Annotated in this window: 54 protein-coding genes, 2 tRNA genes and 2 riboswitches (1 of these 58 only partly in view); of the genes, 24 read left to right on the plus strand and 32 right to left on the minus strand. The window is 64.0% G+C overall.

The window, feature by feature from the left end; translation table 11 throughout:
- Window positions 1-194 precede the first annotated feature (194 nt).
- From NKI21_RS29070 to NKI21_RS29080, 3 genes are all read right to left on the minus strand, one after another.
- Complete coding sequence (locus NKI21_RS29070; protein ID WP_352439839.1) at window positions 195-989, minus strand: CbtA family protein; 795 nt, start codon at window positions 987-989, stop codon at window positions 195-197.
- Window positions 990-1004: 15 nt separating this feature from the next.
- Window positions 1005-1184 carry a CbtB domain-containing protein gene (locus tag NKI21_RS29075; protein ID WP_013531117.1) on the minus strand — a complete coding sequence of 60 codons (180 nt, stop codon included), beginning with the start codon at window positions 1182-1184 and terminating at the stop codon, window positions 1005-1007.
- A 36-nt stretch (window positions 1185-1220) separates the two neighbouring features.
- Window positions 1221-1424, minus strand: a riboswitch (cobalamin riboswitch).
- A 56-nt stretch (window positions 1425-1480) separates the two neighbouring features.
- Window positions 1481-2680 (minus strand): MFS transporter, encoded by a 1200-nt coding sequence (locus tag NKI21_RS29080; RefSeq protein ID WP_352632394.1) that lies wholly within the window; start codon window positions 2678-2680, stop codon window positions 1481-1483.
- A gap of 223 nt (window positions 2681-2903) precedes the next feature.
- On the opposite strand from NKI21_RS29080, the gene NKI21_RS29085 reads away from it, so the two are divergent.
- Together NKI21_RS29085 and NKI21_RS29090 are read left to right on the plus strand one after the other, a co-directional pair.
- On the plus strand, window positions 2904-3902 hold the full coding sequence (locus tag NKI21_RS29085; protein ID WP_352612451.1) for a heparan-alpha-glucosaminide N-acetyltransferase: 999 nt from the start codon (window positions 2904-2906) through the stop codon (window positions 3900-3902).
- Window positions 3899-4375: a methyltransferase family protein gene (locus NKI21_RS29090; RefSeq protein WP_023812367.1), complete on the plus strand. Its 477-nt coding sequence runs from the start codon at window positions 3899-3901 to the stop codon at window positions 4373-4375. Before NKI21_RS29085 ends, NKI21_RS29090 begins: the two co-directional genes overlap by 4 nt.
- A 252-nt stretch (window positions 4376-4627) precedes the next feature.
- Here the strand turns inward: NKI21_RS29090 and NKI21_RS29095 are convergent, their stop codons facing one another.
- The 3 genes from NKI21_RS29095 to NKI21_RS29105 all read right to left on the minus strand — a co-directional run bounded on the left by NKI21_RS29095 (window position 4628) and on the right by NKI21_RS29105 (window position 6866).
- Entirely contained in the window at window positions 4628-5014 is a 387-nt protein-coding gene (locus tag NKI21_RS29095) for a MerR family transcriptional regulator (protein ID WP_027034793.1), read from the minus strand.
- A 157-nt stretch (window positions 5015-5171) separates the two neighbouring features.
- The gene (gene mgtE, locus NKI21_RS29100) at window positions 5172-6590 is read right to left on the minus strand and encodes a magnesium transporter (RefSeq protein ID WP_023812369.1); all 1419 of its coding nucleotides are present in this window, start codon (window positions 6588-6590) and stop codon (window positions 5172-5174) included.
- 191 nt (window positions 6591-6781) lie between these two features.
- Window positions 6782-6866, minus strand: a tRNA-Leu gene (locus tag NKI21_RS29105).
- A gap of 235 nt (window positions 6867-7101) precedes the next feature.
- Between NKI21_RS29105 and lipB the strand changes: the two genes are divergently transcribed.
- Window positions 7102-7845, plus strand: a complete 744-nt coding sequence (gene lipB / locus NKI21_RS29110) for a lipoyl(octanoyl) transferase LipB (protein ID WP_352439836.1) — start codon at window positions 7102-7104, stop codon at window positions 7843-7845.
- A 72-nt stretch (window positions 7846-7917) separates the two neighbouring features.
- On the opposite strand, the gene NKI21_RS29115 is transcribed toward lipB, so the two are convergent.
- The 23 genes from NKI21_RS29115 to NKI21_RS29225 form a co-directional block, all read right to left on the minus strand.
- Window positions 7918-9168, minus strand: a complete 1251-nt coding sequence (locus NKI21_RS29115) for a site-2 protease family protein (protein ID WP_352439835.1) — start codon at window positions 9166-9168, stop codon at window positions 7918-7920.
- A gap of 600 nt (window positions 9169-9768) precedes the next feature.
- Entirely contained in the window at window positions 9769-10497 is a 729-nt protein-coding gene (locus tag NKI21_RS29120; RefSeq protein ID WP_206535279.1) for an ABC transporter ATP-binding protein, read from the minus strand.
- Window positions 10449-11735 carry a lipoprotein-releasing ABC transporter permease subunit gene (locus tag NKI21_RS29125; RefSeq protein WP_127293254.1) on the minus strand — a complete coding sequence of 429 codons (1287 nt, stop codon included), beginning with the start codon at window positions 11733-11735 and terminating at the stop codon, window positions 10449-10451. The genes NKI21_RS29120 and NKI21_RS29125 overlap by 49 nt, the downstream gene beginning before the upstream one ends.
- Window positions 11732-13060: a proline--tRNA ligase gene (gene proS, locus NKI21_RS29130; RefSeq protein WP_352439834.1), complete on the minus strand. Its 1329-nt coding sequence runs from the start codon at window positions 13058-13060 to the stop codon at window positions 11732-11734. Before proS ends, NKI21_RS29125 begins: the two co-directional genes overlap by 4 nt.
- A gap of 654 nt (window positions 13061-13714) precedes the next feature.
- Window positions 13715-13999 carry a DUF1467 family protein gene (locus NKI21_RS29135; RefSeq protein WP_023812375.1) on the minus strand — a complete coding sequence of 95 codons (285 nt, stop codon included), beginning with the start codon at window positions 13997-13999 and terminating at the stop codon, window positions 13715-13717.
- On the minus strand, window positions 13996-14400 hold the full coding sequence (mce, locus tag NKI21_RS29140; protein WP_128304418.1) for a methylmalonyl-CoA epimerase: 405 nt from the start codon (window positions 14398-14400) through the stop codon (window positions 13996-13998). Before mce ends, NKI21_RS29135 begins: the two co-directional genes overlap by 4 nt.
- 134 nt (window positions 14401-14534) lie before the next feature.
- Window positions 14535-16205: a ribonuclease J gene (locus NKI21_RS29145; RefSeq protein ID WP_352868666.1), complete on the minus strand. Its 1671-nt coding sequence runs from the start codon at window positions 16203-16205 to the stop codon at window positions 14535-14537.
- Between the two features lie 118 nt (window positions 16206-16323).
- Window positions 16324-17145 carry a biotin--[acetyl-CoA-carboxylase] ligase gene (locus NKI21_RS29150; RefSeq protein WP_352751316.1) on the minus strand — a complete coding sequence of 274 codons (822 nt, stop codon included), beginning with the start codon at window positions 17143-17145 and terminating at the stop codon, window positions 16324-16326.
- Window positions 17146-17150: 5 nt separating this feature from the next.
- The gene (gene nuoN, locus NKI21_RS29155; protein WP_352751314.1) at window positions 17151-18587 is read right to left on the minus strand and encodes an NADH-quinone oxidoreductase subunit NuoN; all 1437 of its coding nucleotides are present in this window, start codon (window positions 18585-18587) and stop codon (window positions 17151-17153) included.
- An 18-nt stretch (window positions 18588-18605) separates the two neighbouring features.
- Entirely contained in the window at window positions 18606-20111 is a 1506-nt protein-coding gene (locus NKI21_RS29160; protein WP_023812379.1) for an NADH-quinone oxidoreductase subunit M, read from the minus strand.
- Window positions 20111-22084 (minus strand): NADH-quinone oxidoreductase subunit L, encoded by a 1974-nt coding sequence (nuoL, locus tag NKI21_RS29165; RefSeq protein WP_352723146.1) that lies wholly within the window; start codon window positions 22082-22084, stop codon window positions 20111-20113. Before nuoL ends, NKI21_RS29160 begins: the two co-directional genes overlap by 1 nt.
- 10 nt (window positions 22085-22094) lie before the next feature.
- Window positions 22095-22403, minus strand: coding sequence for an NADH-quinone oxidoreductase subunit NuoK (gene nuoK, locus NKI21_RS29170; protein WP_010910101.1), 309 nt, complete (start codon window positions 22401-22403; stop codon window positions 22095-22097).
- Window position 22404: 1 nt separating this feature from the next.
- On the minus strand, window positions 22405-23025 hold the full coding sequence (locus tag NKI21_RS29175) for an NADH-quinone oxidoreductase subunit J (RefSeq protein ID WP_023812381.1): 621 nt from the start codon (window positions 23023-23025) through the stop codon (window positions 22405-22407).
- 240 nt (window positions 23026-23265) lie between these two features.
- The gene (gene nuoI, locus NKI21_RS29180) at window positions 23266-23757 is read right to left on the minus strand and encodes an NADH-quinone oxidoreductase subunit NuoI (protein ID WP_023812382.1); all 492 of its coding nucleotides are present in this window, start codon (window positions 23755-23757) and stop codon (window positions 23266-23268) included.
- On the minus strand, window positions 23757-24800 hold the full coding sequence (gene nuoH / locus NKI21_RS29185) for an NADH-quinone oxidoreductase subunit NuoH (protein ID WP_352868670.1): 1044 nt from the start codon (window positions 24798-24800) through the stop codon (window positions 23757-23759). The genes nuoI and nuoH overlap by 1 nt, the downstream gene beginning before the upstream one ends.
- Before the next feature lie 2 nt (window positions 24801-24802).
- Window positions 24803-26884, minus strand: a complete 2082-nt coding sequence (gene nuoG, locus NKI21_RS29190; RefSeq protein ID WP_352868673.1) for an NADH-quinone oxidoreductase subunit NuoG — start codon at window positions 26882-26884, stop codon at window positions 24803-24805.
- A 73-nt stretch (window positions 26885-26957) separates the two neighbouring features.
- Complete coding sequence (locus NKI21_RS29195; RefSeq protein ID WP_352868676.1) at window positions 26958-27641, minus strand: helix-hairpin-helix domain-containing protein; 684 nt, start codon at window positions 27639-27641, stop codon at window positions 26958-26960.
- A gap of 72 nt (window positions 27642-27713) precedes the next feature.
- Complete coding sequence (gene nuoF, locus NKI21_RS29200; protein WP_023812385.1) at window positions 27714-29018, minus strand: NADH-quinone oxidoreductase subunit NuoF; 1305 nt, start codon at window positions 29016-29018, stop codon at window positions 27714-27716.
- A 10-nt stretch (window positions 29019-29028) separates the two neighbouring features.
- Window positions 29029-30309, minus strand: a complete 1281-nt coding sequence (locus tag NKI21_RS29205) for an NADH-quinone oxidoreductase subunit E (RefSeq protein ID WP_023812386.1) — start codon at window positions 30307-30309, stop codon at window positions 29029-29031.
- Entirely contained in the window at window positions 30310-31500 is a 1191-nt protein-coding gene (locus NKI21_RS29210; protein ID WP_352439826.1) for an NADH-quinone oxidoreductase subunit D, read from the minus strand.
- A complete protein-coding gene (locus NKI21_RS29215; protein WP_352439825.1) occupies window positions 31501-32103 on the minus strand; it encodes an NADH-quinone oxidoreductase subunit C in 603 nt (200 codons plus the stop codon).
- Between the two features lie 4 nt (window positions 32104-32107).
- Complete coding sequence (locus NKI21_RS29220) at window positions 32108-32689, minus strand: NuoB/complex I 20 kDa subunit family protein (protein WP_013531090.1); 582 nt, start codon at window positions 32687-32689, stop codon at window positions 32108-32110.
- Window positions 32680-33045 carry an NADH-quinone oxidoreductase subunit A gene (locus NKI21_RS29225; RefSeq protein ID WP_010910112.1) on the minus strand — a complete coding sequence of 122 codons (366 nt, stop codon included), beginning with the start codon at window positions 33043-33045 and terminating at the stop codon, window positions 32680-32682. Before NKI21_RS29225 ends, NKI21_RS29220 begins: the two co-directional genes overlap by 10 nt.
- 331 nt (window positions 33046-33376) lie before the next feature.
- On the opposite strand from NKI21_RS29225, the gene NKI21_RS29230 reads away from it, so the two are divergent.
- The 10 genes from NKI21_RS29230 to NKI21_RS29275 all read left to right on the plus strand — a co-directional run bounded on the left by NKI21_RS29230 (window position 33377) and on the right by NKI21_RS29275 (window position 44801).
- A complete protein-coding gene (locus NKI21_RS29230; protein WP_352439824.1) occupies window positions 33377-34585 on the plus strand; it encodes a winged helix-turn-helix domain-containing protein in 1209 nt (402 codons plus the stop codon).
- Window positions 34586-34636: 51 nt separating this feature from the next.
- Window positions 34637-35314, plus strand: a complete 678-nt coding sequence (locus NKI21_RS29235; protein ID WP_023812390.1) for a DUF6348 family protein — start codon at window positions 34637-34639, stop codon at window positions 35312-35314.
- A 29-nt stretch (window positions 35315-35343) separates the two neighbouring features.
- Window positions 35344-35550 carry a hypothetical protein gene (locus tag NKI21_RS29240; protein ID WP_128304422.1) on the plus strand — a complete coding sequence of 69 codons (207 nt, stop codon included), beginning with the start codon at window positions 35344-35346 and terminating at the stop codon, window positions 35548-35550.
- A gap of 134 nt (window positions 35551-35684) precedes the next feature.
- Window positions 35685-35888, plus strand: a riboswitch (cobalamin riboswitch).
- Window positions 35889-35926: 38 nt separating this feature from the next.
- The gene (locus NKI21_RS29245; protein WP_352868682.1) at window positions 35927-36355 is read left to right on the plus strand and encodes a DUF1636 family protein; all 429 of its coding nucleotides are present in this window, start codon (window positions 35927-35929) and stop codon (window positions 36353-36355) included.
- A 2-nt stretch (window positions 36356-36357) separates the two neighbouring features.
- Complete coding sequence (cobW, locus tag NKI21_RS29250; protein ID WP_352439822.1) at window positions 36358-37410, plus strand: cobalamin biosynthesis protein CobW; 1053 nt, start codon at window positions 36358-36360, stop codon at window positions 37408-37410.
- A gap of 18 nt (window positions 37411-37428) precedes the next feature.
- Complete coding sequence (locus tag NKI21_RS29255) at window positions 37429-41142, plus strand: cobaltochelatase subunit CobN (RefSeq protein WP_352439821.1); 3714 nt, start codon at window positions 37429-37431, stop codon at window positions 41140-41142.
- A complete protein-coding gene (cobG, locus tag NKI21_RS29260) occupies window positions 41139-42650 on the plus strand; it encodes a precorrin-3B synthase (protein ID WP_352868686.1) in 1512 nt (503 codons plus the stop codon). Before NKI21_RS29255 ends, cobG begins: the two co-directional genes overlap by 4 nt.
- Before the next feature lie 2 nt (window positions 42651-42652).
- On the plus strand, window positions 42653-43285 hold the full coding sequence (locus NKI21_RS29265; RefSeq protein ID WP_352751302.1) for a precorrin-8X methylmutase: 633 nt from the start codon (window positions 42653-42655) through the stop codon (window positions 43283-43285).
- Window positions 43282-44040: a precorrin-2 C(20)-methyltransferase gene (locus NKI21_RS29270; protein WP_352868689.1), complete on the plus strand. Its 759-nt coding sequence runs from the start codon at window positions 43282-43284 to the stop codon at window positions 44038-44040. The genes NKI21_RS29265 and NKI21_RS29270 overlap by 4 nt, the downstream gene beginning before the upstream one ends.
- The gene (locus NKI21_RS29275; protein WP_352751298.1) at window positions 44037-44801 is read left to right on the plus strand and encodes a precorrin-3B C(17)-methyltransferase; all 765 of its coding nucleotides are present in this window, start codon (window positions 44037-44039) and stop codon (window positions 44799-44801) included. The genes NKI21_RS29270 and NKI21_RS29275 overlap by 4 nt, the downstream gene beginning before the upstream one ends.
- Here NKI21_RS29275 and NKI21_RS29280 read toward each other — a convergent pair.
- On the minus strand, window positions 44765-45526 hold the full coding sequence (locus tag NKI21_RS29280) for a cobalt-precorrin-6A reductase (RefSeq protein ID WP_352751296.1): 762 nt from the start codon (window positions 45524-45526) through the stop codon (window positions 44765-44767). The two genes, NKI21_RS29275 and NKI21_RS29280, sit on opposite strands and share 37 nt — an antisense overlap.
- A gap of 1 nt (window position 45527) precedes the next feature.
- On the opposite strand from NKI21_RS29280, the gene cbiE reads away from it, so the two are divergent.
- The 8 genes from cbiE to NKI21_RS29320 all read left to right on the plus strand — a co-directional run bounded on the left by cbiE (window position 45528) and on the right by NKI21_RS29320 (window position 52356).
- On the plus strand, window positions 45528-46757 hold the full coding sequence (gene cbiE, locus NKI21_RS29285) for a precorrin-6y C5,15-methyltransferase (decarboxylating) subunit CbiE (protein ID WP_352751294.1): 1230 nt from the start codon (window positions 45528-45530) through the stop codon (window positions 46755-46757).
- The gene (locus NKI21_RS29290) at window positions 46754-47140 is read left to right on the plus strand and encodes a cobalamin biosynthesis protein (RefSeq protein WP_128304430.1); all 387 of its coding nucleotides are present in this window, start codon (window positions 46754-46756) and stop codon (window positions 47138-47140) included. Before cbiE ends, NKI21_RS29290 begins: the two co-directional genes overlap by 4 nt.
- The gene (gene cobM, locus NKI21_RS29295; protein WP_352439814.1) at window positions 47137-47901 is read left to right on the plus strand and encodes a precorrin-4 C(11)-methyltransferase; all 765 of its coding nucleotides are present in this window, start codon (window positions 47137-47139) and stop codon (window positions 47899-47901) included. The genes NKI21_RS29290 and cobM overlap by 4 nt, the downstream gene beginning before the upstream one ends.
- Window positions 47898-48716, plus strand: coding sequence for a uroporphyrinogen-III C-methyltransferase (gene cobA / locus NKI21_RS29300; protein ID WP_352439813.1), 819 nt, complete (start codon window positions 47898-47900; stop codon window positions 48714-48716). The genes cobM and cobA overlap by 4 nt, the downstream gene beginning before the upstream one ends.
- Complete coding sequence (locus NKI21_RS29305) at window positions 48713-50026, plus strand: cobyrinic acid a,c-diamide synthase CobB (RefSeq protein WP_352868694.1); 1314 nt, start codon at window positions 48713-48715, stop codon at window positions 50024-50026. The genes cobA and NKI21_RS29305 overlap by 4 nt, the downstream gene beginning before the upstream one ends.
- A 3-nt stretch (window positions 50027-50029) precedes the next feature.
- Window positions 50030-50806 (plus strand): adenosylcobinamide-GDP ribazoletransferase, encoded by a 777-nt coding sequence (gene cobS / locus NKI21_RS29310; RefSeq protein WP_352632475.1) that lies wholly within the window; start codon window positions 50030-50032, stop codon window positions 50804-50806.
- A gap of 50 nt (window positions 50807-50856) precedes the next feature.
- Window positions 50857-51867 carry a nicotinate-nucleotide--dimethylbenzimidazole phosphoribosyltransferase gene (gene cobT / locus NKI21_RS29315; protein WP_352868697.1) on the plus strand — a complete coding sequence of 337 codons (1011 nt, stop codon included), beginning with the start codon at window positions 50857-50859 and terminating at the stop codon, window positions 51865-51867.
- An 87-nt stretch (window positions 51868-51954) separates the two neighbouring features.
- Complete coding sequence (locus NKI21_RS29320) at window positions 51955-52356, plus strand: hypothetical protein (RefSeq protein WP_352551914.1); 402 nt, start codon at window positions 51955-51957, stop codon at window positions 52354-52356.
- 70 nt (window positions 52357-52426) lie between these two features.
- Here NKI21_RS29320 and NKI21_RS29325 read toward each other — a convergent pair.
- Both NKI21_RS29325 and NKI21_RS29330 read right to left on the minus strand, forming a co-directional pair.
- Window positions 52427-52502: transfer RNA gene (locus NKI21_RS29325), tRNA-Lys, on the minus strand.
- Between the two features lie 357 nt (window positions 52503-52859).
- Entirely contained in the window at window positions 52860-53768 is a 909-nt protein-coding gene (locus NKI21_RS29330) for a PhzF family phenazine biosynthesis protein (protein WP_352868700.1), read from the minus strand.
- Between the two features lie 101 nt (window positions 53769-53869).
- On the opposite strand from NKI21_RS29330, the gene NKI21_RS29335 reads away from it, so the two are divergent.
- The 3 genes in view from NKI21_RS29335 to NKI21_RS29345 are tightly spaced (at most 4 nt apart) and all read left to right on the plus strand, a layout consistent with a single transcriptional unit that may run on beyond the window.
- On the plus strand, window positions 53870-55162 hold the full coding sequence (locus tag NKI21_RS29335; RefSeq protein WP_352868703.1) for an efflux RND transporter periplasmic adaptor subunit: 1293 nt from the start codon (window positions 53870-53872) through the stop codon (window positions 55160-55162).
- 4 nt (window positions 55163-55166) lie between these two features.
- Window positions 55167-55880, plus strand: coding sequence for an ABC transporter ATP-binding protein (locus NKI21_RS29340; protein ID WP_127293181.1), 714 nt, complete (start codon window positions 55167-55169; stop codon window positions 55878-55880).
- Window positions 55877-56412, plus strand: the 5' end (the start) of a protein-coding gene (locus NKI21_RS29345; protein WP_352612402.1) for an ABC transporter permease. 682 nt of this gene lie beyond the right edge of the window; only the first 536 of its 1218 coding nucleotides appear in the window; its start codon is at window positions 55877-55879; its stop codon lies off the right edge, out of view. Before NKI21_RS29340 ends, NKI21_RS29345 begins: the two co-directional genes overlap by 4 nt.

A 56412-nucleotide genomic window follows, 5' to 3' on the forward strand; every position in this document is an offset into this window, starting at 1 on the left:
GGGGGGGGGGGGGGGGGGGGGGGGGGGGGGGGGGGGGGGGGGGGGGGGGGGGGGGGGGGGGGGGGGGGGGGGGGGGGGGGGCGGGCGGGGGGGGGGGGGGGGGGGGGGGGATGGTGGTGGGTGGGGGAGGGGGGGGAGGGGGGGGGTTTGGGCGGGTGGGCCCACCGCCGATGAGGAAGGTCAGTGTCTTGCGATCAGGCAAAGCTGTCGCGCAGGCTGGTCGCGGTGCCGGTGAAGCGGCCACGCACCACACCGACGACCGCGCCGAGCACCAGCCAGAACACGAGGTTGGTCACGGTCACCGCCACCACGAACTGGTGATGCAGCCCTTCCGGAATCGCCGTCTCGTAACTGTCGGGCTGCGGTGCACCGACAACATGCGGTGCGACGATCAAAAAGACGGCAAGGATCGCCAGCGGCAGCGACTTGCGGAACGCGATCAGGCCGAGACCGGCAGCGGTTGCCGCCACCGTTGCCCACCACCAGATCTGCCGCTGGGTGAGATCGGCGGCCGGCATGGCAGGCAATTCCGGCGGCAGGCCGAGGCCCGGTGCCAGCGTGAACACGGCAAAGCCGGCAAGGCCCCAGAACACGCCCTGGCGCCAGCCACCGATGCCCCCGGCGAATTCGGAGACCGCGACCAGGATCAAGGCGAAGCCGATGCCGGTGACGATATTGGCAAGCACGCTGAAGGCGAAACGCTCGAAACCGTCTGCCGGCGCCCAACCTTCGTCTGCCGGAGCGGCTTCCGCCGCAGCCGGGGCAGCAGAGCTCATCGCATCTCCCGCCGGAGCAGTTGTGCTCATGGCATTGCTATCCGTTGCGGCCGGAGCGCCATGGTCATGGTGATGCCCGCCGCCCGCCTGTTCGTAAACTTCCGCCTTCAGGATCAGCGGCACGGTGGCATAGGCCTGCAGGCAGGCGAGGACGACGCCGGCCACGAGCCCTGCGATCGCCGCGATGAACACGACGTTGCGAAACAGATTCATGATGTCAGCCCCTCGTCAGTGGCAGGGAAACGCCATCGAATGGCGATAGTCGTGAGCCGCATTATGGACGGCATCGATATGCGAGAAGCCGACAAAGCCCATCACGAAAATGCCGAGCAGCGCGGCAAGCGCGAGCTGCATGAAGCGCGACTGCGAGGAGACGGAGGCGCCGAGGGAGACGGAAGCGGTAGTCATGTCTTGTCCTTTCGCCCTCCACCCGAGGGCATCGAAGTCAGTTTCCTGTCGCCGGCAGGTCTCCTGGCTCGCGGATCAGCATCCTTCCCCACCTTCCCGAAGAAAAATCTTCAGTGGCATATGGAGAGGACTACCGCACACAGTTGCGGGGGCAGCCACGGCATTGGGCGAATTCGCCCGCACCGCATTCCCTCTTGGCTCCAAAATGGAACCGGCGACACCGGCGACTATAGGCAGAATCCTCGCCTCCGGCAAACCAAATTCCGCCGGCGGCCATTGCGAATGCGCCATGAAGGTCAAAGCGATTTCGGCAGATAGCGCCACGTCACAAAGCCGCAGACCGCCGCCAGCAGGCCGAGCGTGACGAACACCGCGCCAAGGCCGAAGAAGGCCAGCACCACCGAATAGACCAGCGGCGGCGTCAGCTCGGAAAAGTCGAGATAGGTGCGGTAGACCGCCGCCATCTGCGATCTTTCATAGGAGCGCACCGAACGCATGAAGGCGGTCGAGCCGAGCGCGTCGAGCGCAATGGTGAAGAAGGCGCCGCAGAGCAGGAAGGCGCCGGTGAGCAGCGGCACGGTTTCGCCGACGAAGCCTGCCGCCAGCAGCGTGGCCGACATGGCGAAATAGGCGAATGTCATGGTCCTGCGGCCGCCAAAGCGCTTTCCTGCCTTGCCCCAGAAGATGGCCATGAACAAAAGCGCGTTGCCGGCCGAAACCAGCAGGCCGCCGGCCAGCTTGCCCTCGCCGGTGATCACCATGAACAGCGGCCCGTAGACGAAGAACGTTGTCCAGAAACAGGAGCGGCCGAAGGCAATCAGCCAGGCCAGCCTGAGCCTGGGCTGCGCGACGAAGCGGCCGATATTGGCGAGCGGATTGACAGGGCGCGTCTTGCCCGGACGGATGGACTGGGTGTCGCCGAGGCGGTAGGTCCAGAACAGCGCCAGCAGGGCAAACGCGAACACCGCGACCGCACCGTGCGCGGCATAGATGCCGAAGCGCGTGTAGAGGAAGATGCCGAGCGTCGGCCCACCGGTCCAGGCCAGCATCGACCACGCCATGCGCAGCGATTCGGCCTGCATGAAGTCGGTCTTGCGGATGTGGTCCATGATGTAGAGGTTGAGCGTGATCGACAGCGCGCTGGCGCCCATCACCCGGCACAGCATGCCGGCCAGTTGCCCGGCAAGCGTGTCGGTGACGAAGAACAGCGAGCCGACGGCCAGCAGGCAGGCGCCTGATGTGTAGACCCAGCGGCGGGCAAAGCGGCGGATCAGCATCGGCATGAACAATGTCACCGACAGGCCGAGCATCGCCACGACTGTGTAGAGCATCGACACGATCTGCTCGTTGTGCAGGATTTCATAGGCCTGGATCGGGATGACGCTCGACACCGTGGCGCGGGCGAAGGATTCGACTGCATAGAGCGACGCGAAGGTGCGCGCGTCCGCGGCCTTGAGAGCCGGCAGCCAGATCGGATGGCGCACATGGGTGGACATTGCTTTCCCCGAAGCAGATTCACCGGGTTAAATCTGCCGTGGCGACCCCAGTGCCAATAAGAGGAAACCGACGTGCATCCGGCAAAAGCGAAGCCGGCCAAAGGCTTCCCGGCACTGGCCCAATGCCGCGGCCGATCCGGCGTTATCGGCAGGATTGCCGGTCTTCTTTTGTCCGGGGCAACCGTGATAGTCCTCCAACGGGGCTGAATCAGAATGCGAGACCATGAGCATCCAAACGCCGACCGCACCCGTTCAGGATCGACCAAAGCGCATCGTCGTCATCGACATCGTGCGCGGCATCGCGCTGATCGCCATGGCAAGCTACCATTTCACCTGGGATCTGGAGTTCTTCGGCTACACCGATCCCGGCCTGACCGCCTTCGGCTGGTGGAAGATCTACGCGCGCTGCATAGCCTCGACCTTCCTGTTCCTGGTTGGCGTCAGCCTGTACCTCGCCCATGGCCGACAGATCCGCTGGAACGGCTTCTGGAAGCGGTTTGCCATGGTCGCCGGAGCCGCGATCGCGATTTCGGTCGTCACCCGCATCGCCACCCCGGATGGATTCATCTTCTTCGGCATTTTGCACGAGATCGCGCTGGCCAGCCTGCTCGGCCTCGCCTTTCTGCGGCTGCCGGCACTGCTGACGCTTGTCGTCGCCGCGCTCGTCATTGCGGCGCCTGTCTATCTGCGCCTCGAGGCGTTCGATCACCCATGGCTGTGGTGGGTAGGCCTGTCGGCTAACAATCCACGCTCCAACGACTACGTTCCGTTGTTTCCATGGTTCGGCGCCGTGCTTGCAGGCATCGCGGTGACGAAACTCGCCGCCGGTTCAGGCGTGCTTGCCCGGCTTGCCGAATTGGCGCCCGGTCGCTGGGCCAACCCGCTGGTCTTTATCGGCCGGCACAGCCTGGCGTTCTACCTGATCCACCAGCCATTGCTGATCGGCTGCGTCTGGCTGTTCTCGCAGATCATGCCGGCGCAGGTCGAAACCCCGCAGGTGAATTTCCTCAAAACCTGCCAGCTGTCCTGCGAGCAGTCGCGCGACACCGAGTTCTGTACGAGCTACTGTGTCTGCATGCTCGATACGCTCGAGGGCGAGGCGACGCTTGATCGGCTCTACAACAACGACCAGACTGCGGAATGGAAGACGCATCTGTCCGATCTCGCCGGCATGTGTACCGCCAAGACGGACAGCAAGTTGATGGAGGAAGGGGTCAAATGACCGAGAACCAGCCGAAGCCGGGGCTCATACCGTGGCCGCCGCTGATCTACACCGCCGCCATCGCCATCAGCATCGCGCTGGGCCTGCTCTATCCCCTGCCCTGGATCGGTGACCTCCTGGGCGACATTCTTTTCGCCGCCGGCTGGGTGGTGCTGCTTGCCGTTGCAGCGCTCTGGGTCACCGCGATCCGCACCATGGTCCGCGCCAAGACCACGCTGAACCCGAACGCTGTGCCCGATCACCTGGTCACCACGGGTCCCTTCGGCATCACCCGCAATCCGATGTATCTGGCCAACACCCTGCTGTTGATCGGCGTCGCCTTTGTCTCGGGCATCGTGTGGTTCTTGCCGCTCGCCTTCATCGCCGCCTATGCCACGCAAAAAATGGCGATCGAAGGCGAGGAAAAGATGCTGGCGGCAAAATTCGGCAAGAAATACCGCGACTACGCCAAACGCGTGCGCCGCTGGATTTGAGCTGGCGCTCCGGTTTCCATCGCGGAGAGGTTTTGACAGGTGCACACTTCGGCGATTAGCCTAAGTCTTGCGAACTTCGTCATCCTAGGGCGAAGCAGGAGCGCAACTCCGTCGCGGAGACCCTAGGATCCATGCCGTGACCTCGGTCTAGGAGTGCAGCGGAGCAAAGTTCTGCGCCGTCGCGGTGCATTGCAGAAGGAATAGACGTTTCCGCTCATTCCGAACGCTAACGCGCGATAGAATCCAGTCCGCTCAGGTATTCACGCCAAGCTCGACCAGCCGCTCCACACAAGACTCCTCGGCCTGGTCGAGTTCAGCCAGCGTCTCCTCGAGGTCGCGGCGCTTCTGCCGGAGATCCTCGCGCTTTTCCTCGATGCGCTTGATCATCAGGTTGAGCTGGCCGACTTCGCCGGGCGGCTCCCTGTACATCTGGATGATTTCGCGGATTTCGTTGATCGAGAAACCAAGCCTCTTGCCGCGCATGATCTGACGGATGAGGTGGCGGTCGGAGGGGCGAAACAGCCGCGTGCGGCCACGCCGCACCGGCTGCACCAGCCCTTCGTCCTCGTAAAAGCGCAGCGTCCGCGTCGACACATCGAACTCACGGGTCAACTCGGTGATCGAATAATATTCTCGCATTGCCACTCCCGCACGCCGAAACCAAGGGGCGATCGCCATGCCGGCGTCACCCTTATGTCCCGAACCAAAACCCATGCCATGCCGGAATCGACATGGCGCCCCGCGCAAGCCTCGCACGGCATTTACGTAAAAGTCAATTAAGCCAAAAGGCGTGCCTTCAGGGCACACCGAACCACCACGTGGCGATGCCGAGAAATGCAAAGAAACCGACGACGTCGGTAACCGTGGTGACGAAGACCGCCGAAGCGACCGCCGGATCGATCTTGAAACGATCGAGCAGCAGCGGAATCAGGATGCCGGCCAGGGCGGCCACGAACATGTTGATGATCATCGCCGCCGCGATGATGCCGCCCAGATTGGGGTCACGGAACCAGGCTGCCGCAACGATGCCGATCAGGATGGCGAAGACGATGCCGTTGATGAAGCCGACACCCATCTCGCGGCGAATGATGCGGCCGGCATTGTAGATGTCGAGATCCCTGGTCGCCAACGCCCTCACGGTGACGGTCATGGTTTGCGAGCCGGCATTGCCGCCCATGCCGGCGACGATCGGCATCAGCACCGCCAGTGCGACGATATGTTCGATCGTGCGGTCGAACAGGCTGATCACCGACGCCGCCAGGAACGCGGTCAGAAGGTTGATCAGCAACCACGGAACGCGTGATCGCGAGGTCGAAAAGATGCTGTCGGAAAGCTCTTCGTCGCCGACGCCGCCCATGCGCATCAGATCTTCCTCGGCCTCCTGCTGGATCACGTCGACGACATCGTCGATGGTCAGAACGCCAACCAGCCGTTCGTTCTCGTCGACGACCGCGGCCGATAAAAGATCGTACTGCTCGAATTCCCGCGCCGCCTCTTCCTGGTCCATGGTGGCCGGAATGGCGTGCCGCGTCTCGTGCATCACTTCCTCGACCTTGACCGAACGCTTGGTCCTCAGGATCTGGTCGAGGTCGATGGCGCCGAGCAGCTTGAAGCTCGGATCGATGACGAAGATCTGGCTGAAGCGCTCGGGCAGGTTGTTGTCTTCGCGCATGTAGTCGATGGTCTGGCCGATCGTCCAGAACGGCGGAACCGCGACGAACTCGGTCTGCATGCGGCGGCCGGCCGTCTCTTCGGGATAATCAAGCGAGCGGCGCAGCCTGATCCGCTCGGTGAACGGCAGTTGCGACAGGATCTCGTCCTGGTCTTCCTGGTCGAGATCCTCAAGAATGTAGACGGCGTCGTCTGAATCGAGCTCCTGCACGGCCTGCGCGATCTGCGCATTGGGCAGATTGTCGACGATCTCCATACGGATCGCCTCGTCGACCTCCGTCAGCGAGGAGAAGTCGAAATCGGCGCCCAGGAGTTCGACCAGCGCGCGGCGCTGTTCGGGATGCAGCGCCTCGAGCAGGTCGCCGAGTTCCGACTGGTGCAGGTCGTCGACTTCATGCTTGAGGGTCAGCGTGTCGCGGTCGGCGATCGCCGCGCCAATCCGCGCAAGGAAGGACGAAAGCACGGCGCCGTCCTCGCCATAGATATCGGCGTGGTTGTCCTCGGCGGCCCTGGCGCCGGTCGTCCGTTCGTGCTCGCCTTCCACCAGCGCCTCCCGCCACAAGAATCCCGGAAAAGGTGCAAATCAGGTCTAGAGCATCGGACCCAAAAGGGGAAACCGGTTTTGGGAGAATCCGACGCTCAGAAAGAAAGTGGCGTAAAGTGCGGGAATATCAAACGAAATGCGCCCGGCCCGCAGCGGGCGAGACCGGTACAAATCGGACTCTGGGAAGAGAATGGTGCGGTCGAGAAGACTCGAACTTCCACGGGTTGCCCCACAGCGACCTCAACGCTGCGCGTCTACCAATTCCGCCACGACCGCACGTGGTAGAGCCGGAACCGACCGGCTCGCGGCGTGTAGCAAATCGTTTCCGGCGAAACAAGTGCACGGCAAGCAATAATGTCAGGCGATTGGCATAATGCTCCACAGGGTCCGAACGCAGCGTCGGAACTGGACGTTTGCGCCTGATATCGCCATATGGAAGGCAAGTTGATGTCACCCAAAGGTGCGAGGCGGTTTTGGGACGCGACATGCATAAGCGAAAAGACGATACGCCATGCCCGAACGCAGCCAGATCGCCACGTCGTTCCTGCCGCTCCCCGGTTCAGCACCGGTCGAATGGCTGATCGAGCCCGGCCTTACCGCCTATCCCGAAGCACTTGCCTTCATGGAGGCGCGCGCCGAGGCGATCCGCAGCGGGGCCGCCGGCGAAATGGTCTGGCTGGTCGAACACCCGCCGCTCTACACGGCCGGCACCAGCGCCCGCGGCGAGGACCTGATCGACGCCAACCGCTTCCCGGTGTTCGCGGCCGGCCGCGGCGGCGAATACACCTATCATGGGCCGGGCCAGCGGGTCGCCTATGTCATGCTTGATCTGAAGCGGCGGCGCGAGGACGTCCGCGCCTTCGTCGCGGCGCTCGAACAGTGGATCATCGGCACGCTGGCCGTCTTGAATGTGCGGGGCGAGCGCCGCGAGGACCGGGTCGGCGTCTGGGTCGTGCGGCCGAACCGCCCTGCCCTGCCGGACGGCTCGCCGGCCGAGGACAAGATCGCGGCCATAGGCATTCGGCTGCGGCGTTGGGTGAGCTTCCACGGCATCGCCATCAATGTCGAGCCCGATCTCGACCATTTCAGCGGCATCGTGCCTTGCGGCGTGCAGGACCACGGCGTCACCAGCCTCGTCGACCTCGGCCTTCCCCTGACCATGGCCGATCTTGACCTGGCGCTGAAATCCGCCTTCGAGGATGTGTTCGGTCCCGCCACGGCTTTGCCTGTCGAAGCCGAGCGCAAGGCCGGCTGATTCTTCCTGATCCGGTACGGCTCAAGCTATGTGTGATTCACAGGCCGGCATCCATCTGAATATCAACACACCTCAGATGAGCTGGGCGGAGGCCCACAGGACGCCATAGCCATGGATGGCGAACACCGCCAGCAACGCCGCGGCCATGGCGAGGCGGTCGATGGTGCGGATCGGCTTCAGCTCGTAACGCGGCTTGACCCCGCTGCTCATCGTCAACAGGCTGAGGATCGAAAACACCGCTCCCGTCGCGAGCAGGAAATTGGAGGAAAAGCCGGCCTGCCAACCCACGGCCAGGAAAGCCGAGAGCAGGAAGAAGGAAGCCAGCGCCAGCGCGACCGGCCCCGGACAGATCTGGCGCAGCACCTGACCGCCGTCGAACTTCCACACCGGCACCAGATTGGCGATGTTGAACAGGGCGGCGAAGCCCGCCAGTGTCGCCAGCAGCGCCGCCGCCAGCCGATGTCCTTCAGCGCCGGCAAAGGTGCTGGCGGCGATAGCGATCGGCACCAGGAATGCGGAGAAGCCGGCGCCCATCAGCGCCACGAAGGCGACTTCGAAACGGCTGTCATAGGGCCGCCCGCCAATGGCGATGCCGCCGAGCAGCGGAATGAAGATCATCCGTGCCCGGTTGTGGCCCATAAGCCGAAACGCCGCCATATGGCCAAGCTCATGCAGGGCGACCACTGATGTGAGGATCGCGGCCAGTGCCAGGCCGCCGAAGTGAAGGCCGAAGAATGGCCACAGGATCAGCGCCGAAAGCCCGGCGAAACCGACCTGGCTCAACGGATGCTCGAACCAGCCGCCCTTGCGATACTGCCCGGTCCGCGCCCAGCGCTGCAGTTTGCCAAGCTCGCGGCGCATGGCGAAATAGCGGAACACCAGGAAGGCAACGCCGCGATAGCGATCGGTCTGGCTGAGCGTCACCCGCGTGCCGTTGCCCTCGGAAACGAGCTCAGTGGTCTCGCGAAAATCCTTCCAGAATGAAGCGTCGAGCGCGGTGTCCTCGATGACGCGCATCGAGAAGCTGATACCTTCGACGACGTCCTCAAACCGCGACTTGCGTTCGATCGGCTTGCCGTCGCGACCTTCCCACGACAGCGTGATGCGGGCCACGCCCTCGCCGTCCGGCGCCTCGGCGGAAAGGATCTCACCGGACCAGCCGGCATCGCTGCCGAGCGGCCACAGCGCCTGCCAGAGGCGCTGCCGGTCCATCGCCACCAGACGAGTCAACCGGATCGTGCGCAGACCCAGCGGCACGGTCATCAAGAGAAAGATTAGCCCGAGATTGCTTGCCACCAGAATGGCCGTGACGATGGGCGACACCTGGACGTTGCTCCCTGTCTTGCCGGGGCACCCTAACGCCGCGACGGCAAGAAAAGCTTAACGGCGGAACGGCCTTCGACCGTGCGGGAACAGCGACGGCGAACGCCGCCAAATCACATGGCTCCGATCCAGATCGCCATGGAAACAAGGAACGTGCTCATGCAAACCAGTGAGATGACATCCTGAACCAGATCGGTCATAACTCTCTCCTGTTGTTGATATGTTCGCATTTTGTTCTAATTTTGTCTCAAAGTCAACGGGCACGATCCGCCCGCATCCGGATTTTTGCGGCGATCAGATCGGCAGGGTTAAGAAAAGGTTGATGGGCGTCGGACGGTGCTACGTGGTGAGATCGCAGTCTTTGCGATTAGCCAATACACCCATTGCTTCGTCATCCTAGGGCGGAGCAAGGAGCGGAGCGACGCGCACAGACCCTAGGATCCATGCCGTGACCTTGGGGCGATGCTACGGTGCAGAATTATCGCTCTGATAAAGGTCGCATATCCTCGACCCCTGCATTTGTCTCGAAAGTAACGGCATGGATCCTAGGGTCTACGCTCCGCTCCGCGGAGCTCCGCCCTAGGATGACGACATCGGAGACTAAAGCGGCACCACTTTGCCGTCGGCCAGGGTGACGCGCCGGTCCATGCGCGATGCCAGTTCGTGATTGTGGGTGGCAATCAGCGCCGCAAGGCCCGATTGCTTGACCAGCGCCGCCAGCGCCTCGAACACATAAGACGCGGTGACCGGATCGAGATTGCCGGTCGGCTCGTCCGCCAGCAGCACCAGCGGCGCATTGGCGACCGCGCGCGCGATGGCGACGCGCTGCTGCTCGCCGCCGGAGAGTTCGGACGGCCGGTGCGACGCGCGTTTGCCGATCTGCATGTAATCGAGCAGCTGCGCCGCGCGCTCGGCCGCGTCCTTCCGGCTGAGCCCTTTGATGAGCTGCGGCATCATGATGTTTTCCAGCGCCGAGAATTCCGGCAGCAGATGATGGAACTGGTAGACGAAGCCGACATCGTTGCGGCGGATCGCCGTGCGCTCGTCGTCGGAGAGCCGCCCGCAGGCACGGCCGGCCAGGATGACGTCGCCGGCGTCGGGACGCTCCAGCAGGCCGGCGGTGTGCAGCAGCGTCGACTTGCCGGTGCCCGACGGCGCCACCAGCGCCACCATCTCACCGCGCTTCAGCGAGAAATCGGCGCCGTTCAGGATGGTGAGCTTGCGCGGCCCCTGGACATAGTGCCGCTCGACGCTCTTCAGCTCGATAATGACCTCGGCCACTACTCGTACCTCAAGGCTTCGACCGGATCGAGACGCGCGGCGCGCCATGCCGGAAACACCGTTGCCAGGAAGGACAGGCCGAGCGCCATCAGGACGACATAGGTGGTCTCGCGTGGATCCATCTTCGCCGGCAACTGGCTGAGGAAATAGAGTTCAGGATTGAACAGCACCTTGCCGGTCATCCATGAGAAGAACTGGCGGATGGATTCGATGTTGGTGCAGATCAGCACGCCGAGCAGCACACCGGCAAGCGTGCCGGTCACGCCGATCGCCGCACCCGTCATCAGGAAGATGCGCAGGATGGCGCCGCGCGAAGCCCCCATGGTGCGCAGGATGGCGATGTCGTGGCCCTTGTCCTTCACCAGCATGATCAGGCCGGAGATGATGTTCAGCGCCGCCACCAGCACGATCAGCGTCAGGATCATGAACATGACGTTGCGCTCGACCTGCAGGGCGGAGAAGAAGGTCTCGTTGCGCTGGCGCCAGTCGACCATGTCGATCGGCCGCTGCGCCGCCGCCTCCACCTTCGGTTTCAGCGCATCGACATCGTCTGGATTGTCGACATAGATCTCGATCGTCTGCGCCCGCCCATCCATGTTGAAATAGAGCTGCGCTTCGGAAAACGGCATGTAGACGATGGAGGTGTCATATTCGGACATGCCGACTTCGAAGATCGCCGCGATCTTGTAGCCCTTCATGCGCGGCGTGGTGCCGATCGGCGTCACGTCGCCGTCGGGCGAAATCAAGGTGATGGTATCGCCAAGCGTCAGGCCGAGATTCTCGGCCATGCGCTTGCCGATGGCAACCCCCTCGCCAGAGTCGAAATCGGCGATCGAACCCTGCTTGATGTTGCTGGCAACGATGGCGATCTTGCTCAGATCCTCGCCGCGTATGCCGCGCACCAGCGCTCCGGTTCCGCCGCCGACATTGCCTTGCGCAAGCACCTGGCCATCGATCAGCGGGATGGCGTATTTGACGCCTGCTACACCGTTGATGCGGCTGGCGACCTGCGCATAGTCCTCCAACGGCGAATCGAGCGGCTGCACGATCAGGTGGCCGTTGACGCCGAGGATGCGCGTCAAAAGCTCCGCCCTGAAACCGTTCATCACCGCCATGACCACGATCAGCGTGGCGACGCCCAGCATGATGCCGAGGAAGGAGATCGAGGCGATCACGGAGATCACCGTCTCCTTGCGCCGCGAACGCAGATAGCGCCAGGCAACCATGCGCTCGAAGATGGAAAAGGGTCCGGCGCCGACCGGTCTTGCCGCCACCGCCTCGCTCATGCGGCGACACCGAAGCGCTTTTTCACGTCTGCGATCGGCAGCGTCTCGCGCTCGCCGGTCTTGCGATTCTTGATCTCGATCTCGCCGGCGGCGACACCGCGCGGGCCGACGATCACTTGCCAGGGAAGGCCGATCAGATCGGCGGTGGCGAACTTGCCGCCGGGCCGCTGATCGGTGTCGTCGTAGAGCACGTCCTTGCCGGCGGCGACGAAAACGGCATGCAGTTCGTCGCAGACGCGGTCGCACTCGGCGTCGCCCGCCTTCATGTTGATCAGCCCGATGTCGAACGGCGCCACCGCCTCCGGCCAGATGATGCCGTTGTCGTCATGGCTGGCTTCGATGATCGCAGCGACCAGCCGCGACGGACCGATGCCGTAGGAGCCTCCGGAGACGAAATGATCCTTGCCGTCGGGCCCGGTCACCTTGGCGCCCATGGGCTTCGAATATTTATCGCCGAAATGGAAGATGTGGCCGACCTCGATGCCGCGCGCCGAAACCTTGTCGCTCTCGCCGATCTTCTCCCACGCCGCCTCGTCATGCATCTCGTCGGTGGCCGCGTAGGGTGTCGTCCAAGTCTTGACGATATCGCCGATCTCGGCGGCATTGGCGAAGTCGGTCTTCTCTCCGGGCACATCGAGCGAAAGATAGTCGCGGTGGCAGTAGACCTGGCTCTCGCCGGTGTCGGCCAGGATGATGAATTCATGGCTGAGATCGCCGCCGATCGGCCCGGTATCGGCCCGCATCGGTATTGCCTGCAGCCCCATGCGCGTAAAAGTCCGGAGATAGGACACGAACATCCTGTTGTAGGCCGCCCTGGCGCCCTCGAAGTCGAGGTCGAAAGAATAGGCGTCCTTCATCAGGAATTCGCGCGAACGCATGACGCCGAAGCGCGGCCGCACTTCGTCGCGGAACTTCCACTGGATGTGGTAGAGATTGAGCGGCAGGTCCTTGTAGGATTTGACATAGGCGCGGACGATCTCGGTGACCACTTCCTCATTGGTCGGGCCGTAGAGCATGTCGCGGTCCTGCCGGTCCTTGATGCGCAGCATCTCCTTGCCGTAGTCGTCATAGCGGCCGCTTTCGCGCCACAGATCGGCCGACTGGATGGTCGGCATCAGGATTTCCAGCGCACCGGCGCGATTCTGCTCCTCACGGATGATGCGGCAGACCTTGTCCAGCACCCGCTTGCCGAGTGGCAGCCACGAGAAACTGCCCTGCCCCTGCTGGCGGATCATGCCGGCGCGCAGCATCAGCCGGTGCGAGACGATCTCGGCCTCGCGCGGGTTTTCTTTGAGGATAGGCAGGAAATAGCGCGACAAACGCATGGACTGGTCCGTGAGTGAGGAGGGTCGCGTCAGAATCGGCGCGACTTTGGCTTGCTTGACCCGGCTTCATAGCCATTTCAAGGCGGAATGGGAACCCGGACGCTTCGGCCCGAAAAGCGGCAATCGATTTTCAAAAAGCACGGGATAGCCGGGATCAGAAGCGTCGCACCGTCCTTCGCCCGCCCAGAAGACCCACGGCGCCGCAAGGCCTCCCGGTCACCGCGCGCGTCTTGATGATCGTTCGCCAAGCAACGCCTGCCACACTATTGTGCAGTGCAGCACGAGAATGCCCGTTTCAAGGCAAAATTCTTCGTGACATTGTCATTCGCCTTAGGCTAATGTACCTCGATAACCGAGAGGGTAGAAAAAAATCTGCTCTCCTACGCGGTCAAAGTCTTGGGAGGATGCGATCTAGGCGCGGTTACTCGCTGCCGCCGGAAACCGGAAACAGATCGGACGCGTTTAAATTGCAAGGCCTCGTGCCTTGCATTTTTTTTGTGCAATCATCTGCTTAGCGCAATGCGTTGCCAAACCACCTTACCTAGCGTCAGCGCTCGTCCGGCCGCAAAACGACACAGCATTCCTGTCTGGAACCAAGCTGTTCCGACGGATGAAAACGTCTTTGCCGAACAAATCTTCTTGGGCCGGGACCGGCTATTTGGCTGGGGTTTGGCTGAATTCCGGCACGATGTGCGGGATGTCGTTGAGGCTGTATCCCAGCCCATGCGTCAGGCCATAGAAAATGCCCATCAGGATCGCGGTGGCGATGGTGGTGCGGATCACGGCGCGCAGCATGTGAGGCCCACGCGGCGCGCTCGGAACCGTGCCGAGCGTCACGTCACGATCGTCGTCCTGCGTCCTCACGCTGAACGGCAGCACGGCGAACAGCACCACCCACCAGGTCGCGAAAAACAGGGCGGTGAACGAAACCCAGCTCATGATTGCTCCAGTTCGATCAGCGTTCCGAAAAAATCCTTCGGATGCAGGAACAGCACCGGCTTGCCGTGCGCGCCGATCTTCGGATTGCCGTCGCCCAGCACGCGGGCGCCGGCGGCCTTGAGCTGATCGCGCGCGGCCAGGATGTCATCGACCTCGTAGCAAAGATGGTGCATGCCGCCGGAAGGATTCTTCTCCAGGAAGGCGGCGATCGGCGACCCCTCGCCCAAGGGCTCCAGAAGTTCGATCTTGGTGTTGCCGACATTGACGAACACCACCGTCACCCCATGCTCCGGCAGCGCCTGCGGCGCCGTCACTTCCGCGCCGAGCGTGTTGCGATAGGCAGCGACGGCAGCAGCCAGATCCGGCACGGCAAGCGCGACATGGTTCAGTCGTCCGAGCATTGGCACTCCCAAGTAGGGAGTATGGGAATACGGGAGTAAGGGAAAAGACAGGTATGTCAGCTGTTTGCTCTTCCTACTCCCCTACTCCCCTACTCCCCTACTCCCCTACTCCCCTACTCCCCTACTCCCTTTCGTCACCTTGTGACGAATACAGTCACCAGCGGCTTCTTGCCCCAGGCTTCGTTGGCGGCGCCGCGCACGGCGCGCCGCACTGCTTCTTGCACCAGGTCGAGGTCTTTTCGGCGCTGACGGGGGATCGAGTCCACCGCGCCGATTGCCGCATCGATCATCAAGTCTTCCAGCGACTCGCCACGGCCATCGGCCTCGGCGACGCCGATGGCGACCAGGTCGGGGTCGCCGGCAAGCTCATATTTGTCGTCCAACACGACATTGACCGCCACGTGGCCGGCAAAGGACAGCTTGCGCCGGTCACGGATGCCCATCGCCTGATCGGTGCCGATCAGTCTGCCATCCTTGTAGATACGGCCGAACGGCACCTGATCCATGATGGTGGCTGGGCCGGGAGCAAGCCTGAGCATGTCGCCGTCGCGCACCTGCGCCACCTGGCCGATGCCCGATGTCGACATCAGCGAGCCCTGCGCCACCAGATGTGCCGCCTCGCCATGCACGGGAACGCCGATCTGCGGGCGCACCCATTCATACATCTTGCGCAATTCGCTGCGCCGCGGATGGCCGGAGACATGCACCAGTGCATCGCCGTCCTCTATGATCTTGACGCCGAGGTCGATGAGACGGTTCTTGATCTCGAGGATCGCCTTCTCGTTGCCGGGAATGGTACGCGAGGAAAACACCACCGTGTCGCCTGCCGTCAGTGACACCGACTTCATCTCTTCGCGCGACAGCTTGGCCAGTGCGGCCAGCGGCTCGCCCTGGCTGCCGGTGCAGATGATGACCAGGTTTTCGCGCGGGATGAAACCAAAATCCTCCTCGGCGATGAACTCCGGCAGACCGTCCATGTAGCCGAGTTCGCCGGCCACATCGATGACCCGCTTCAGCGAACGGCCAAGCACCAGACACTGGCGTCCGGCATCGCGCGCCGCTTTGGCGATCGAGACGATGCGTCCGACATTGGAGGAGAATGTGGTGACGGCGACACGGCCCTTGGCAGCCTGGATGACGCCTTTGAGGCCCTCGCCCACAGCCACTTCCGAAGGCGACTCACCTTCGCGCAGCGCATTGGTCGAATCGCAGATCAGCGCCAGAACGCCCTTGTCGCCATAGGCCCGGAAACGCGCCTCGTCGGTCTTCGGCCCAATCGTCGGCTCCGGATCGATCTTCCAGTCACCGGTATGGATGACGGTGCCGGCCGGCGAGGTAATCGCCAGCGACATCGGCTCGGGAATCGAGTGCGCGACCGGAATGGCTTCGATCTCGAACGGGCCGACGGTGAATTTCTCGCCCGCCCGATAGATCGTGACCGGTATTTTCGGCGCGCCCTGCTCGCCTTGCCGCTTGGCTTCCAGCAGGCCGGCGCTGAACGGCGTCATCCAGACCGGCGCCTTCAGCTTCGGCCATGTGTCGAGCAGCGCGCCGTAATGGTCTTCATGCGCGTGCGTGATCATGATGCCGCGCAGATTGGCGAGGTTCTCCTCGATGAAGCGCGTGTCGGGCAGCACCAGGTCGACGCCCGGCAGGCTGGCATCGGGGAAGGTCACCCCGACATCGATGACGATCCATTCGCGCGCATTGGGCGGCCCGTAGCCGTAAAGAGCGAAGTTCATGCCGATCTCGCCGACGCCGCCGAGCGGCACGAAGACGAGTTCGGCGGTTTCCGCTTTCGCCATGATTTTTCCCTTCCTGGCCCTCAGGCCAAGCCCAAAAAGCAATTCCGGGAAAAGTGTGTAACGGTTTTCCCACCGGAGTTGCGCAAAAACAAACAGTTAGAACGGTGCATAAACGGCCCTATGCCCTGGCCGAAGCGACCGCGCCGAAATGCACGTCGCCGGCGGCGATCGTCCGAACCGAACCTTCATCGTCGCGGATCACGAAACGGCAGTCCTCGTCAATGGTCTCAAACACCCCACGCACCACATTACCGTCAATTCTGACAGCAACCTCGCTGCCAAGCCCCGCAGCACGATCAAGCCACCGACGCCTGACGGCGGCAAGTCCGCGCCCCTCATCCCACAACCGGGCATTCTCGCTCCAGGCATCCGACAGCGCCAGGAACAGTGTTTCCGCATCGCATGCCGCGCCCAGCGCGCTGAGTGATGTTGCGGGATAGGGCAAATCCTCGGGGTATGCCACCACATTGACGCCGATTCCGACCGCCACCGCGAAACGGCCGCCTTCCAGGATTGCCGATTCCAGCAGGATGCCGGCCAGCTTGGCGCCGGAGGCAAGCACGTCGTTCGGCCATTTCAGTTCGAAACGGTTTTTCCCTTCGCTGCCACCGTCGAGGCCGATGGCTATCCGGCCTTTCGGCACCACGGCGTCGAGCGCATCGGCCAGCGCCAGTCCGGCGACGAAGCCCAGCGTCGCGGCAAGGCGAAGCTCTGCCTTGGTGATGACCAGTAGCGTCGCCGCGAGGTTGCCTTCTGGCGTCGCCCAGACGCGGCCGCGCCGGCCACGCCCACTTTCCTGTTTCTTGGAAACGACCCACAATTTGCCGGGGTCGCCTGCCCTTGCGTGGTCCAGTGCCAGCGCATTGGTGGAGCCTACGCTCTCATGCGCCTCGAGCCGGAACCCATCCGACGCCGAGGTTGGAGCCAGCCGAAATGCCATGCCGACTAGAAAAACGTCTTGGCGGCGGCTTCGGCATAGGTGCCGATCGGCCCGCCGATCAGCACGTAGAACAGCACGAAGGCGCCGGAGACGCCGAGCACGACACGCAATTCCGTCGCCATCGGCACGAAGCCGCCGACCGGTTCGTCGAACCACATGATCTTGATGATGCGCAAATAGTAATAGGCGCCCACCACCGAGGCCAGCACGCCGATGATCGCCAACGCATAGAGATTGGCGTTGATGGCGGCGAGGAAGACGTACCATTTCCCCCAGAAGCCGGCGAGCGGCGGGATGCCGGCCAGCGAGAACATCAGGATGGTCAGGATCGTCGCCATGATCGGATTGGTCGACGACAGGCCGGCCAGCTCGCTGATCTGCTCGACATTGCCTTCCTTGCGCCGCATGGCGAGGATGAAGGCGAAGGTGCCGAGCGTCATCACCAGATAGATCAGCATGTAGATGGCAACGCCGCGCACGCCGGCCTGGCTGTTGGCGGCAAGGCCGACCAGCGCATAGCCCATATGGCCGATCGAGGAATAGGCCATCAGCCGTTTGATGTTGGTCTGGCCGATGGCGGCGAAAGCACCAAGCGCCATCGAGGCGATCGAGATGAAGACGATGATCTGCTGCCAGTCGGAGGCGATCGGCTTGAACGCACCCATGGTGACGCGCACCATCAGCGCCATCGCCGCCATCTTCGGTGCTGCCGCCAAAAAGGCCGTCACCGGTGTCGGCGCGCCCTCATAGACATCTGGCGTCCACATGTGGAACGGCACCGCCGAGATCTTGAAGGCAAGGCCGGCCAGCACGAAGACGAGGCCGAAAACGAGACCGAGCTGGCGCTCGCCGCTGCCGAGCGCAGAAGCGATCTCCTGGAAGCCGGTGTTGCCGGTGTAGCCGTAGACCAGGCTGATGCCATAGAGCAGCATGCCCGACGACAGCGCGCCGAGGACGAAATATTTGAGGCCAGCCTCAGTCGAACGCAGATTGTCGCGGTTGATCGCGCACAGCACGTAGATCGCCAGCGACTGCAGCTCGAGGCCGAGATAGAGGCCGATCATGCCATTGGCGGAGATCATCAGCATCATGCCGAGCGTGCAGAGCAGGATCAGCACCGGATATTCGAACTTGTCGAAGCGTTCAGCCTTGGCGAAGCGCATCGACATCACCAGCGTCACCGCCGAACCGATCAGCGCCAGCACCTTCATGAAGCGGCCGAAGGAATCCTGGATGAAGGCATTGCCGTAAGCGCTGCCCTGCCCGGTCCGGAAGATCAGCCAGGCGCCCGCGATCGCCAGAACGGCAACCGCAAGGCCGGTTACCGTGTTGGCCGTGTTGGCGCGCGAATAGGCTCCGACCATCAGCAGCGCCAGCGCGCCGACGGCAAGGATCAGCTCTGGCGTCGAGAGCGACAGGCTGGAGAGAAGGTCCGGCGTCATGGTTCGCAAAACCTCTGGTCAGTTCGCCGCCGCGGTCTGCGCGGCGCCGATGGATGCAGTGACATTGGTGACGAGCGACTTGACCGATTCGGCCGTCGCGTCGAAGACCGGGGCGGGATAGACGCCGAAGAAGATGACCAGCACGACCAGCGGGTAGATGATCACCTTCTCGCGCGGCGACAGATCGAGCAGGCCCTTCAGGCTCTCCTTGGTCAGTGCGCCGAAGATCACCCGGCGGTAGAGCCAGAGCGCGTAGGCGGCCGACAGGATGACGCCGGTGGCGGCGAAGAACGCCACCCAGGTGTTGACCCGGAACACGCCCAGCATGGTCAGGAACTCGCCGACGAAGCCGCTGGTACCGGGCAGGCCGACATTGGCCATGGTGAAGATCAGGAACACCGTGGCGTATTTCGGCATGTTGTTGACCAGGCCGCCATAGGCGGCGATCTCACGTGTGTGCATGCGGTCGTAGATGACGCCGACGCACAGGAACAGCGCGCCGGAGACGAGGCCGTGGCTGAGCATCTGGAAAATCGCGCCCTGCACGCCTTCCTGGTTCATGGCGAAGATGCCCATGGTGACGAAGCCCATATGAGCAACCGACGAATAGGCGATCAGCTTCTTCATGTCTTCCTGCATCAGCGCCACCAGCGAGGTGTAGATGATGGCGACGACGGACAGCGCGAAGACCAGCGGCGCGAACATTTCCGACGCCAGCGGGAACATCGGCAAGGAGAATCGCAGGAAGCCATACCCCCCCATCTTCAACAGGATGCCGGCCAGGATGACGGAGCCCGCCGTCGGCGCCTCGACGTGCGCATCGGGCAGCCAGGTGTGCACCGGCCACATTGGCATCTTCACCGCGAAGGAGGCGAAGAAGGCAAGCCATAGCCAGGTCTGCATGTTGGCCGGGAAGTTGTGGGTCAGCAGCGTCGGGATGTCGGTTGTGCCGGACTGGAAGAACATCGCCATGATGGCGAGCAGCATCAGCACCGAGCCGGCGAGCGTGTAGAGGAAGAACTTGAACGAGGCGTAGACGCGCCGCTTGCCGCCCCAGACGCCGATGATGATGAACATCGGGATCAGGCCGGCTTCGAAGAAGACGTAGAACAGCACGATGTCCAGCGCGCAGAACACGCCGATCATCAGCGTTTCGAGCAGCAGGAAGGCAATCATGTAGGCCTTCACGCGCTTCTCGATCGATTCCCACGACGCCAGGATGCACAGCGGCATCAGGAACGTCGTCAGGATGACGAACAGCATCGAGATGCCGTCGACGCCCATATGGTAGGAAATGCCGGAGTCGAGCCACGCGACCTTCTCGACGAACTGGAAGCCGGACTGCGAATTGTCGAATCCGGTCCAGATGAACAGCGAGATGATGAACGTGAACGTCGTCGTCAACAGCGCGATGGAGCGGATGTTGCGGCGTGCATTTTCGCTGTCGTCATTGATGAACAGGATAAGCAGCACACCAACCAGCGGCAGGAAGGTGACCAGCGAGAGGATTGGCCAGGCGGTCATCAGAGCATCATCCAGGTGACGAGTGCGGCAACGCCGATCAGCATGGCGAAGGCGTAGTGGTAGAGATAGCCGGTCTGCAGCTTGACGACGCGGTCGGTGACATCGACGACGCGCGCCGAAATGCCATCCGGGCCGAGGCCGTCGATGATGGTGCCGTCGCCGGTCTTCCACAAGAAATGGCCGAGGCGCTTGGCGGGCCGCACGAACAGGAAGTCGTAGAGCTCGTCGAAATACCACTTGTTGAGCAGGAAGGCGTACAGCCCGCGATGCTGCGCGGCGAGGTTGACCGGCATTTCCGGCGAGCGGATGTAGAATTTCCAGGCCAGCGCGAAGCCGATCAGCATGGCGATGAAGGGCGACAGTTCGACCCACAGCGGCAATTCGTGGATGTCGTGCAGGATGTGGTTGTCAGGCAGCGTGAACAGCGATGCCTTCCAGAACTCGGCATAGCCCTCGCCGATGAAGGCGCGGTGGAAGATGATGCCGGCAAACAGTGCGCCAGCGGCCAGGATGAACAGCGGCACCAGCATCACAGGCGGCGATTCATGGACGTGGTGCATCACTTCATGGCTCGCCCGCGGCTTGCCGTGGAAGGTCATGAAGATCAGCCGCCAGGAGTAGAAGGAGGTGAAGCAAGCGGCGACGACCAGAGCCACGAAGGCCATGCCGGCAACCGAATTGTGGCCGGCAAAGGCGCTCTCGATGATGGCGTCCTTGGAGAAGAAGCCGGCGGTGCCGATGACCGTCACCGGAATGCCGACGCCGGTTAGCGCCAGCGTGCCGATCACCATCATCCAGTAGGTGGTCGGGATCAGTTTCCTGAGGCCGCCCATCTTGCGCATGTCCTGCTCGTCGGACACGGCATGGATGACCGAGCCCGAGCCGAGGAACAGCAGCGCCTTGAAGAAGGCATGCGTGAACAGGTGGAAGATCGCCGCGCCATAGGCGCCGACGCCGAGCGCCACGAACATGTAGCCGAGCTGCGAGCAGGTCGAGTAGGCGATGACGCGCTTGATGTCGTTCTGGACGAGACCGACGGTGGCCGCGAAGAAGGCCGTGAAGGCACCGATGAAGGTCACGACAGTCAGCGCCGAATGCGAGAGTTCGAACAGCGGCGACAGCCGTGCCAGCATGAACACGCCGGCCGTCACCATGGTGGCGGCATGGATCAGCGCGGAAACCGGTGTCGGGCCTTCCATGGCATCCGGCAGCCAGGTGTGCAGCGGCACTTGCGCCGACTTGCCCATGGCGCCCATGAACAGCAGCAGGCAGACGATCGTCATGGCCGCCTGCTTGTCCAGCGCATAGCCGAGGAAGGTCAGCACGGCGGCGCCGTGCGGGGCGCCTTCGGCCGGAATGAACGTTGCCGCATTGGCGAAGATCGTGCCCAGATTGACCGAGCCGAACAGCACGAACACGCCGAAGATGCCGAGTGCGAAGCCGAAATCGCCGACGCGGTTGACGACAAAGGCCTTGATTGCCGCGGCATTGGCCGACGGCTTCTTGTACCAGAAGCCGATCAGCAGGTAGGACGCCAGCCCCACGCCTTCCCAGCCAAAGAACATCTGCACGAGGTTGTCCGCCGTCACCAGCATCAGCATGGCGAAGGTGAACAGCGACAGATAGGCGAAGAAGCGCGGCCGGTTCGGATCGTGGTGCATGTAGCCGATCGAATAGATGTGGACCAGCGCCGAGACGGTGTTGACCACCAGCAGCATGACCACCGTCAGCGTGTCGATCCGCAGTGCCCAGGACGCTTCCAGTCCGCCCGACTGTATCCAGCGCAGCACCGGCACGGTGAACACCTCGCCATGGCCGAAACCGACGGTGAAGAAAGCGACCCACGACAGCACGGCCGCGATCACCAGGAAACCGGAGGTGATGTATTCGGACGCCTTGGCGCCGAGCGACGTGCCGAACAGGCCGACGATCAGGAAGCCGAGCAGGGGAAGGAAGACGATGGCCTGATACATGGTGGTTCCGTCAACCCTTCATCATGTTCACGTCTTCGACCGCGATCGAGCCGCGGTTGCGGAAGAAGACGACGAGAATGGCAAGTCCGATGGCGGCCTCGGCCGCAGCTACCGTCAGCACGAACAGCGCGAACACCTGGCCGACCAGATCGCCCAGTGCCGCCGAAAAGGCGACGAAATTGATGTTGACCGCCAGCAGGATCAGTTCAACCGACATCAGGATGACGATGACGTTCTTGCGGTTCAGGAAGATGCCGAACACGCCGAGCGTGAACAGAACAGCCGATACGGTCAGATAATGTGCGATGCCGACAACCATCTCAGAGTCCCTCGCCTGTCTTGACCTTGCGGATTTCCATGCCGGTCGCCGGCGTGCGGCCGACCTGGGCCGCGATCGACTGCCGCTTGACGCCTGGCTTATGGCGCAGCGTCAGCACGATGGCGCCAATCATGGCGACCAGCAGGATGAGGCCCGAAATCTGGAAGTAGTAGAGGTAGTCGGTATACAGGATGTCGCCGAGCGCGGCGGTGTTGGTCCGCGTGGCGAGATCCGGAATGGGCTTGGAGACCGTCGAAGCGAGCTGCGGCGCGAAAGTGTAGCCGCCGAGAACGACGATCAGCTCCGCCGCCAGGATCAGCCCGACCAGCGCGCCGATCGGCGCATATTGCAGGGCGCCTTCCTTCATCTCGGCGAAATCGACGTCGAGCATCATGACGACGAACAGAAACAGCACCATCACCGCGCCGACATAGACGACGAGCAGGATCATCGCCAGGAACTCGGCCCCGGTCAGCATGAACAGGCCGGCGGCGTTGAAAAAGGTCAGGATCAGGAACAGCACCGAATGCACGGGGTTGCGCGACGAAATGACCATGAACGCCGACGCCACCGCGACAAAGGCGAAGAGGTAGAAAAAGGCCGCCTCTAGTCCACTCAACATTGGGGATCCCCCGGGTTCCTGTACGAACAGGACGCTCGTCCTGTTTGTTGTCTCTGGCCTGGTTCCGCCTCCGGTTCCAAAGCCGCGTTGTCCTAGCCCATGTTCCGATCGGGTTGAAAGGCCCGATCGAAAGAAACATGGGCCACTCTGTATTCCGGAGCATGATCTGGTCCGAAAAAGTCCGCAACTTTTCGGGATCATCCTCTGGACGAGGCCCCTGCCCCGTCCATGCGTCAAATATCAGCGGTAGGGCGAGTCCAGCGAGATGTTGCGCGCCAGTTCGCGCTCCCACCGGTCGCCATTCGCCAACAGCTTGTCCTTGTCGTAGTAGAGTTCCTCGCGCGTCTCCGTCGCGAATTCGAAATTCGGCCCCTCGACGATGGCGTCGACCGGGCAGGCTTCCTGGCAGAAGCCGCAATAAATGCACTTCACCATGTCGATGTCGTAGCGAACCGTGCGGCGCGTGCCGTCATTGCGGCGCGGGCCGGCCTCGATGGTGATGGCCTGCGCCGGGCAGATTGCCTCGCACAATTTGCAGGCGATGCAGCGTTCCTCGCCATTGGGATAGCGGCGCAGCGCATGCTCGCCACGGAAGCGCGGGCTGGTCGGCCCCTTCTCGTGAGGATAGTTGATCGTCTCCTTCGGCGCGAAGAACTGGCGCATCGACAGGAAGAAGGCGCTGACGAAATCCTGCAGCAGCAGCGATTTTGCGGCTTGGGAAAGAGCGGACATCACGCAAACCCCGTGATCTTGAGGAAGGCCGCGGTGGCGACCACCATGAACAGCGAGATCGGCAGGAACACTTTCCAGCCAAGCCGCATCAATTGGTCGTAGCGGTAGCGCGGCACGAACGCCTTCACCATGGAGATGCCGAAGAACACGAAGCAGACTTTCAGCACGAACCAGATGACGCCCGGCACCCAGGTGAACGGCGCGAAATCGAAGGGCGGCAGCCAGCCGCCAAGGAACAGGATGGTGGCCAGCGCGCACATCAGCACGATGGCGACATACTCGCCGAGGAAGAACAAAAGGAACGGCGTCGACGAATATTCGACCATGTGGCCGGCGACCAGTTCCGATTCGGCTTCCACCAGATCGAAAGGCGGCCGGTTCGTCTCGGCCAGCGCCGAGATGAAGAAGATGATGAACATCGGAAACAGTGCCAGCCAGTTCCAGTCGAGGAAGGTGTTGGGCAGGCCAAGCCGCGTACCAAGCCCGTCATGCTGCGACAGCACGATGTCGGACAGGTTGAGCGAGCCGGCGGTGAGCAGAACAGTGACGATGACGAAGCCGATCGAGACTTCGTAGGACACCATCTGAGCCGCCGAACGCAGCGCGCCGAGGAACGGATATTTCGAGTTTGACGCCCAGCCGCCCATGATCACGCCATAGACTTCGAGCGAGGAGATGGCGAAGACATAGAGGATGCCGACATTGACGTTGGCGATCGCCCAGCCCTGATTGACCGGGATGACCGCCCAGGCCGAGATCGCCAGCACGGCCGAGACCAGCGGCGCCAGCAGGAACACGCCCTTGTTGGCGCCGGACGGGATGACCGGCTCCTTGAAGACGAATTTCAGCAGATCGGCGAAGGCCTGCAGCGTGCCCCAGGGGCCGACGACGTTCGGGCCACGGCGCAGCTGCACCGCCGCCCAGATCTTGCGGTCGGCGTAGAGGATATAGGCGACGAAGATCAAAAGCACGACGATCAGCACGACCGACTTCAACAGGATCAGCAGCGCCGGCAGCACGTAGAAGGAGAAGAAAGTGTCCATGCTTATTCCGCCGCCTGCTTGAAGCCGCTCTTGGCCAGTGCCGAGCATTCCGCCATCACGGCCGATGCCCGCGCGATCGGGTTGGTCAGGTAGAAATCCGTCACCGGCGACGTAAAGGTGCCCTTGTTCAGCCGCCCGCCGAGCTTCGCCACCCCAGCGATGTCCTCGGCATTGCCGGCCGCGACCTGGTCGATACGGGCCAGATGCGGGTATTCGCCATAGAGCTTGGCGCGCAGTTGCGGCAGCGAATCGAACGGCAGTTTCTTGCCCAGCACATCCGACAGTGCCCGCAGGATCGCCCAGTCCTCGCGCGCCTCGCCCGGCGCGAAGCCGGCGCGGTTGGTCTGCTGCACGCGGCCTTCGGTGTTGACATAGGTGGCCGACTTTTCCGTGTAGGCGGCCGCCGGCAGGATGACATTGGCGCGATGCGCGCCCTGGTCGCCATGCGTGCCGATATAGACGACGAAGGCGCCGCCGGTCTTGGCCATGTCGATCTCGTCGGCGCCGAGCAGGAACAGCAGCTCCATTTCGCCCAGCATGCCGGCGACGGTCTTGCCGCCCTCGCCCGGCACGAAGCCGAGATCGAGGCCGCCGACACGTCCGGCCGCATTATGCAGCACGGCAAAGCCGTTCCAGTCGGCGCGGGCAGCGTTGACAGCGGCGGCGAGCTTGGCCGCCTGGCCGAGCACGGCCGCGCCATCGGCACGCGCCAGCGCACCCTGGCCGACGATGATCAGCGGATGCGTCGCCTTCTTCAGCACCTGGAAGAACTTGCCATTGCCATCCGCCAAATCCTTCAGCGAATCCGGTCCGGCGCCCAGCTGTTCGTAGTCGTAGCGCGTGTCGCCGACATCGCCGATGACGCCGACCGGCAGATTGCCGATCCGCCAACGCTTGCGGATGCGGGCGTTGAGCACCGAGGCTTCATAGCGCGGGTTGGCGCCGATGATCAGCACCGCATCGGCCTGCTCGATGCCTTCGATGGTCGGGTTGAAGATGTAGCTCGCACGGCCGAGCGCCGGGTCGAGTGCGGCGCCATCCTGGCGGCAATCCGTATTCTTCGAGCCGAGCAAAGCCATCAGCAGCTTGAGCGCATAGGTTTCCTCGACGGCGGCGAGATCGCCCGCGATAGCGCCGATCTTTTCGGGCGCCGTCTTCGACACCGCGTCCTTGATCGCAGCGAAGGCCTCGGCCCAGCTGGCGGCAACCAGCCTGCCGTCCTTGCGCACATAGGGGCGGTCGAGACGCTGCGTGCGCAGGCCGTCCCAGATGAAGCGGGTCTTGTCGGAGATCCACTCCTCGTTCACCGCCTCATTGACGCGCGGCAGGATGCGCATCACTTCGCGGCCCCGGCTATCGACGCGGATCGCCGAGCCGACCGCATCCATCACGTCGATGGATTCGGTCTTGGTCAGCTCCCACGGTCGCGCCTGGAAGGCGAATGGCTTCGAGGTCAGCGCGCCGACCGGGCAAAGGTCGATGACATTGCCCTGCAGCTCCGAGGTCATCGCCTGTTCGAGATAGGTGGTGATCTCTGCATCCTCGCCACGGCCGATCAGGCCCAGTTCGGAAATGCCGGCGACTTCGGTGGTGAAGCGGACGCAGCGCGTGCAGTGGATGCAGCGATTCATCACCGTCTTGACCAGCGGTCCGATGTATTTGTCTTCGACCGCGCGCTTGTTCTCGTGATAGCGCGAGGAATCGACGCCGAAGGCCATCGCCTGGTCCTGCAGGTCGCATTCGCCGCCCTGGTCGCAGATCGGGCAATCCAGCGGATGGTTGATCAGCAGGAACTCCATCACGCCTTCCCTGGCCTTCTTGACCATCGGCGTGTTGGTGAAGATTTCCGGCGCCTCGCCATTCGGGCCGGGACGCAGGTCGCGCACGTTCATGGCGCAGGAGGCCTGCGGCTTGGGCGGCCCGCCCTTCACCTCGATCAGGCACATGCGGCAATTGCCGGCGATCGACAGCCGCTCATGGAAGCAGAAGCGCGGCACTTCCGCGCCAGCGTCTTCCGCCGCCTGCAGCAGCGTGTAGTGGTCGGGTACAGTGATCTCTTTCCCGTCGACCTTGAGCTTTGCCATTCGCCTCAAACCCCTGCGGAGTTCCCGCAATCTCTTTTTCCGGACGCGGTCGAGACCACGTCGGGCACTTCATTCACTTCTTGACGGCGAGCGCCGCCGCTTGGGTTTTCCAATCGTCGCGGCCGATGCGGCCGCCGAGCGACAGATAGTCCTCGACCCAGGCAACCTCTTGCGGCGTCCATGCCGCGATCTGGGCATACGTCCAGATACCGAGGCCGTTGAGAACCTTTTCCAGCTTCGGCCCGATGCCCGAGATGGCCTTGAGATCTGCCGGAATGGCCGGCTTCTCCATGGCGTTGGGCTGCCTGAAATCCTCGGGCATCAGCGCATCGCCGGCGCCGCCCGTAGCCGCATTTGCGGCCGGCACGGCAGTGGCGGCTTCCTTGGCGGCGATATCGGTGACCTCCCTGGCGAAGGACTGCGCCTCCGCGATCATGGTTTTCGCCGTCGCCCGCGCCTTGGTGGAGGAAGAGTTCGGATCGTCGAACTGCGCGACGCGCGCCTCGAAATCATCGACGATCGGCTGCAGCAGCCGCTGCGAGGCTTCTGCCGCACCTGAAAGCGCGCCCAGCCAGACGCCGAAAGCATGGTTGGCGAGCCCGAGGCCAAGCGCCGACATCGCCGCCGCACCCGCCACGGGATGCACGAAAAGGTTGACGGCGCTGGCCATCTCCTTCGGCATCATCCTGGTCAAGTCCTGGTTCATCTTCTCGATCTGGTCCAAATTGGGCATCAGCGGGTTCGAATACGGCGCCATAGAGTTCTCCTGGTCGTTTCTTCGTTCGCCCCGCCCTTCGCTGCGGACTTTCATCCGCATAAAAACGTTATTCTATTCCGCCGCCACCATCACAGGCTCCGCCCGGTGCGCATTGCGCGAAAACTCGTCGATGCGCCGCTCCACTTCGCCGCGGAAATGCCGCATCAGGCCCTGGATCGGCCATGCCGCCGCGTCGCCCAGCGCGCAGATCGTGTGGCCCTCGATCTGCTTGGTGACGTCGAGCAGCATATCGATCTCGCGCTTCTGCGCCTCGCCGCGCACCAGCCGTTCCATCACCCGCCACATCCAGCCAGTGCCTTCGCGGCATGGCGTGCACTGGCCGCAGCTCTCGTGCTTGTAGAAGTAGGAAAGCCGCGCAATCGCCTTCACGACATCGGTCGACTTGTCCATGACGATGACAGCCGCGGTTCCAAGGCCGGATTTGAGGTCGCGCAAGGCGTCGAAATCCATCGGCGCGTCGATGATCTGCTCGGCCGGCACCAGCGGCACCGAGGCGCCGCCCGGTATGACCGCCAAAAGATTGTCCCAGCCGCCGCGAATGCCGCCGCAATGCGTCTCGATGAGCTCCCGGAACGGGATCGACATCGCCTCCTCGACCGTGCACGGATTGTTGACGTGGCCAGAGATGCAAAACAGCTTGGTGCCGACATTGTTGGGCCGGCCGAAGGACGAGAACCAGGCCGCACCGCGGCGCAGGATGGTCGGCGCAACCGCGATCGATTCGACATTGTTGACCGTGGTCGGGCAGCCATAGAGGCCGACATTGGCAGGGAATGGCGGCTTCAGCCGGGGCTGGCCCTTCTTGCCTTCGAGGCTTTCGAGGAGCGCTGTCTCCTCGCCACAGATATAGGCGCCGGCGCCGTGGTGCATGTAGATGTCGAAATCGTAGCCGGACGTGTTGTTCTTGCCGATCAGCTTGGCCTCGTAGGCTTCCTCGATCGCGCGCTGCAGCGCCTCGCGCTCGCGGATGAACTCACCGCGCACATAGATGTAGGCGGCAATCGCGCCCATGGCGAAACCGGCAAGCAGCGCGCCCTCGACCAGCGTGTGCGGGTCGTTGCGCAGGATGTCGCGGTCCTTGCAGGTGCCGGGCTCGGATTCGTCGGCGTTGATGACGAGATAGCTCGGCCGGCCGTCGCTCTGCTTGGGCATGAACGACCATTTGAGCCCGGTCGGGAAGCCTGCGCCGCCGCGACCGCGCAGGCCCGACGCCTTCATCTCGTTGACGATCCACTCGCGCCCCTTGGCAACGATGCCGGGCGTGTTGTCCCAGGCGCCGCGCGCCATCGCGCCGGCCAGCGACTTGTCGAACAGGCCGTAGATATTGGTGAAGATGCGGTCTTTATCCCCGAGCATTTTTCGTCCCTCAGACCGGCTTCTTGCCGAAGACGCGGATGTATTCGGCCACGCCACCCTTGGCGAGCGCCTTGGCCTGCTTGACCCAGTCGTCGCGATCGATGCGGCCCTGGAAAGAGAGATAGCCATCCACCCACTCGCGTTCGGCCTTCTTCCACGACGCGACCTGCGCGAAGGTAAAAATGCCCAGCGTATGCAGGATGCCCTCGATCTTGGGGCCGACGCCGGAGATCAGCTTTAGGTCATCGACCTGTACCGGTTTATCGATGCCGGCCGGACGGTTCTTGTCCTCGAGCGACGGTTTGGCCGGCTTGGCTGCCGGTACCTTGACCTCCGGCGCCTTGAAGGCGGATGCCGGCTCGGCCTTGGTTATTGGACCGTTGCGCTGCTTGGAAACCTGCTCGACCTTGGAGTCTGCCTTGTTGGCATTGGCGGCCGAATGCAGTGGGGCGGCAACGCTCGCCGCCTTTTCAACCGTCGGCGCGACCTTGGTTTTTGAAGGCGTCTTCAATGCCGGGCTGGTTTCAGGGGCGTCGGTCTTCGGCTTGCTGGTGTTGGACGGCGCGACAGGGGCCGCAGCCGGTGCCGGCACGGGCCCTGCGATGATCGCGTCGGGCGCCGCCCTGGCGGCCCTGGCCGCTTCCCTGGCTTCCCTTTCACGGGTCGACTTGAGGATCGCCTTTTCGCTCTTCAGCGTGGTGAGGCCGGAGGCCGGCTCCGAGCCGGTACGGCCGTTCTGCGGCCCCGGTTCCACCGAAGCACCCTTGCCGGCGTCATAGAGATCGATGATTTCAGCCAGGCGTTCCGGCGTCAGATCCTCGAACGTGTCCTTGAAGATCATGACCATCGGCGCGTTGACGCAGGCGCCAAGGCATTCGACCTCTTCCCAGGACAAGGTGCCTTTGTCGTTGGCGTGGAACTGGTCGTGATGGATCCTGGAGCGGCAGACATCCATCAGCGCTTCCGAACCGCGCAGCATGCAGGGCGTGGTGCCGCAGACCTGGATGTGCGCACGCGTGCCAACCGGATTCAACTGGTACTGCGTGTAGAAGGTCGCGACCTCGAGCCCGCGGATACGCGGCATGCCGAGCATGTCGGAGATCGTCTCGATCGCCGCCTTCGTCACCCAGCCTTCCTGCTCCTGCGCTATCATCAGCAAGGGAATGATGGCCGACTGTTCGCGACCCTTCGGATATTTCTTGATCCATTGCTTCGCAGCCGCGGCATTCGCCCGGTTGAAGGCGAAGGAGGCTGGCTGGACGCTGGCTTCTGCGAGACGGCGGACTGACATTTAGCGATCGACCTCACCAAACACGATGTCGAGGGAGCCGAGAACGGCGGTGACGTCGGCCAGCATGTGGCCGCGGCAGAGGAAATCCATCGCCTGCAGATGCGCGAAACCCGGCGCGCGCAGCTTGCAACGGTAGGGCTTGTTGGAGCCGTCGGAGACCAGATAGACGCCGAATTCGCCCTTCGGCGCTTCGACGGCGGCATAGACCTCGCCGGCGGGTACGCGATAACCCTCGGTGTAGAGCTTGAAGTGATGGATCAGCGCTTCCATCGAGCGCTTCATCGCCTGGCGCTTGGGCGGCACCACCTTGCCGTCGAGGTTCGACACCGGGCCGGTGCTTTCCTTGCCGAGCAGAAGGTCGACGCACTGGCGCATGATCTTCGCCGACTGGCGCATTTCTTCCATGCGCACGAGGTAACGGTCAAAACAGTCGCCGTTCTTGCCGATCGGAATGTCGAAATCCATTTCCGAATAGCATTCATAGGGCTGCGACTTGCGCAGGTCCCAGGCTGCACCCGAGCCACGCACCATCACGCCCGAAAAACCCCAGGCCCAGGCATCCGCCAGCGAGACGATGCCGATATCGACATTGCGCTGCTTGAAGATGCGGTTGCCGGTCAGCAGCTGATCGAGGTCGTCGATCGACTTCAGGAACGGGTCGATCCACTTGCCGATGTCCTCGACCAGTTGACGCGGCAGGTCCTGGTGGACGCCGCCGGGGCGGAAATAGGCGGCATGCATGCGCGAACCGGAGGCGCGCTCATAGAACACCATCAGCTTTTCGCGCTCGACGAAGCCCCACAGCGGCGGCGTCAGCGCGCCGACGTCCATAGCCTGCGTCGTCACATTGAGGATGTGCGACATGATGCGGCCGATTTCGCAGTAAAGCACCCGGATCAGCTGGCCGCGCTTCGGCACTTCGATGCCGAGCAGGCGCTCGGCGGCGAGCGCGAAGGCGTGCTCCTGGTTCATCGGCGCGCAATAGTCGAGCCGATCGAGATAAGGGATCGCCTGCAAATAGGTTTTGGCTTCGATCAGCTTTTCGGTACCGCGATGCAAGAGCCCGATATGCGGATCGACGCGATCGACGACTTCGCCGTCCAGCTCCAGCACAAGGCGCAAAACGCCGTGCGCCGCAGGGTGTTGCGGGCCGAAATTGATGTTGAAGTTGCGGACCGAGGTTTCAGCCATTTACTGCTTTGCCTTCTCGTCACCCGGCAGCACGTAATCGGTGCCTTCCCAAGGGGACAAAAAATCGAAATTGCGGAATTCCTGCTTGAGCTCGACCGGCTCGTAGATGACGCGCTTGGCCTCGTCGTCGTAACGCACCTCGACGAATCCGGTCAGCGGGAAATCCTTGCGCAGCGGATGGCCTTCGAAACCGTAGTCGGTCAACAGGCGGCGCAGATCCGGGTGGCCAGAGAACAGCACGCCGTAGAGATCGTAGGTCTCGCGCTCGAACCAGTCGGCACCGGGGAACACGCCGGTGATCGACGGCACCATGGTTTCCTCGTCGGCCTGCACCTTGACGCGGATGCGCACATTCTGCTTCGGCGACAACAGGTGGTAGACGACGTCGAAGCGCTTGGCCCGCGACGGATAGTCGGCGCCGCAGACGTCGACGATCGAGATGAACTGGCAGCGCGCATCGTCGCGCAGGAAGGTCATCACCTCGACCAGATCGCGTGGCTCGACTTGAACGGTGAGTTCGCCATAGGCAATCGCCGCGTCGTTCACGCGGCCGATCAGCTTCTCGCCGAGATATGTCGACAGTTCGCTCAGGGATGCGGTCATGGATTTACCGTTCGATCGTGCCGGTGCGGCGGATCTTCTTCTGCAGCAGAAGAATGCCGTAAAGCAACGCTTCGGCGCTCGGCGGGCAGCCGGGCACATAGATGTCGACCGGCACGATGCGGTCGCAGCCGCGCACCACCGAATAGGAATAATGGTAGTAGCCGCCGCCATTGGCGCAGGAGCCCATCGAGATGACGTAGCGCGGTTCCGGCATCTGGTCGTAGACCTTGCGCAGCGCCGGCGCCATCTTGTTGGTCAGCGTGCCGGCGACGATCATGATGTCGGACTGGCGCGGGGACGCACGCGGCGCGACGCCGAACCGCTCCGAATCATAGCGTGGCATCGAGGTGTGGATCATCTCGACCGCGCAGCAAGCGAGGCCGAACGTCATGAACATCAGCGACCCGCTGCGCGCCCAGGTGATGAGCGCCTCGGTCGAAGTGACCAAAAAGCCCTTGTCGGCCAACTCATTGTTGATCTCGAGGAAGAAGGGATCGTCCTCCCCCACCGGCCTGCCGGTGTTGGGATCGATAATACCCTTGGGCTTCGGCGCGACGAGGGTGCCTGAACTGTCGTTCAATCCCATTCCAGCGCTCCTTTTTTCCATTCATAGGCAAAGCCGATGGTCAGCACCGCCAAAAACACCATCATCGACCAGAAACCGAGCATGCCGATCTTCGAAAACGACACCGCCCACGGAAACAGGAAGGCCACTTCCAGGTCGAAGATGATGAACAGGATCGACACCAGGTAGAAACGGATGTCGAACTTCATGCGGGCGTCGTCGAACGAGTTGAAACCGCACTCGTAGGCGGAAAGCTTTTCGGGATCGGGATTGCGATAGGCCACCAGGAAGGGCGCGGCCAGCAGCGCCAGGCCGACAACCAGCGCCACGCCTATGAACAGGACGATGGGCAGGTATGAGCTCAAGAGTGCGTTCATGCTCGGCTTTCCGTTGGTGCCAATCCACTTTGATTACAGCACCGGACCCTAATGCGGAAGCGTGACAGTTTAACCGCTGAACCGTTTTAAGGGCCTATGCTGCAACGCGGCGAGGGTTAGCGCAGCACTTCCAGCGAAGCAAGTCAAACCTTGTTCAAAACACCGACCTGGACGGCATATCGCGGCAAACTGGTCCGATCCGCTCCTGTTTGATTTCCTGCGCCTATTACTCCACTTTTCTCTCCTGACATGGATGCCGCCAAAACCCTGCTAGCATGCGTTGGAATCAGCCTTTCGACCCTCGGTCAAAACACTTCAAAGTGATGCCTGCATGAAGGAAAAGATCTCGCTCCCCACGGCCCGTCGCATCGCGCTTGCCGCCCAGGGGTTCCTCGATCCCCGCCCGACCGGTACGCCCGACCGCCGGCATTTTGCCCGCACCCTCTCCCGCACCGGCCTGCTGCAGATCGATTCCGTCAGCGCCGTGGTGCGCGCTCATTATATGCCGCTCTATTCGCGCCTTGGCCCCTACCCGTTCTCGCTGCTCGACAACGCGGCCGTGACGCGCAAGCGCACGGTTTTCGAATACTGGGCGCACGAGGCCTCCTTCCTGCCGGTCGAGACATACCCGCTGATGCGCTGGCGCATGCAGCGCGCCGAGCGCGGCGAGGAAATGTATCTGGGGCTCGCCAAATGGGGCCGCGAACACGCTGCCTATATCGAAGAGATCTACCGCCAGGTCGCCGAGCGCGGCCCGATCGCCGCTTCCGCGCTGGAGGGCCAGAAAGGCTCGGGCGGCTGGTGGGGCTGGAGCCATGCCAAGCACGCCTTCGAATGGCTGTTCTGGGCCGGGCGCATCACCACGGCGCACCGCCGCGGTTTCGAGCGCTTCTATGACCTGCCCGAACGCGTGCTGCCGCAGGCGGTCCTCGACCTGCCGGTGCCCACGCCCGAGGACGCGCACCGCGAATTGCTGCGCATTTCCGCCCGCGCCCACGGCGTGGGCACTTCAGGCGATTTGCGCGATTATTTCCGCCTGTCGCCGGCCGATATGAAAGGCCGATTGGAGGAACTGGTTGAAACGGGCGAGTTGCTGCCGGTGCGTGTCGAAGGCTGGGACAAGCCCGCCTATCTTCACAAAGACGCCCGCCTGCCGCGCAAAGTCGAGGCCCGCGCCCTGCTGGCGCCGTTCGATCCGGTCGTCTTCGAGCGGTCGCGCACCGAGCGGCTGTTCGATTTCCACTACCGCATCGAGATCTACACGCCGGCCGACAAGCGGCAATATGGCTATTATGTCCTGCCGTTCCTGCTCGGCGACAGGATCGTGGCACGCGTCGACCTCAAGGCCGACCGTCCGGCCAGCATACTGCGCGTCCATGCGGCCTATGCGGAGCCCGGTGCACCGCCTGAAACCGCTGCAGAGCTGTTCGAGGAATTGAAGCAGATGCAGGGCTGGCTCGGACTCGAACGCATCGAAGTGACGCCTGCCGGGGATTTGGGTCCGGCGCTGCTGAGCGTGATCAGCGACGGGCGCTCTTGACATCAGCCGTCGGCTGCAGCCGTTTGAGGGAGTTTTGTCGGCCTAGGTTCAATGATGGCATCGCAAGAGGTTCTCGACCTGATTCACGAAGCGTTGATTGCGCATGGGATCAGCGCCATCCGTGGACAGAACGATGTCAGGATTGAACTGGAAGACCTGCGCTTTGAAGCCCAAGTTTTCGACAAGGAGCCGTCAGGCTCGGGTCGCAGGCTTGTTCTCGAAATCTACGTCTTCTCACCGTTGCTAGGCACTCAGCCGGTCATCGAATCTTTTGTTGGACTGGGCGACACGCGTGAACAGGCGATTTTCCAAGCATTCGGAAAATTCCTGATCGGTGTATTTCATGTGCTGATCGAGGGCCTTGCGGAGCATGTTTGCGAGAACATGCAAGCCGAGATTGCATTCTGGCAACGGAATGATGCTGGCTGGAAGATCTACGGTGGACCTGTGATCACACAGGCTGCAGTGGAATGCACTCTCAACCGGACATATCCAGCGTTTTATGCCCGCTTGGAAAAACTGTTCACGGCTAAGGTTCGCCCTGGCAGTCATTTCATCCGGATATTCCTGGCGAGCTATGGCGGAGCACTGGTCGGCAACGAAATTCTCCTGGACAACGAAACTTGGCCGGAAGGTCAAGAGCTCCTCGTTGATCAGGACTGGCACCACGGCGACGGGTACCAGGCGCTGCGTCAGGTCATCCTTGCGTTGCCGGGAGATAACAATTGAGCCAACGTACACAGGCTAGCGGATAAACAATGGATATCAAAGCCAGGCTGACCCAAGAGGTGCAGGAGTGCCTCGATAGGATTTCGTCCTTTTCATGGGACGTACATGCGCAGGCAATCCGAAAACGCTACCCTGACCTGCTGGAGACACATTTGGCTTCAAAGTTGATGGCATTTACTTCGATGTGGGTGACGGCGCCGGATGGCTGGACCGGCAAGATGGAGATATCCTTCTGACGGCTTTCGTTACAGCTTTTCCTGATCCCAACAACGAAGATGGCATTCGCGAAGAGCGGTCAGTGGTAGTGAAGCGTCCCCGCCCCTGATTTCAGATTGCCCCTGCGTTGCGTTGACACCGCTGCCCGCAAAAGCCTAAATCCGGTTCAGATGGTCTCTTGCCCGCAACGGCAAGAGCTAAGAGGGAATGCGGTGCGGGGCAAAATCCCAAATCCGCGGCTGTCCCCGCAACTGTAAGCGAAGAGCCAAGGCCGAAAGCCACTGGGGAGTTCCCGGGAAGGCGGCTACCAAGGCGATGACCCGCGAGCCAGGAGACCTGCCGTCTGCGACTTTAGAATCCGATCGCCCGGCGGGTTTCCGGGCAAGGAGCCCGATCTTGGACCACGACAGCAGTTTTTCGGCTGGCACAGCGGATATTTCGTCCGGCCATGATGATGCCTTGGCCGGCGTCACCATCATCGTCTGCGCCTCCTGCCGCGATGAGACCGGCGCCGACGCTCATCCCCGCGCCGGCGAATTGCTGGCGGACGACACGCGCCGCGCCGCATCCGGCGACGACATCCGCATCCGCAGCGTCGAATGCCTCGGCAATTGCAAGCGCCGCCTCAGCGCCGCCATCCTGCGCGACGGGTGCTGGAGCTATGTCTTCGGCGACCTGACCACGACCAGCGGCGCCGACCTCGTGACAGGCGCCAAGCTCTTCGCCACCTCGAAGGACGCCCTGATTCCATGGCGCGGCCGCCCCGATAGCCTGAAGCGTGGCCTCGTTGCCCGCATCCCTCCCTTAGACCTGCTGAAGGATTGACCATGACTGCCCCAGATTCGCCTGCGAACCTCTCCCGCGTTCCCTGCACCGTCGTCACCGGCTTCCTCGGCGCCGGCAAGACGACGCTGGTCCGCCATCTCCTGGAAAACGCCGGCGGCAAGCGCATTGCCATCATTGTCAACGAATTCGGCGACATCGGCATCGATGGCGAGATCCTCAAGGGCTGCGGCATAGACACCTGCCCGGAGGAAAACATCGTCGAACTGGCCAATGGCTGCATCTGCTGCACCGTCGCCGACGATTTCGTGCCGGCGCTCGACAAGATCCTCGCGCTGACGCCGAGGGTCGACCACATCCTGATCGAAACCTCGGGCCTGGCGCTGCCCAAGCCGCTGGTCCAGGCCTTCCAGTGGCCGAGCGTGAAGAGCCGCGTCACAGTCGATGGCGTCATCGCCGTGGTCGACGGCCCGGCGCTGGCCGAAGGCCGCGTCGCCAACGACATGGACGCCTTGCAGGCGCAGCGCGCCGGGGACGAGACGCTCGACCATGACGATCCGGTGGAAGAAGTGTTCGAGGATCAGATCGCCTGCGCCGACCTGATCATCCTGTCGAAGAGCGACCTGATGGACGCCGCCGGCACCGCCCGCGCCAACGCCATCATCAACGAACATTCCGCCCGCGCGGTGAAGATCGTGCCGACGTCGCATGGCAAGGTCGATCCCTCCGTGCTACTCGGGCTCGGTCTCGCCGTCGAGGACGACATCGAAAACCGCAAGTCCCACCATGACGGCGCATTCGACCATGAGCATGACGACTTCGACACCTTCATCGTCGACATTGCCTCGATCGCCAATCCGGACGAGTTGGCAAAGCGCGTCGCCACCGTCGCCGAAGAAGAGAACGTGCTGCGCGTAAAAGGCTTCGTCGAGGTCGGCGGCAAGCCCATGCGGCTCTTGCTGCAGGCCGTCGGGCCGCGCGTCAATCATTACTATGACCGCGCCTGGACCGCGCAGGACGACCGCCGCTCGCGTCTCGTCGTCATCGGCCTGAAGGGGCTGAACCGCCCGGCGATCGAGCGTATACTCGCCGGCTGATCTCGGACACGGGTTGCGATGCACATCCTCACCACGACATCCGCCTCGCTCGACGACCTCGCCGAGCCGGTCGATCTGCGGCAGACGCCGGCGGATATCGTGGCCCTGTCCTTCACCGACAGCGACCTCGCCGGACTGGCGGCGGCCTGGAAGGCCGAAGCGGAACACCTGCCTTCGATGCGGCTGGCGGCCCTGCGTGACCTGCGCCATCCCATGTCCGTCGACCTCTGGGTCGACAGCGTCGCCCGCCACGCCAAGGTCATCCTCGTGCGCATCCTCGGCGGCTACGACTGGTGGCGCTACGGCTGCGACCAGCTTGCCTCGACCGCCCGCGAACGCGGGATCAAACTGGCGCTGCTGCCCGGCGAATGCCGCGACGAGGATCTGCGCCTGATCGAAGCCTCGACGCTACCGCGCGAGGAGCTCGATGGCCTGCTCGACTATTTCCGCGAGGGCGGCCCGGCGAATATGAGCGCGCTGGTGCGGAGATTGGCGGGGCTGGCTGGATCGGATGCGGACGTAGCAGAGCCGGTTCCAGTGCCGAAAGCCGGGTTTTATGAGCCAGGACTTGGGGTCGTTGGTGATCCTTCACACCCCCCTCTGTCCTGCCGGACATCTCCCCCGCAAGGGGGGAGATCGGACTTCATCAAAGCCGGCTCTTTTCCCGTTTCATTAGAAGCTGACGCGTCCGCAACCTCGACAATTGGCGAAATCTCCAATGACAGCGCAATCTCCCCCCTTGCGGGGGAGATGTCCGGCAGGACAGAGGGGGGTGTGAAGGAACTCGACGCTGACAACGTCAACGCTCCTATCATCCCCATCCTGTTCTATCGCTCGATGCTATTGGCCGCCGATGTCGCGCCCATCGATGCGCTTTTCCACGCGCTCCGCCAGCGCGGCATCAATCCGGTCCCCATCTTCGTCTCCAGCCTCAAGGACCCCTCATCCCTGGCGTTCGTGGAAACCGCACTCGCCGCGCTCAATCCCGCCGCCATCATCACCGCGACCGCTTTCGCGTCCGGCGCCGAACCCGGCATTGAAACCCTGTTCGACCGCGCCGGCGTACCGGTCTTCCAGGTCATCGTCGCCACCACCCGCCGCGACGTCTGGGAGACCAACCAGCGCGGCCTGGCGCCCGCCGACCTCGCCATGCATGTCGTGCTGCCCGAACTCGACGGCCGCATCCTGGCCGGCGCCATTTCCTTTAAGGGCGAGAGCGAGATCGATCCAGCACTTGGCCACCGCGCCTTTGCCAACCGGCCGGAACCGGATCGTGTGGCGCAAGTGGCTGACCGCGTCGCGGCCTTTATCCGCCTGCAGGAGACAGCCCGCGCCGAACGCAAGCTGGCCATCCTGATGCCGGATTATCCCAGTGCCCCCGGCCGCACCGGCTACGCCGTGGGTTTGGATGTCCCGTCCAGCGTGCTGGCCATGCTGCAGGACCTCAGCGAACAGGGCTATGTCGTTGAGGGGATTCCGCAAACGCCGCGTGAGTTGCTGGCGCGGCTGGGCCAGGGCGGGCATGGCTTGGCCTTGAGGGATTATGTGGAGTTCTCGAAGGCATTGCCGTCTGCAGCAATTGCTGCCGTAGATGCAGCTTGGAAGGCTGAATATGAGATAGGTTTGTGCGAGGCCCCCCCCTCTGTCCTGCCGGACATCTCCCCCGCAAGGAGGGAGATCGGCAGTTCCGCCATCGGCGCTCATTCTGCGACGTTCGTAGCTGGCGAAAGCGGCAATGAGAGCTCAATCTCCCCCCTTGCGGGGGAGATGTCCGGCAGGACAGAGGGGGGCGCCTCGCGCCAAAGCTTCCCCTTCCGCGCTGCCACCTTCGGCAACATCACGGTCGCCCTCGCCCCAGACCGCGGCCGCTCCGTCGACCGCCGCGCCGACTACCACGACCCGACGCTCCCGCCGCGCCATGCGCTGATCGCCTTCGGCCTGTGGCTGCGCAAATCGCTCGGCGTCCATGCGCTCGTCCATGTCGGCGCGCATGGCACGCTGGAGTGGCTGCCGGGCAAGACCGTTGCGCTTTCGGAGAACTGCTTTCCCGAGATCGTCACCGGCGCCATGCCCGTCATCTATCCCTTCATCGTCTCCAACCCCGGCGAAGCGGCGCAGGCCAAGCGGCGCATTGCCGCCGTCACCCTTGGTCATTTGCCGCCGCCGCTGACCGGTGCCGGCCTGGATGAAGACCAGCACAAGCTGGAAAGGCTGGTCGACGAATACGCCCAGGCCGACGGGCTCGACCGCCGCCGCCGCGACCGCCTTGCCAAGCTGATCGTCGAGACGGCGCAGAAGACCGGCCTCGCTTCCGAAGCCGGCGTCGCCACGACCGACGCGCCCGACGAAGCGTTGCGCCGCATCGACGCCTGGCTCTGCGACCTCAAGGATTTTGCCATCAAGGACGGGCTGCATATCTATGGCCGCGCCCCTGAGGACGAGCCCGACGCCATGCGGCGCCAAAGTGCGGCAGCCGAGAAGGCGGCGCTGCTCGCCGCACTCGATGGCCGCCACGTCAAGGCCGGCCCGGCCGGCGCGCCCGCGCGGGGTCGCTCGGACGTTCTGCCCACCGGCCGCAATTTGTTCACCTCGGACCCGCGCACCATGCCGACGCCGACCGCCTATGATCTGGGCAAGGCAGCGGCGGAGGAAGTGGTGCGCGGCTACATGCAATCGCATGGCGACTGGCCGCGCTCGCTGGTCATCGATCTCTGGGGCTCGGCCTCACTGCGCACCGGCGGCGAGGAGATCGCGCAAGGATTGGCGCTGATGGGCTGCCGGCCGCAATGGGATTCGGCGACCGGCCGCATCACCGGCATCGAGGTATTGTCGCCGGCCACGCTCGGAAGGCCACGCGTCGATGTCACCTGGCGCATATCAGGCCTGTTCCGCGATATGTTCCCGACCCAGATCGCACTGATCGATGCCGCCGCCAACGCGGTAGCCGCCCGCGACGAGGACGATACGGAAAACCCGCTCGCGGCCAAAACCCGTGCCGACGGCAAGCTCAGCCCGCGCATCTTCGGCACCTCGCCCGGCACCTATGGCGCTGGCGTCGAGGATATTTTGTCCTCCGGCAACTGGGCGGTGCGCGAAGAGATCGGCCGCGCCTATCTCGACGCCACCTCGCACGCCTATGGCGGCGCAGAAGGAGAAGGCATCTCGGTGCCCGGCGCCTTCGAAACCCGCATCGCCGAGGCCGATCTTCTCGTCCACACCGGCGACGACCCCGGCCGCGACATCCTCGAAGGCTCCGCCGACGTCGCCTTCATCGGCGGCTTTTCGGCCGCCTTGGCAACGCTCGGCAGGAATGCCGACGTCATCGTGCTCGACACCACGGACCCGCAAAAGCCGAAGCCGCGCTCGGTCAGCGAGGCTGTGTCGCGGGTGGTTCGCGCACGCGCCGTCAATCCACGCTTCATATCAGGCCAGATGCGCCATGGCCCGCGCGGCGCCTCCGAATTCGCCGAAACGGTCGACCGGCTGGTCGGCTTTGCCGAAACCACGCACGCCATTTCGGGAGCGCTGATCGAGGCGGTGCATGATGCCTATCTCGGCGATCCCGAGGTTCGCGCCTTCATCCTGCGCGAAAACCCCGCCGCTGCCAAAGTCATCGCCGAGCGCTTCCTGTCGGCGCGACGGCGTGGCCTCTGGCATCCCCTGCGCAATTCCATCGACGACGACTTGACGGCCATGATTGCCGAGGCCGAGGCGCTTGGGGTGGCTGCATGAACGCCTTCTCGCGCCGCGGCGCCTGCCCGGCTTTGTCGGCGCCAATGCAAACCGGCGACGGGCTTTTGGTGCGGCTCAACCCGGTCGCTGGAGGCCCATCTTCTGGAGGATTGTCGCCGAAGCTTTTGATCGGGTTAGCCGAATCCGCCTTGCGGCATGGCAACGGCATCATGGAAGTCACCGCGCGCGGCAGTCTGCAGATACGCGGGCTGACCACGGACAGCGCGGCGCTGCTGGCGGCGGAGGTCGATGCGCTTGATATCGCGGTGCGCACCGGCGTGCCGGTCGAGACCGGGCCGCTGGCCGGCACCGACCCGCAAGAGATTGCCGATCCCCGGCCGCTGGCCGAGCGGATCAGGGCGGCAATTGACGAGGCTGGGCTGACGCAACGGCTCGGGCCGAAGGTTTCCGTGATTGTCGATGGCGGTGGGCAGTTGACCATGGATGCGGTGACGGCCGATGTGCGGCTGAAGGCGGTGCGGGCCAGCGCTGGCGTGCCGTGGGCTGTGTCTGTTGCCGGTGATGGTCAAAGCGCGAGGCCGCTTGCGACGGTCGATGACGATGTAGCGCGCGATATTGCCGTTGCGGTGCTCAGGATGATTGCCGAGAAGGGTCGGGAGGCCCATGCGAGGGATTTGACGGAGCGCCAATTGGTCTCTCTCGCAGGTTGGCACTCCGTCGCACCCCCCTCTGTCCTGCCGGACATCTCCCCCGCAAGGGGGGAGATCGGCGGTTCCGACGCCGGCTCTCGTCCTGCAACATCGGCGGTGGACGTGACGTCGGCAATTGGCGAAAGCGCCGATGACGGCTCAATCTCCCCCCTTGCGGGGGAGATGTCCGGCAGGACAGAGGGGGGTGTGCAGGATCGCCGACCTATCGGTCTTTTCTCTTTATCGACCGACCACGCCCTCGGCATTGCCCTCCCCTACGGCAGCATGCCGGCCGACAAGCTCATCGCCCTCGCTCAACACGCCCTCGCCCTCGGCACGTCAGAAATCCGCCCAGCCCCAGGCCGCGTCTTGCTTTTCCTAGGTCAGCCACCGGCCGCCAACTCATCGCTCCAACACACCGCCACCGCCCTCGGCTTCGTCACCGCCCCCACCGACCCGCGCACGCGCATAGCCGCTTGCCCCGGCACACCAGCCTGCGCCTCCGGCCGCATCGCCACGCGCGACATTGCCGAGACAATCGCCACTGAAAATGCCGACATCCTCGACTTCACCCTGCACGTTTCCGGCTGCGCCAAGGGTTGCGCCCACCCCGGCTCGGCGGCGCTGACGATTGTCGGCGGCGAAAACGGAGCCGGACTTGTCGTGAACGCGACGGCAAAGGCCCTTCCTGCGGGCTACAGGCCGGGCTATGACGCCGCGCGCGGCATTGGCCGCGTCGCGGCAATGATCCGCGGCACACGATATCAAGGCGAAACCGCCGCCGCTTGCCTGGCAAGGCTCGGGCCGGCCGGTATCGCCGAGGCTTACCGACAGGCCCAAACTGAAAAACGGAAATGAGCATGGCCGCCTACGACTATATCCATGACGGCACGGCGATCTATGAGCGCTCCTTCGCCATTATCCGCGCGGAGGCCGATCTGTCGCGCTTCTCCGAGGCCGAGGCCGATGTTGCCATCCGCATGATCCATGCCTGCGGGCAGGTCGAAGCATCAAGTCATTTTGTGTTCTCCAAGGATTTCGTTGCCGCTGCCCGCATCGCTTTGGCGGCGGGCGCGCCGATCTTCTGCGACGCGGAAATGGTCTCGCATGGCGTCACCCGCGCCAGGCTGCCAGCCGGCAACGAGGTGATCTGCACGTTGCGCGATCCGCGCACGCACGACATCGCCAGGGAGATCGGCAACACCCGCTCCGCCGCCGCGATCGACCTGTGGGGCGACCGCATGGCCGGTTCGGTGGTCGCCATCGGCAATGCGCCGACCGCGCTCTTCTATCTCTTGGAGAAGTTGCGCGACGGCGCGCCGAAACCGGCGGCCATCATCGGCATGCCGGTCGGCTTCGTCGGCGCTGCCGAATCGAAGGACGCGCTGGCCGAGAATTCCTATGGCGTTCCCTACGCCATCGTGCGCGGCCGGCTCGGTGGCAGCGCCGTGACCGCCGCCGCGCTCAATTCATTGGCGAGGCCGGGCCTGTGAACGCCATTGCAAAAGGCCGTCTCGTCGGCGTAGGCACCGGTCCCGGCGACCCCGAACTGCTGACCCTGAAAGCCGCGCGCACCTTGGCGGAAGCCGATGTCGTGGCCTATTTCGCCAAGCGCGGCAACAACAGCAACGCGCGCGCCATCGTCGAAGCGCAGTTCCGCCCCGAAATGACGGAACTGCCGCTGCTCTATCCCGTCACCACCGAAATCGACAAGGACCACGACGACTACCGGTCGCAGATCACGGCTTTCTATGAGGAGTCGGCCGAGAGGGTCGCCGAGCACCTCGAAGCCCGCAGGATGGTTGCCGTGCTGTCCGAGGGCGACCCGCTTTTCTACGGCTCCTACATGCATCTGCATGTGCGCCTCGCCCATCGCTTCCCGACCGAAGTCATTCCCGGCGTCACCGCCATGTCCGGCTGCTGGTCGCAGACTGGTATCCCGATCGTCCAGGGCGACGATGTGCTGACGGTGCTGCCCGGCACGATGAGCGAGTTCGAGCTGACGCGCCGGCTGGCTGACACCGATGCCGCCGTCATCATGAAGGTCGGCCGTAACCTGCCCAAGATCAGGAGGGCGCTGGAGGCTACGGCCAAGCTGTCGCGCGCCGTCTATGTCGAGCGCGGCACCATGGCCGGCAGCGTGTCGATGAAGCTGGCCGACAAGCCGGACGACAAGGCGCCCTATTTCGCCATCGTGCTGGTCGCCGGCTGGTCCGGCCGCCCCGGCGCCGTGGGAGCGCAAGTATGAGCGGCCGTCTCACTGTCATCGGCCTTGGCCCCGGCAATGCCGATCAGGTCACGCCGGAAGCCAGCCGCGCCGTCGCCGAGGCGAAATTCTTTTACGGCTACAAACCCTATCTCGACCGGCTGGACTTGCGCTCGGATCAGACCCGCGTCGCTTCCGACAATCGCGAGGAACTCGCCCGCTCCAAGGACGCACTGGTCAAAGCCGCCGAGGGCCACGACGTCGCGGTGGTTTCCGGTGGCGATCCCGGCGTGTTCGCCATGGCGGCGGCCGTCTGCGAGGCGATCGAGGCCGGCCCGGCCGAATGGCGCGCGGTCGATGTCGCTGTGGTGCCCGGCATCACCGCCATGCTGGCGGTCGCCGCCCGCATCGGCGCGCCGCTCGGCCATGATTTCTGCGCCATCTCGCTGTCCGACAATCTGAAGCCCTGGGAGCTGATCGAACTGCGCCTGCTGGCGGCGGCCGGCGCCGGCTTCGTCATCGCGCTCTATAACCCGATCAGCAAGGCGCGCCCCTGGCAGCTCGGCCGCGCCTTTGAATGCCTGACCGCTATCCTGCCTGGCACCACGCCGGTGATTTTCGGCCGCGCCGCCGGCCGCCCGGACGAGCGCATCGAGGTCAACCTGCTGGCCGATGTCGAGGCTGAAAAAGCCGATATGGCGACCTGCATCATCATCGGCTCGCCGGAAACCAGGATCATCAAGCGCGCGGAGAAGCCGGCGCTGGTTTACACGCCGCGCTCGTCCACGGGGCGGACAAAATGATCGACCATCAGGGTCAGTGCTTCGACGGTTTCAGCCGCGGGAACATCCGGCAGATCAGGCCTGCGAATCATGACCACCTCGAGGCCAAGCGCCCGCGCCGCGGCGATCTTGCCATAAGTCGCTTCGCCGCCGCTGTTCTTGGACACGACGACATCGATGCGTTGCTTTTCGAGCAGCGCGCGTTCCTCCGCCTCACGAAACGGGCCACGGGCCAGCAGATATACGGCATCGGGCACGGCAAGCTTGGGCTCGACCGGGTCGACACTGCGGATAAGATGGTGGTGCTGGGGCGCTGCTTCGAAAGCGGCTACTTCTTGCCGGCCGAGTGCCAGGAAAACGCGGCGCGGCGCCACTCCAAGCGCTTGCACGGCATCGGCAACCTTATCGACCAGCGTCCAGCGGTCGCCTTCGACAGGCTCCCAGCCGGGGCGCCGCAGAGCAAGGATCGGCACGCCGGCAGTGCGCGCCGCCTGTGCGGCATTGGCGGAGATCTGCGCCGCGTAGGGATGCGTGGCGTCGATCAGCAGGTCGGTGCCCGTCTCCCGCAGGTAGGCGGCCAACCCATCGGCGCCGCCAAAGCCTCCGCTTCGCATCGGCACGCCCTGTGCGACCGGGCTTTCGGTGCGCCCGGCCAGCGACAGCGTGACCGAAGCGCGCGCAGCCAGTTTTCCGGCCAGTTGCCGGGCTTCGGTGGTGCCGCCGAGGATCAGAATGCGGTGGGTCATCATGCCTGCTAGGGGTCAATCGAGCGCCGCTTGGCTTACAATCGTTGGCATCGGCGAGGACGGTTTAGCCGGTCTCGGCGACGAGGCCAAGCAGCGGATTGCCAGGGCGGAAGTCATCTTCGGCGGCAAGCGGCACCTGGCGCTCGTCGCTTCCTTCTCCAAGGGCGAGCCGCGCGCCTGGCCGGTTCCTTTCGATGCCGAGATGGCTGACGTCCTGGCGCTTGCCGGCAGGCGCGTCTGCGTGCTCGCCTCGGGCGATCCGTTCTTCCACGGCGTTGGCGCCACCCTCGCCCGGAAAGTGAAGGCGCAGGAGATGCATGTCATTCCCGCGCCGTCAGCGATTTCGCTGGCGTCCGCCCGCCTTGGCTGGGCGCTGCAGGACATCGAGACCGTCTCGCTGCATGGCCGGCCACTCGACCTGATCCGGCCACTCCTGCAACCGAACGCGCGCATCCTGGCGCTGACGTCGGACGCCGAAGCCCTTGCGGCGATCGCCCGCCTGCTCACCGAACTCGACTTCGGCGCATCGCGGCTCACCGTTCTGGAGGCACTGGGCGGGCCAAACGAGAACCAGCGTTCGGCGCGCGCCGATGCCTTCGATCTCGAAAGCATCAATCCGCTGAACGTGTTGGCGGTCGAAGTTGAATCCGGTCCGGATGCGCGCGTCCTGCCGCTCACATCAGGCCTTGCCGATCATCTGTTCGACCATGACGGCCAGATCACCAAGCGCGAAATCCGCGCGATCACCCTGTCGGCGCTGGCGCCACGGCGCGGCGAGCTGCTGTGGGACATCGGCGCCGGCTCCGGTTCCATCGGCATCGAATGGATGCTGGCCCACCCTTCCATGCGCACTATAGCCGTCGAGGCCGACCCGGTCCGCGCCGCCCGTATTGGCCGCAACGCCGCCGCCTGTGGCGTTCCCGGCCTTGTCGTGGTGGAAGGCAGCGCCCCCAGGGCGCTTGCCAGGCTGGACACGCCTGATGCGATCTTCATTGGCGGCGGCGGCAGCGATGCCGGTGTCTTGAATGCCGCCATCAAGGCGCTGCGCGCTGGCGGCCGCCTCGTTGCCAACGCGGTGACGCTGGAGATGGAAACCCTGCTTCTCGCCCGCCATGTCTCGCTTGGCGGCGATCTCACGCGGATAAACATATCCCGCGCATCGCCCGTCGGCTCGATGCAGGCATGGCGGCCAGCCATGCCAGTCACGCAATGGAGCTGGGTGAAGCCATGATGGTCGCGGGTATTGGCAGCCGAAAAGGGGTGAGCGTCGAGGACGTGCTTGCGGCGGTCGAAACCGCTGTGGAAGCGCATGGGCTTGCGATGACGGCGCTTTCGGCACTGGCGACGACCGAGTTCAAGAAGGATGAAGAAGCGATCTCTGCCGCTGGCCGCGTGCTGAATCTTCCGGTCATCGTCGTCGATGATGCAGCACTTCAGGCCGTCTCGTCGGACACGCTCAGCCATTCCGAGCTCTCGCAAGAACTCGCCGGCACCCCATCGGTTTCCGAGGCATCCGCCCTTGCCGTCGCCGGCAAAGGCGCCAGACTGCTCGGGCCCCGCACGGTGCTCGGCCCGGTCACCTGCGCCATCGCCATCAGTGGAGATGCGCCATGACCGTCCATTTCATCGGCGCCGGTCCGGGTGCCGCCGACCTCATCACGCTGCGCGGTGCGAGGCTGCTGGCAAGCTGCCCGGTCTGTCTTCACGCTGGTTCGATCGTCGCACCCGAATTGCTGCAGCACTGCGCGCCGGGGACAAAACTGATCGACACCGCGCCGATGTCTCTCGACGAGATCGAGGCCGCCTATCTCGAGGCCCACAAAAAAAGCCATGACGTCGCCCGCCTGCATTCCGGCGACCTGTCGGTGTGGAGTGCCGTTGCCGAGCAGATCCGCCGGCTGGAAAAGCATGGCATTCCTTACACGCTGACGCCGGGCGTCCCCTCCTTCGCCGCTGCCGCCGCCGCACTTCGCCGCGAACTGACCATTCCCGAGGTCGCGCAAAGTCTGGTGCTGACGCGCGTCTCCGGCCGCGCCTCGAAAATGCCGCCCGGCGAAACGCTCGCCGGCTTCGGCCGCACCGGCGCCACGCTTGCTATTCATCTTGCCATCCACGCCATCGACCGCGTCGTCGCCGAGCTCACGCCGCACTATGGCGGCGATTGCCCGGTGGCGGTCGTCTTCCGCGCCTCCTGGCCGGACGAGCGCGTGCTGACCGGCACGCTGGCGACCATTGAGGCGCTGTTGGCCGCCGATCCGATGGAGCGCACGGCGATCATCTTCGTCGGCCGCTCGCTGGCGGCGCAAGGTTTTGGCGAGAGTTCATTATACGACGCCCACTATCAGCGGCGTTTTCGCGGACGGGACGGATTGTGAGCGGCAGCACCAAAAACAACGGCGAAAACGCCACGCTCGAAAAAGCCTTGTCCCGGCTGAATTTCAAGCCGCGCCGGCTGGAATCGGGTCACGTCTGGCTGGCCGGCGCCGGCCCCGGCGACCCCGGCTGCCTGACGCTCGAAGTGTTGGCGGCACTGGCCGACGCGGATGCGTTGGTCTACGACGCGCTGGTTTCATCAGATGTCGTCGCCGTCGCCGAAAATGCCGAGCTTTTCTTTGCCGGCAAGCGCGGCGGCAAACCGTCGATGAAACAGGACGACATCACCGCCCTTTTGGTCCGGCTGGCGCGCGACGGCCGCCGCGTCGTCAGGTTGAAGGGCGGCGATCCCTATATTTTTGGCCGTGGCGGCGAAGAAGCCTTGGCGCTGGCGCGCGAAAATATCCCGTTCCGCGTCCTGCCCGGCCTGACCTCGGGCCTCAGCGCGCTGGCCGCGACCGGCATTCCCGCCACCATGCGCGGCATCAACAAGGCGGTGATCCTGGCCACCGGCCACGCCGCCGGCACCGATGACGATCTCGATTGGGCGGCGATCGCCCGCACCGGCCAGCCTGTCGTCGTCTATATGGGCATGGCCAACCTGCCTTTGATCGCGGCGGCACTGCTCGACGGCGGGCTGGCGCCTTCGACACCGGCGGCAGTGATCGTCGCCGCGACGACGCCGCAGGAACGAACCGTCGTCGCAACGCTCGCCACCATTGCCGAGAAAGCCGCAGCCGCCGGTCTCGCCTCGCCGGCGCTGATCGTCGTTGGCGGCATCGTCGCCATGCGCGCGGCCCTTGCGGGGCAAGCATGACGGCCCGCGCCATCATCATCGGCGCGCCGCGCTCCGGCTCCGGCAAGACCAGTGTCACCATCGGCATTTTACGCGCGCTCACCCGGCGCGGGTTGAAAGTGCGCGGCGCCAAATCCGGCCCCGACTATATCGACCCTGGCTTCCACACCGCCGCCACGGGACTGTCCGGCGTCAATCTCGACAGCTGGGCGATGCCGCCATCGCTGCTCAATGCGCTCGCCGCGCAAGCGGCCGACGATACCGACTTCGTCATCCTCGAAAGCGCCATGGGCCTGTTCGACGGCATTCCGGCAGCTCAAGGCCGCACTGGTTCGGCCGCCGATCTTGCGCGGCTCTACGGCTTGCCGGTGCTGCTGGTGCTCGATGTGTCCGGCCAGTCGACCACGGCGGCCGCCGTCGCCAAGGGTTTCGCCACCTACGATCCGGATGTCCGCATGGCCGGCGTCGTGCTCAACCGGCTGGGCAGCGAGCGTCACCGCCGGCTGTCGGGCGACGCCATCGAGGCGATCGGCCTGCCGGTCGTCGGCGCCATCCTGCGCGACCCCACGCTCAAGTTGCCCGAGCGCCATCTCGGCCTCGTCCAGGCCGGCGAATATGACGACCTGATGGCGCATCTCGACCGGCTGGCCGACATGGCGGAAAAGTCGCTCGATCTCGACGCGATCATGGCCCTGGCGACACCTTTCACCCCGGCGCTTGGCGGCTTCGACGACGCGCTCGCACCACCCGGTCAGCGCATCGCGCTGGCCGGGGATGCCGCCTTCACCTTCCTCTATCCACATGTCGCCGCCTACTGGCGCAAGGCGGGTGCCGAAATCGTCCCGTTCTCGCCGCTCGCCAACGAAGCGCCCGACGAGACCTGCGATGTTTGCTGGCTGCCCGGCGGCTATCCCGAGCTTCACGCCGGCCGCCTCGCCGCCGCCGCGACTTTCCGCGCCGGGATGACCCGTTTCGCCGCGACAAAGCCCATCCATGGCGAGTGCGGTGGCTTCATGGTGCTGGGCGGAGCGCTGGAGGACGCGTCAGGCGAAACGCATGCGATGCTCGGCCTGCTCGGCCATTCCACCAGCTTCGCCAAACGCAAGATGAATCTCGGTTATCGCGAGGCTCGGTTGCGCGCCGATTGCCCGCTGGGCTCACAAGGTGCGCTGATCCGCGGCCACGAATTCCACTATGCTCAGATGACGGCGACAGGCAATGACGAGCCGCTGGCCGACCTTGCCGACGGCCAGGGCAATCCGATCGGCGCCTCGGGCTATCGGCGCGGCCATGTCAGCGGCACCTTCTTCCATGCGATTGCGAGGGGCTAGAGCATGAAGTTCAAGAATCTGGCTCTTTCACCACGGCAGGTCGTCGACGACATCGCGCTTTGCCTGGTCTTCTTCACCCGTCTGCCGCTGCCCGTCTTCGATTTTCGCGGCCGCAGTCTTGCCGCCGCGATCTGGGCAGCCCCCATTGCCGGACTTGTCGTCGGCCTGATCGGCGCCATCGTCTTCGCCACGGCGGAACGGTTTGGCCTGGCCATGGGGCCGGCGGCCGCACTTGCGCTCGTGGCAACCGTGCTCACCACCGGCTGCCTGCATGAGGACGGGCTATCCGACGTCGCCGACGGCTTTGGCGGCGGCAAATCACGCGGCCGCAAACTCGAGATCATGCGCGACAGCCGCATCGGCGCCTATGGTGCGGCGGCGCTGGGCCTGTCGCTGCTGATCCGCTGGAGCGCGCTGTCGGAACTCGTCGACCCTACACAGGCCCTGTTCGCCCTCCTGGCCGCGCACGCGGCCTCGCGCGGCCTGCTTGGCGCCTTCATGCATCTCTTGCCCCCGGCGCGGATCGACGGGCTCTCGGCCGACGCAGGCACGGTTTCGCAGGAAACCGCCATAGCCGGCGCCGTGCTCGGCGCGATCCCGCTCCTCTTGCTCGGACTGGGCGGCGCCGTTTTCGCGCTGATCCTGCTTGGCCTGCTGTTTGCCGCCTTCCGCGCCCTTTGCCTCAACCAGATCGATGGCCAGACCGGCGACACGATCGGCGCCTTGCAGCAGGCAAGCGAGATCGCGGTGCTGCTCGTCGCTTCCGTAGCGCTTTCCTGATCCCTTGGCCTGATCCCTTGGCCTGATTCCTTTTCGGAGACTTTGCCCCCATGCCCTTCAAATCGCTTAGTGAATTGCGCGCCGCCTGCCTCGACCTGCCGGCCGGCAGCGATGCCGCGGCCAATGCGGTCGTCCGCCGCCAGGACACGCTGACCAAGCCGCAAGGCAGCCTTGGCCGGCTGGAGACGATCGCCGCCTGGCTGGCGCGCTGGCAGGGCCGCGACATGCCGAAACTCGACCGCGTAAAAGTCTTCGTCTTCGCCGGCAACCACGGCGTCACCGCGCAAGGCGTGTCGGCCTATCCCTCGGAAGTCACCGTGCAGATGGTGGCGAACTTCGCCGGCGGCGGTGCCGCCATCAACCAGCTTGCCCGCATGGCCGGCGCCGAACTCGACGTCATCCCGCTCGATCTCGACCATCCGACCGGCGACTTCACGCAAGGGCCAGCGATGGATGAGAAAGCTTTTCTCGCCGCCGTCTCGGCCGGCTACGACGCGGTGACGAAAGACATCGACCTGATCTGCTTCGGCGAAATGGGCATCGGCAACACCACGCCGGCGGCCGCCATCTCAGCAGCCCTGTTCGGCGGCGGTGCGGAAAAATGGACCGGACGCGGCACCGGTGTCGATGACGCCGGCCTCAAGCGCAAGGTGGTCGCCATCGAAGCCGGCCTGAAGCGCCACGCTGCCGCCTTCGCCGATCCGCTGACTATCGCCGCAGCACTCGGCGGCCGCGAACTCGCTGCCATCTTCGGCGCGACGCTGGCCGCCCGGCATCTCGGCATACCCGTGCTGCTCGACGGCTTCGTCTGCACCGCAGCCGCAGCCCCGCTGGCAAAGCTGCACCCAACCGGCCTCGCCCACACCATCGCCGCACACGTCTCGGCTGAGTCAGGCCATCGCGGCCTGCTCGAAGCGCTTGGCCTGCCGCCGCTGCTCGATCTCGGCATGCGGCTCGGCGAAGGCTCCGGCGCTTGCCTTGCTGTCAACATCGTCCGCTCGGCGCTGGAGTGCCATGCCCGTATGGCGAGTTTTGCCGAGGCTGGTGTTTCGGAGAAGTAAATCCATCAAAATTCAACGTGATTGAGCCAAAACCATAACGCCGCTTTGATTGTTCCATGAGACGAGGAAATCTCATGGAGAAATCGAATGATGTATTTGAAGACAACAATTATCGTTGCGCTGTTTTGCAGCACTGTTGCGCCGGCATTTTCTCAGATCCTTGACGAGACAGGCCGGCCGCGGCGGCCCGGTGACGACGGCCTTGCCAAGGTGCAGTCCGGCATCACCATGAGCATTCCGGTCAAGGACGGCGAAGACATCGCGGTGCAGCAGGAGGCCGGGCTTCGTTCCTTCTACAAGCTCGCGGCCGGCAGTTGCGCCATGGTGCTCGAAACCATCGCCGACAGCTGCGAAGTCACCAACGTCACCACCAATGTCAACGCCAGGGATCGCAGCATGGGCGCCGCCGCCGGATCGCAGATCACCGTGACCGGCCAGATCGCCATGAAGGTCAAGTTCAAGGCCAGCCTCGGCAAGCCCGCGCCGTGATCGGCGCATGCTCGAGACGCGTCAAACGCGTCTCGTTTTCAGGGTCTTTCCACCAACTCTTCTAGAAATTTGGTGGGTGCGCACAGGATTGAACTGTGGACCCGCTGATTAAGAGTCAGCTGCTCTACCAACTGAGCTACGCACCCACTCGGCCGGCAAAAACCGGCGTTGGCGGGCATATAGCCGCCACCATCGGTCCTGTCCAGCCCTGCCGGAATCATTTCCCGACAAATCGCCTGGAGCCTCGCTTTTGGGCGTTGACGCAGGACGAAGCCTTACGTTCTTTTGGCGGGACAGCGCCCCCCTCTGCCCTGCCGGGCATCTCCCCCTCCAGGGGGGAGATCGGAAGCTTCGTCGTCCCACCTCTCTTTCTGCATTCGCAGGTTGGCGAAATCCGAAGTTACGGCCAATCTCCCCACTTGAGGGGAGATGTCCGGCAGGACAGAGGGGGGCGGTGAAGGATCGCTAACAGCGACGGTCTTCCTCTATGCATTAAGGCGCGGTCAGACGAACAGTCTGCCCTCCGCAACCTTCACTGCATTGCCACCAATGCGCGCCGAGGCCAGTTTTCCGCCTTGCACGGTCAGTTCGAGGCGGATGCGCGATGGCCGGCCCATCTCCAGCCCCTGCTCTATCCACAGCTGCGAAATGCCGTCGGTCGGCGCGTCGAAATGCATGATGGCGCCGGCAAAGGCGGCAGCCGCCGAGCCGGTCGCCGGATCCTCGTAGGAAGGCGTGCCGGGCACGATCATGCGCACATGGAAGGCGCTTTCGTGGTTCACTGTCTCGCGGCAATAGACATAGGGGCTGGCGAAGGCCCACTCGCTCTTGCGCGGCGCCAGTTCCGACCAGGCCTGGTTGTCCAGCCGGATGCGGCCCGCCGCCTCGAGATTGGCAACTGGAATGGTGACATAGGGCACGCCCGCCGACCAGAACGCGACGCGGTGATTCTCGAAGCCGATTTCATGCGGCGTCAACCCAAGGGCGGCGCCGATCGCCTCCGGATCGGCCTCGAGCTTCAGCGGTTCCGGCAGCTTCGCCAGGTCGAACTCGGCGAAGGTGTTGCCGTCGTGCTTGCTGACGGCGCAACGCACCGGGCCGATATTTTCCTCCAGCACGAAGATGCCGGCGCCGCCCTCCTCCGCCAGTTCGGCCAGCGCGATCGCGGCGCCGACCGTCGGATGGCCGGCGAACGGCATTTCATAGTCGGGCGTGAAGATGCGGATGCGGTTTTTGTGCTTGGGATTGTCCGGCGGCAGCACGAAAACCGATTCCGACAGGTTGAACTCGCGCGCGATGGCCTGCATCGCGGCCGTGTCCAATCCCTTGCTGTCCAGCACGACGGCCAAGGGATTGCCGGCCAGTCGCTCGGTCGTAAACACATCGTAAAGCAAGTAATTCCGGGTTTTCATTCCTGCCTCAATCCAAACATGGGCGAAATTTAATTTGATATTTGAACCAGTAAGCCTGATCTGTGCACAGATAGGGACATTACGCATTATAGGGGTCCAGCGTGGACCAGATTGTCAATCTGCCAAAGACGGAATCGGATTCCGCCATCGAGACGGCGCTTGGGCTCGACCCGACGGGGCGGCGCAAGTCGCGCCGGCGCGGCTGGCTCTATGCGCTGCTGGCGCTGATCGTGCTCGTCGCCGGGCTTGGCGTCTATCAGTGGTATGCCGGCTCGCCGGCCAGGATCGACTACACCACCGTGCCTGCCGCCAAGGCCGACCTCACCGTCGCGGTATCCGCAACCGGCACGCTGCAGCCCCTGACCCAGGTCGACATTTCAAGCGAACTGTCCGGCATCATCCGCTCGGTCTCGGCCGAGGAGAACCAGCAGGTCAAGAAGGGTGACGTGCTGGCAACACTCGACACGGTGAAACTCGAAGTCCAGATCGAGCGCGCCGAAGCTTCGGCCAAGGCCGCCGCCGCCAATGTCGAGGACGCTACGGTTACGCTGACCGAAAACGAGAAGGCGCTGGTGCGCGCCGCCGAACTGACCAGGCGTGGCATGGCGACCGACCAGTCGCTTGAAGCAGCAACTGCCACGCGCGACCGTTCCGAGGCAGCGCTCGACAGTGCGCAGGCCAACCTCGCCATCGCCCAGGCCGACCTCAAGGCGCAGCAGACCGACCTTGCCAAGAGCACCATCTATGCGCCGATCGACGGCATCGTGCTGACGCGCTCGGTCGATCCCGGCCAGACGGTCGCCTCCTCGCTGCAGGCGCCGGTGCTGTTCATCATCGCCGCCGATCTCAGAAACATGGAACTGGTGGCGGCGGTCGACGAAGCCGACATCGGCGCGGTCAAGAGCGGCCAGCATGCCCGCTTCACCGTCGATGCTTTCCCCGAGCGGCCGTTCGATGCCGAGATCCGCGACATCTCCTATGCCTCCGTCACCACCGACGGCGTCGTCACATACAATGCGCGGCTTGAGGTCGACAACAACGAGCTGTTGCTGCGGCCCGGCATGACCGCCACCGTTTCGGTCGTCACCAAACAGGCCAAGGGCGTGCTCACCGTGCCGGCCACCGCCTTCCGCTATCGTCCGGCGCAGCAGGCCGCCCGCGGCTGGAGCCTGAGCGACCTGTTCACCGGCCGCATGGGGCGCCCCGGCGGCAACCGCCAGCGCCAGGCAGCCACAGTGCCCACCGACGGCTCGCGCACGCTCTATGTGCTGGAAAACGGGCGTCCGCACGCCGTCAACGTCAAGATCGGCTCCACCGACGGTGAACTGACCGAGATCATCTCTGGCCTGGATGAAGGCGCTCAAATCATCACCGCGTCGCAGCAGCGGAGCTGATGCCGTGGCTGCGGGCGCGACCCTCATCACCTTCGACAAGGTCTGGAAGAGCTACGGCCAGGGCGAGGCCAAGGTGCATGCGCTGGCCGGCGTCGATCTTGCCATCCGGCGTGGCGAATTCGTAGCCATCATGGGTCCGTCCGGCTCCGGCAAGTCGACGGCGATGAACATCATCGGCTGCCTCGACACGCCGACGGCCGGAACCTATTCCTTCATGGGCATCGATGCCGGCCGCCTCGACCGCAACCGCCGCGCCATGCTGCGCAACCTCTATGTCGGCTTCGTCTTCCAGGGCTATAATCTGCTGGCCCGCACCACGGCAGCCGAAAATGTCGAACTGCCGCTGATCTATCGCGGTGTTGCCGCGCGAGAGCGCCGAGACCTTGCCATGCAGGCGCTGGCGGAGGTCGGCCTTGTCGGCCGCGAGCACCATACGCCGGCCGAGCTGTCCGGCGGCCAGCAGCAGCGCGTGGCGATCGCGCGCGCCATCGTCACGCGCCCGACGCTCCTCGTCGCCGACGAGCCGACCGGCAATCTCGACACCGCCCGCACGCACGAGATCATGGAACTGCTGACCCGGCTCAACACCGGGCTTGGCCTGACCATCGCCATGGTCACGCATGAGGCCGACGTCGCCGACTATGCCGAACGAACCATCCGCTTCCTCGACGGCCACGTCGCTTCGGATTCCAGGAAGCTGGAGATCGCACAGCCATGATCTGGGAAACCGTCCGCCTCTCGCTGCGCTCGATCCGCCGCAACGTGCTGCGCTCGTTCCTGACCTTGCTTGGCATCGTCATCGGTGTTGCCGCCGTCATCGCCATGCTCACCATCGGCTCGGGTACCACAGCAAAGGTCAAGGCCGACATCTCCAAGCTCGGCAGCAATCTGCTGGTGGTCCGCTCCGGCCGTCCGGCCGGCCCCGGCGGACCGGGCGGGCTCGACCAGGTGGTGCGTCCGCTCGCGGAAAAGGACCTTGCGGCACTTGTGGCGCATCTCAGCGGCGCGCGCGCGATTTCGCCGGCCTCGCAGAAGCAGGTCCGGGTCATCTTCGGCACCGAGAGCCTGACCTCGGGCGTCACTGGCACCGACAGCGCCTATCTCGATGCGCGCGACTGGAAGCTGGTGTCCGGCCGGCCGTTCAGCGATTCCGAAACCCGCTCGGGCACAGGCGTATGCCTGATCGGCGAGACGGTGCGCCAGCAATTCTTCGGCGCCGGCGATCCCGAGGGCGAGATCATCCGCGTCAA

The sequence above is a fragment of the Mesorhizobium sp. M0715 genome (assembly GCF_040320355.1).
Classification (GTDB): Bacteria; Pseudomonadota; Alphaproteobacteria; order Rhizobiales; family Rhizobiaceae; genus Mesorhizobium.

Bases quoted from the DNA above. Each gene is read 5' to 3' on its own strand.
- NKI21_RS29070 (WP_352439839.1), bottom strand. From the start codon at position 989: ATGAATCTGTTTCGCAACGTCGTGTTCATCGCGGCGATCGCAGGGCTC.
- NKI21_RS29075 (WP_013531117.1), bottom strand. From the start codon at position 1,184: ATGACTACCGCTTCCGTCTCCCTCGGCGCCTCCGTCTCCTCGCAGTCG.
- NKI21_RS29080 (WP_352632394.1), bottom strand. From the start codon at position 2,680: ATGTCCACCCATGTGCGCCATCCGATCTGGCTGCCGGCTCTCAAGGCC.
- NKI21_RS29085 (WP_352612451.1), top strand. From the start codon at position 2,904: ATGAGCATCCAAACGCCGACCGCACCCGTTCAGGATCGACCAAAGCGC.
- NKI21_RS29090 (WP_023812367.1), top strand. From the start codon at position 3,899: ATGACCGAGAACCAGCCGAAGCCGGGGCTCATACCGTGGCCGCCGCTG.
- NKI21_RS29095 (WP_027034793.1), bottom strand. From the start codon at position 5,014: ATGCGAGAATATTATTCGATCACCGAGTTGACCCGTGAGTTCGATGTG.
- lipB (WP_352439836.1), top strand. From the start codon at position 7,102: ATGCCCGAACGCAGCCAGATCGCCACGTCGTTCCTGCCGCTCCCCGGT.
- NKI21_RS29120 (WP_206535279.1), bottom strand. From the start codon at position 10,497: ATGGCGCGCCGCGCGTCTCGATCCGGTCGAAGCCTTGAGGTACGAGTA.
- NKI21_RS29125 (WP_127293254.1), bottom strand. From the start codon at position 11,735: ATGAGCGAGGCGGTGGCGGCAAGACCGGTCGGCGCCGGACCCTTTTCC.
- proS (WP_352439834.1), bottom strand. From the start codon at position 13,060: ATGCGTTTGTCGCGCTATTTCCTGCCTATCCTCAAAGAAAACCCGCGC.
- NKI21_RS29135 (WP_023812375.1), bottom strand. From the start codon at position 13,999: ATGAGCTGGGTTTCGTTCACCGCCCTGTTTTTCGCGACCTGGTGGGTG.
- mce (WP_128304418.1), bottom strand. From the start codon at position 14,400: ATGCTCGGACGACTGAACCATGTCGCGCTTGCCGTGCCGGATCTGGCT.
- NKI21_RS29145 (WP_352868666.1), bottom strand. From the start codon at position 16,205: ATGGCGAAAGCGGAAACCGCCGAACTCGTCTTCGTGCCGCTCGGCGGC.
- NKI21_RS29150 (WP_352751316.1), bottom strand. From the start codon at position 17,145: ATGGCATTTCGGCTGGCTCCAACCTCGGCGTCGGATGGGTTCCGGCTC.
- nuoN (WP_352751314.1), bottom strand. From the start codon at position 18,587: ATGACGCCGGACCTTCTCTCCAGCCTGTCGCTCTCGACGCCAGAGCTG.
- NKI21_RS29160 (WP_023812379.1), bottom strand. From the start codon at position 20,111: ATGACCGCCTGGCCAATCCTCTCGCTGGTCACCTTCCTGCCGCTGGTT.
- nuoL (WP_352723146.1), bottom strand. From the start codon at position 22,084: ATGTATCAGGCCATCGTCTTCCTTCCCCTGCTCGGCTTCCTGATCGTC.
- nuoK (WP_010910101.1), bottom strand. From the start codon at position 22,403: ATGGTTGTCGGCATCGCACATTATCTGACCGTATCGGCTGTTCTGTTC.
- NKI21_RS29175 (WP_023812381.1), bottom strand. From the start codon at position 23,025: ATGTTGAGTGGACTAGAGGCGGCCTTTTTCTACCTCTTCGCCTTTGTC.
- nuoI (WP_023812382.1), bottom strand. From the start codon at position 23,757: ATGTCCGCTCTTTCCCAAGCCGCAAAATCGCTGCTGCTGCAGGATTTC.
- nuoH (WP_352868670.1), bottom strand. From the start codon at position 24,800: ATGGACACTTTCTTCTCCTTCTACGTGCTGCCGGCGCTGCTGATCCTG.
- nuoG (WP_352868673.1), bottom strand. From the start codon at position 26,884: ATGGCAAAGCTCAAGGTCGACGGGAAAGAGATCACTGTACCCGACCAC.
- NKI21_RS29195 (WP_352868676.1), bottom strand. From the start codon at position 27,641: ATGGCGCCGTATTCGAACCCGCTGATGCCCAATTTGGACCAGATCGAG.
- nuoF (WP_023812385.1), bottom strand. From the start codon at position 29,018: ATGCTCGGGGATAAAGACCGCATCTTCACCAATATCTACGGCCTGTTC.
- NKI21_RS29205 (WP_023812386.1), bottom strand. From the start codon at position 30,309: ATGTCAGTCCGCCGTCTCGCAGAAGCCAGCGTCCAGCCAGCCTCCTTC.
- NKI21_RS29210 (WP_352439826.1), bottom strand. From the start codon at position 31,500: ATGGCTGAAACCTCGGTCCGCAACTTCAACATCAATTTCGGCCCGCAA.
- NKI21_RS29215 (WP_352439825.1), bottom strand. From the start codon at position 32,103: ATGACCGCATCCCTGAGCGAACTGTCGACATATCTCGGCGAGAAGCTG.
- NKI21_RS29220 (WP_013531090.1), bottom strand. From the start codon at position 32,689: ATGGGATTGAACGACAGTTCAGGCACCCTCGTCGCGCCGAAGCCCAAG.
- NKI21_RS29225 (WP_010910112.1), bottom strand. From the start codon at position 33,045: ATGAACGCACTCTTGAGCTCATACCTGCCCATCGTCCTGTTCATAGGC.
- NKI21_RS29230 (WP_352439824.1), top strand. From the start codon at position 33,377: ATGAAGGAAAAGATCTCGCTCCCCACGGCCCGTCGCATCGCGCTTGCC.
- NKI21_RS29235 (WP_023812390.1), top strand. From the start codon at position 34,637: ATGATGGCATCGCAAGAGGTTCTCGACCTGATTCACGAAGCGTTGATT.
- NKI21_RS29240 (WP_128304422.1), top strand. From the start codon at position 35,344: ATGGATATCAAAGCCAGGCTGACCCAAGAGGTGCAGGAGTGCCTCGAT.
- cobW (WP_352439822.1), top strand. From the start codon at position 36,358: ATGACTGCCCCAGATTCGCCTGCGAACCTCTCCCGCGTTCCCTGCACC.
- NKI21_RS29255 (WP_352439821.1), top strand. From the start codon at position 37,429: ATGCACATCCTCACCACGACATCCGCCTCGCTCGACGACCTCGCCGAG.
- cobG (WP_352868686.1), top strand. From the start codon at position 41,139: ATGAACGCCTTCTCGCGCCGCGGCGCCTGCCCGGCTTTGTCGGCGCCA.
- NKI21_RS29265 (WP_352751302.1), top strand. From the start codon at position 42,653: ATGGCCGCCTACGACTATATCCATGACGGCACGGCGATCTATGAGCGC.
- NKI21_RS29275 (WP_352751298.1), top strand. From the start codon at position 44,037: ATGAGCGGCCGTCTCACTGTCATCGGCCTTGGCCCCGGCAATGCCGAT.
- NKI21_RS29280 (WP_352751296.1), bottom strand. From the start codon at position 45,526: ATGACCCACCGCATTCTGATCCTCGGCGGCACCACCGAAGCCCGGCAA.
- cbiE (WP_352751294.1), top strand. From the start codon at position 45,528: ATGCCTGCTAGGGGTCAATCGAGCGCCGCTTGGCTTACAATCGTTGGC.
- NKI21_RS29290 (WP_128304430.1), top strand. From the start codon at position 46,754: ATGATGGTCGCGGGTATTGGCAGCCGAAAAGGGGTGAGCGTCGAGGAC.
- cobM (WP_352439814.1), top strand. From the start codon at position 47,137: ATGACCGTCCATTTCATCGGCGCCGGTCCGGGTGCCGCCGACCTCATC.
- NKI21_RS29305 (WP_352868694.1), top strand. From the start codon at position 48,713: ATGACGGCCCGCGCCATCATCATCGGCGCGCCGCGCTCCGGCTCCGGC.
- cobS (WP_352632475.1), top strand. From the start codon at position 50,030: ATGAAGTTCAAGAATCTGGCTCTTTCACCACGGCAGGTCGTCGACGAC.
- cobT (WP_352868697.1), top strand. From the start codon at position 50,857: ATGCCCTTCAAATCGCTTAGTGAATTGCGCGCCGCCTGCCTCGACCTG.
- NKI21_RS29320 (WP_352551914.1), top strand. From the start codon at position 51,955: ATGATGTATTTGAAGACAACAATTATCGTTGCGCTGTTTTGCAGCACT.
- NKI21_RS29330 (WP_352868700.1), bottom strand. From the start codon at position 53,768: ATGAAAACCCGGAATTACTTGCTTTACGATGTGTTTACGACCGAGCGA.